The 50,573-nt window shown below is 63.4% G+C and carries 56 protein-coding genes and 1 pseudogene (1 of these 57 running past the window's edge); 31 read left to right on the forward strand and 26 right to left on the reverse strand.

Annotated features, from left to right (window positions below):
* The 3 genes from XH98_RS11260 to XH98_RS11270 form a co-directional block, all read left to right on the forward strand.
* A protein-coding gene (locus XH98_RS11260) for a helix-turn-helix domain-containing protein (protein ID WP_271618626.1) crosses the window boundary here: on the forward strand, positions 1-875 show its 3' portion. It extends 73 nt beyond the left edge of the window; 875 of the gene's 948 nt are visible here — the last part of the coding sequence; its start codon lies off the left edge, out of view; it ends in the stop codon at positions 873-875.
* Positions 876-925: 50 nt separating this feature from the next.
* Entirely contained in the window at positions 926-1,516 is a 591-nt protein-coding gene (locus XH98_RS11265) for an NADPH-dependent FMN reductase (protein ID WP_271618627.1), read from the forward strand.
* 105 nt (positions 1,517-1,621) lie between these two features.
* Positions 1,622-2,641, forward strand: coding sequence for an acyltransferase family protein (locus XH98_RS11270; protein WP_271618628.1), 1,020 nt, complete (start codon positions 1,622-1,624; stop codon positions 2,639-2,641).
* Here the strand turns inward: XH98_RS11270 and XH98_RS11275 are convergent.
* Together XH98_RS11275 and XH98_RS11280 are read right to left on the reverse strand one after the other, a co-directional pair.
* A complete protein-coding gene (locus XH98_RS11275) occupies positions 2,602-4,683 on the reverse strand; it encodes a methyl-accepting chemotaxis protein (RefSeq protein ID WP_271618629.1) in 2,082 nt (693 codons plus the stop codon). The two genes, XH98_RS11270 and XH98_RS11275, sit on opposite strands and share 40 nt — an antisense overlap.
* A 108-nt stretch (positions 4,684-4,791) precedes the next feature.
* The gene (locus XH98_RS11280) at positions 4,792-5,229 is read right to left on the reverse strand and encodes a DUF1810 domain-containing protein (RefSeq protein WP_271618630.1); all 438 of its coding nucleotides are present in this window, start codon (positions 5,227-5,229) and stop codon (positions 4,792-4,794) included.
* Between the two features lie 194 nt (positions 5,230-5,423).
* Here XH98_RS11280 and XH98_RS11285 point away from each other — a divergent pair, with 194 nt between their 5' ends.
* From XH98_RS11285 to XH98_RS11310, 6 genes are all read left to right on the forward strand, one after another.
* Complete coding sequence (locus XH98_RS11285) at positions 5,424-6,386, forward strand: DUF2778 domain-containing protein (RefSeq protein ID WP_442868574.1); 963 nt, start codon at positions 5,424-5,426, stop codon at positions 6,384-6,386.
* Between the two features lie 66 nt (positions 6,387-6,452).
* Complete coding sequence (locus XH98_RS11290; protein WP_057757683.1) at positions 6,453-6,710, forward strand: hypothetical protein; 258 nt, start codon at positions 6,453-6,455, stop codon at positions 6,708-6,710.
* Between the two features lie 280 nt (positions 6,711-6,990).
* The gene (minC, locus tag XH98_RS11295) at positions 6,991-7,689 is read left to right on the forward strand and encodes a septum site-determining protein MinC (protein ID WP_057757680.1); all 699 of its coding nucleotides are present in this window, start codon (positions 6,991-6,993) and stop codon (positions 7,687-7,689) included.
* A gap of 19 nt (positions 7,690-7,708) precedes the next feature.
* Entirely contained in the window at positions 7,709-8,524 is an 816-nt protein-coding gene (gene minD, locus XH98_RS11300) for a septum site-determining protein MinD (protein ID WP_057757677.1), read from the forward strand.
* Positions 8,521-8,802 (forward strand): cell division topological specificity factor MinE, encoded by a 282-nt coding sequence (minE, locus tag XH98_RS11305; protein ID WP_220003415.1) that lies wholly within the window; start codon positions 8,521-8,523, stop codon positions 8,800-8,802. Before minD ends, minE begins: the two co-directional genes overlap by 4 nt.
* A gap of 177 nt (positions 8,803-8,979) precedes the next feature.
* Positions 8,980-9,165: a hypothetical protein gene (locus XH98_RS11310; RefSeq protein ID WP_271602932.1), complete on the forward strand. Its 186-nt coding sequence runs from the start codon at positions 8,980-8,982 to the stop codon at positions 9,163-9,165.
* Positions 9,166-9,227: 62 nt separating this feature from the next.
* Here the strand turns inward: XH98_RS11310 and XH98_RS11315 are convergent, their stop codons facing one another.
* The 4 genes from XH98_RS11315 to XH98_RS11330 form a co-directional block, all read right to left on the reverse strand.
* Entirely contained in the window at positions 9,228-9,476 is a 249-nt protein-coding gene (locus XH98_RS11315; RefSeq protein WP_057757668.1) for a hypothetical protein, read from the reverse strand.
* Positions 9,477-9,577: 101 nt separating this feature from the next.
* Complete coding sequence (locus XH98_RS11320) at positions 9,578-9,970, reverse strand: hypothetical protein (RefSeq protein WP_271602931.1); 393 nt, start codon at positions 9,968-9,970, stop codon at positions 9,578-9,580.
* Positions 9,971-10,069: 99 nt separating this feature from the next.
* Entirely contained in the window at positions 10,070-10,300 is a 231-nt protein-coding gene (locus tag XH98_RS11325) for a DUF6894 family protein (RefSeq protein ID WP_057757659.1), read from the reverse strand.
* Positions 10,301-10,727: 427 nt separating this feature from the next.
* Positions 10,728-11,795, reverse strand: a complete 1,068-nt coding sequence (locus XH98_RS11330) for a hypothetical protein (RefSeq protein WP_271618631.1) — start codon at positions 11,793-11,795, stop codon at positions 10,728-10,730.
* A gap of 325 nt (positions 11,796-12,120) precedes the next feature.
* On the opposite strand from XH98_RS11330, the gene XH98_RS11335 reads away from it, so the two are divergent.
* Together XH98_RS11335 and XH98_RS11340 are read left to right on the forward strand one after the other, a co-directional pair.
* Positions 12,121-12,717 (forward strand): L,D-transpeptidase, encoded by a 597-nt coding sequence (locus XH98_RS11335; protein WP_167354021.1) that lies wholly within the window; start codon positions 12,121-12,123, stop codon positions 12,715-12,717.
* Positions 12,718-12,865: 148 nt separating this feature from the next.
* On the forward strand, positions 12,866-13,087 hold the full coding sequence (locus XH98_RS11340) for a hypothetical protein (protein WP_271602929.1): 222 nt from the start codon (positions 12,866-12,868) through the stop codon (positions 13,085-13,087).
* On the opposite strand, the gene XH98_RS11345 is transcribed toward XH98_RS11340, so the two are convergent.
* On the reverse strand, positions 13,084-13,518 hold the full coding sequence (locus tag XH98_RS11345) for a COG4315 family predicted lipoprotein (RefSeq protein WP_271602928.1): 435 nt from the start codon (positions 13,516-13,518) through the stop codon (positions 13,084-13,086). The genes XH98_RS11340 and XH98_RS11345 overlap by 4 nt on opposite strands.
* A 120-nt stretch (positions 13,519-13,638) precedes the next feature.
* A complete protein-coding gene (locus XH98_RS11350; RefSeq protein ID WP_271602927.1) occupies positions 13,639-14,109 on the reverse strand; it encodes a MarR family winged helix-turn-helix transcriptional regulator in 471 nt (156 codons plus the stop codon).
* Positions 14,110-14,212: 103 nt separating this feature from the next.
* On the opposite strand from XH98_RS11350, the gene XH98_RS11355 reads away from it, so the two are divergent.
* The 5 genes from XH98_RS11355 to XH98_RS11375 all read left to right on the forward strand — a co-directional run bounded on the left by XH98_RS11355 (position 14,213) and on the right by XH98_RS11375 (position 18,587).
* Positions 14,213-16,135: an FAD-binding monooxygenase gene (locus tag XH98_RS11355; protein ID WP_271618632.1), complete on the forward strand. Its 1,923-nt coding sequence runs from the start codon at positions 14,213-14,215 to the stop codon at positions 16,133-16,135.
* Positions 16,136-16,274: 139 nt separating this feature from the next.
* On the forward strand, positions 16,275-17,267 hold the full coding sequence (locus tag XH98_RS11360; RefSeq protein ID WP_271618633.1) for an SH3 domain-containing protein: 993 nt from the start codon (positions 16,275-16,277) through the stop codon (positions 17,265-17,267).
* A gap of 226 nt (positions 17,268-17,493) precedes the next feature.
* Positions 17,494-17,721, forward strand: coding sequence for a hypothetical protein (locus tag XH98_RS11365; protein WP_271602924.1), 228 nt, complete (start codon positions 17,494-17,496; stop codon positions 17,719-17,721).
* A gap of 254 nt (positions 17,722-17,975) precedes the next feature.
* The gene (locus XH98_RS11370; protein ID WP_057757642.1) at positions 17,976-18,182 is read left to right on the forward strand and encodes a hypothetical protein; all 207 of its coding nucleotides are present in this window, start codon (positions 17,976-17,978) and stop codon (positions 18,180-18,182) included.
* A gap of 69 nt (positions 18,183-18,251) precedes the next feature.
* Complete coding sequence (locus tag XH98_RS11375; RefSeq protein WP_271602923.1) at positions 18,252-18,587, forward strand: hypothetical protein; 336 nt, start codon at positions 18,252-18,254, stop codon at positions 18,585-18,587.
* 95 nt (positions 18,588-18,682) lie between these two features.
* On the opposite strand, the gene XH98_RS11380 is transcribed toward XH98_RS11375, so the two are convergent.
* Both XH98_RS11380 and XH98_RS11385 read right to left on the reverse strand, forming a co-directional pair.
* Complete coding sequence (locus tag XH98_RS11380; RefSeq protein ID WP_271602922.1) at positions 18,683-19,027, reverse strand: DMT family transporter; 345 nt, start codon at positions 19,025-19,027, stop codon at positions 18,683-18,685.
* Positions 19,028-19,234: 207 nt separating this feature from the next.
* A complete protein-coding gene (locus XH98_RS11385; protein WP_271618634.1) occupies positions 19,235-19,900 on the reverse strand; it encodes an O-methyltransferase in 666 nt (221 codons plus the stop codon).
* Positions 19,901-19,997: 97 nt separating this feature from the next.
* On the opposite strand from XH98_RS11385, the gene XH98_RS11390 reads away from it, so the two are divergent.
* A complete protein-coding gene (locus XH98_RS11390; protein WP_271602920.1) occupies positions 19,998-20,642 on the forward strand; it encodes a TetR family transcriptional regulator in 645 nt (214 codons plus the stop codon).
* A 52-nt stretch (positions 20,643-20,694) separates the two neighbouring features.
* Entirely contained in the window at positions 20,695-21,507 is an 813-nt protein-coding gene (gene pdxY, locus XH98_RS11395; protein ID WP_271618635.1) for a pyridoxal kinase, read from the forward strand.
* An 8-nt stretch (positions 21,508-21,515) separates the two neighbouring features.
* On the opposite strand, the gene XH98_RS11400 is transcribed toward pdxY, so the two are convergent.
* On the reverse strand, positions 21,516-22,871 hold the full coding sequence (locus tag XH98_RS11400) for a hypothetical protein (protein ID WP_271618636.1): 1,356 nt from the start codon (positions 22,869-22,871) through the stop codon (positions 21,516-21,518).
* 355 nt (positions 22,872-23,226) lie between these two features.
* Here XH98_RS11400 and XH98_RS11405 point away from each other — a divergent pair, with 355 nt between their 5' ends.
* Complete coding sequence (locus XH98_RS11405) at positions 23,227-23,373, forward strand: hypothetical protein (RefSeq protein WP_271618637.1); 147 nt, start codon at positions 23,227-23,229, stop codon at positions 23,371-23,373.
* 21 nt (positions 23,374-23,394) lie between these two features.
* Here the strand turns inward: XH98_RS11405 and XH98_RS11410 are convergent, their stop codons facing one another.
* Together XH98_RS11410 and XH98_RS11415 are read right to left on the reverse strand one after the other, a co-directional pair.
* Positions 23,395-23,664: a hypothetical protein gene (locus tag XH98_RS11410; RefSeq protein ID WP_271602916.1), complete on the reverse strand. Its 270-nt coding sequence runs from the start codon at positions 23,662-23,664 to the stop codon at positions 23,395-23,397.
* Positions 23,665-23,745: 81 nt separating this feature from the next.
* Entirely contained in the window at positions 23,746-24,096 is a 351-nt protein-coding gene (locus XH98_RS11415; protein ID WP_271618638.1) for a zinc ribbon domain-containing protein YjdM, read from the reverse strand.
* A gap of 331 nt (positions 24,097-24,427) precedes the next feature.
* Between XH98_RS11415 and XH98_RS11420 the strand changes: the two genes are divergently transcribed.
* Positions 24,428-24,787 (forward strand): c-type cytochrome, encoded by a 360-nt coding sequence (locus XH98_RS11420; RefSeq protein ID WP_271618639.1) that lies wholly within the window; start codon positions 24,428-24,430, stop codon positions 24,785-24,787.
* Positions 24,788-24,815: 28 nt separating this feature from the next.
* Here XH98_RS11420 and XH98_RS11425 read toward each other — a convergent pair whose 3' ends face one another.
* Positions 24,816-25,649 carry a PhzF family phenazine biosynthesis protein gene (locus XH98_RS11425; protein ID WP_271618640.1) on the reverse strand — a complete coding sequence of 278 codons (834 nt, stop codon included), beginning with the start codon at positions 25,647-25,649 and terminating at the stop codon, positions 24,816-24,818.
* 210 nt (positions 25,650-25,859) lie between these two features.
* Between XH98_RS11425 and XH98_RS11430 the strand changes: the two genes are divergently transcribed.
* Together XH98_RS11430 and XH98_RS11435 are read left to right on the forward strand one after the other, a co-directional pair.
* A complete protein-coding gene (locus tag XH98_RS11430) occupies positions 25,860-26,672 on the forward strand; it encodes an FkbM family methyltransferase (protein WP_271618641.1) in 813 nt (270 codons plus the stop codon).
* 227 nt (positions 26,673-26,899) lie between these two features.
* Entirely contained in the window at positions 26,900-27,169 is a 270-nt protein-coding gene (locus XH98_RS11435) for a hypothetical protein (RefSeq protein ID WP_271602912.1), read from the forward strand.
* Between the two features lie 183 nt (positions 27,170-27,352).
* Here the strand turns inward: XH98_RS11435 and XH98_RS11440 are convergent, their stop codons facing one another.
* Positions 27,353-27,853 carry a ParB N-terminal domain-containing protein gene (locus tag XH98_RS11440; protein ID WP_271603320.1) on the reverse strand — a complete coding sequence of 167 codons (501 nt, stop codon included), beginning with the start codon at positions 27,851-27,853 and terminating at the stop codon, positions 27,353-27,355.
* 379 nt (positions 27,854-28,232) lie between these two features.
* On the opposite strand from XH98_RS11440, the gene XH98_RS11445 reads away from it, so the two are divergent.
* Complete coding sequence (locus tag XH98_RS11445; protein WP_220003390.1) at positions 28,233-28,526, forward strand: HdeA/HdeB family chaperone; 294 nt, start codon at positions 28,233-28,235, stop codon at positions 28,524-28,526.
* 720 nt (positions 28,527-29,246) lie between these two features.
* Here XH98_RS11445 and XH98_RS11450 read toward each other — a convergent pair.
* Positions 29,247-29,672, reverse strand: a complete 426-nt coding sequence (locus tag XH98_RS11450) for a hypothetical protein (RefSeq protein WP_271618642.1) — start codon at positions 29,670-29,672, stop codon at positions 29,247-29,249.
* Between the two features lie 401 nt (positions 29,673-30,073).
* On the opposite strand from XH98_RS11450, the gene XH98_RS11455 reads away from it, so the two are divergent.
* Complete coding sequence (locus XH98_RS11455) at positions 30,074-30,355, forward strand: hypothetical protein (RefSeq protein ID WP_271618643.1); 282 nt, start codon at positions 30,074-30,076, stop codon at positions 30,353-30,355.
* 272 nt (positions 30,356-30,627) lie between these two features.
* Here XH98_RS11455 and XH98_RS11460 read toward each other — a convergent pair whose 3' ends face one another.
* Both XH98_RS11460 and XH98_RS11465 read right to left on the reverse strand, forming a co-directional pair.
* Complete coding sequence (locus XH98_RS11460) at positions 30,628-31,821, reverse strand: DUF6161 domain-containing protein (protein WP_271618644.1); 1,194 nt, start codon at positions 31,819-31,821, stop codon at positions 30,628-30,630.
* Between the two features lie 384 nt (positions 31,822-32,205).
* Positions 32,206-35,970 (reverse strand): vitamin B12-dependent ribonucleotide reductase, encoded by a 3,765-nt coding sequence (locus XH98_RS11465; RefSeq protein WP_271618645.1) that lies wholly within the window; start codon positions 35,968-35,970, stop codon positions 32,206-32,208.
* Between the two features lie 769 nt (positions 35,971-36,739).
* Between XH98_RS11465 and XH98_RS11470 the strand changes: the two genes are divergently transcribed.
* Positions 36,740-37,636 carry a DMT family transporter gene (locus XH98_RS11470; protein ID WP_271602908.1) on the forward strand — a complete coding sequence of 299 codons (897 nt, stop codon included), beginning with the start codon at positions 36,740-36,742 and terminating at the stop codon, positions 37,634-37,636.
* A 79-nt stretch (positions 37,637-37,715) separates the two neighbouring features.
* Here the strand turns inward: XH98_RS11470 and XH98_RS11475 are convergent, their stop codons facing one another.
* Together XH98_RS11475 and XH98_RS11480 are read right to left on the reverse strand one after the other, a co-directional pair.
* Positions 37,716-39,956: a CHASE3 domain-containing protein gene (locus XH98_RS11475; RefSeq protein ID WP_271618646.1), complete on the reverse strand. Its 2,241-nt coding sequence runs from the start codon at positions 39,954-39,956 to the stop codon at positions 37,716-37,718.
* Positions 39,953-40,366: a response regulator gene (locus tag XH98_RS11480; protein ID WP_271602906.1), complete on the reverse strand. Its 414-nt coding sequence runs from the start codon at positions 40,364-40,366 to the stop codon at positions 39,953-39,955. The genes XH98_RS11475 and XH98_RS11480 overlap by 4 nt, the downstream gene beginning before the upstream one ends.
* Before the next feature lie 125 nt (positions 40,367-40,491).
* On the opposite strand from XH98_RS11480, the gene XH98_RS11485 reads away from it, so the two are divergent.
* A complete protein-coding gene (locus XH98_RS11485) occupies positions 40,492-40,617 on the forward strand; it encodes a hypothetical protein (protein ID WP_271618647.1) in 126 nt (41 codons plus the stop codon).
* A 16-nt stretch (positions 40,618-40,633) separates the two neighbouring features.
* Here XH98_RS11485 and XH98_RS11490 read toward each other — a convergent pair whose 3' ends face one another.
* Entirely contained in the window at positions 40,634-41,227 is a 594-nt protein-coding gene (locus XH98_RS11490) for a BA14K family protein (protein ID WP_271602905.1), read from the reverse strand.
* Between the two features lie 261 nt (positions 41,228-41,488).
* Here XH98_RS11490 and XH98_RS11495 point away from each other — a divergent pair, with 261 nt between their 5' ends.
* Positions 41,489-41,896 (forward strand): NADH:ubiquinone oxidoreductase subunit NDUFA12, encoded by a 408-nt coding sequence (locus XH98_RS11495; protein ID WP_271602904.1) that lies wholly within the window; start codon positions 41,489-41,491, stop codon positions 41,894-41,896.
* Between the two features lie 388 nt (positions 41,897-42,284).
* On the opposite strand, the gene XH98_RS11500 is transcribed toward XH98_RS11495, so the two are convergent.
* Positions 42,285-42,971 carry a DJ-1/PfpI family protein gene (locus tag XH98_RS11500; protein WP_271618648.1) on the reverse strand — a complete coding sequence of 229 codons (687 nt, stop codon included), beginning with the start codon at positions 42,969-42,971 and terminating at the stop codon, positions 42,285-42,287.
* Positions 42,972-43,062: 91 nt separating this feature from the next.
* Between XH98_RS11500 and XH98_RS11505 the strand changes: the two genes are divergently transcribed.
* Positions 43,063-44,001 (forward strand): GlxA family transcriptional regulator, encoded by a 939-nt coding sequence (locus XH98_RS11505; RefSeq protein ID WP_271602902.1) that lies wholly within the window; start codon positions 43,063-43,065, stop codon positions 43,999-44,001.
* A gap of 25 nt (positions 44,002-44,026) precedes the next feature.
* Here the strand turns inward: XH98_RS11505 and XH98_RS11510 are convergent, their stop codons facing one another.
* The gene (locus XH98_RS11510) at positions 44,027-44,281 is read right to left on the reverse strand and encodes a DUF1127 domain-containing protein (RefSeq protein ID WP_271618649.1); all 255 of its coding nucleotides are present in this window, start codon (positions 44,279-44,281) and stop codon (positions 44,027-44,029) included.
* A 159-nt stretch (positions 44,282-44,440) separates the two neighbouring features.
* Here XH98_RS11510 and XH98_RS11515 point away from each other — a divergent pair, with 159 nt between their 5' ends.
* On the forward strand, positions 44,441-46,000 hold the full coding sequence (locus XH98_RS11515; RefSeq protein WP_271618650.1) for a winged helix-turn-helix domain-containing tetratricopeptide repeat protein: 1,560 nt from the start codon (positions 44,441-44,443) through the stop codon (positions 45,998-46,000).
* A 68-nt stretch (positions 46,001-46,068) separates the two neighbouring features.
* Here XH98_RS11515 and bla read toward each other — a convergent pair whose 3' ends face one another.
* Complete coding sequence (gene bla, locus XH98_RS11520; protein WP_271618785.1) at positions 46,069-46,953, reverse strand: class A beta-lactamase; 885 nt, start codon at positions 46,951-46,953, stop codon at positions 46,069-46,071.
* Positions 46,954-47,066: 113 nt separating this feature from the next.
* On the opposite strand from bla, the gene XH98_RS11525 reads away from it, so the two are divergent.
* The gene (locus tag XH98_RS11525; protein ID WP_271618651.1) at positions 47,067-47,969 is read left to right on the forward strand and encodes a LysR family transcriptional regulator; all 903 of its coding nucleotides are present in this window, start codon (positions 47,067-47,069) and stop codon (positions 47,967-47,969) included.
* A 28-nt stretch (positions 47,970-47,997) separates the two neighbouring features.
* Here XH98_RS11525 and XH98_RS11530 read toward each other — a convergent pair whose 3' ends face one another.
* Both XH98_RS11530 and XH98_RS11535 read right to left on the reverse strand, forming a co-directional pair.
* A complete protein-coding gene (locus XH98_RS11530; protein ID WP_271618652.1) occupies positions 47,998-49,005 on the reverse strand; it encodes a Na+-dependent transporter in 1,008 nt (335 codons plus the stop codon).
* Between the two features lie 16 nt (positions 49,006-49,021).
* Entirely contained in the window at positions 49,022-49,969 is a 948-nt protein-coding gene (locus tag XH98_RS11535; protein ID WP_271618653.1) for an alpha/beta hydrolase, read from the reverse strand.
* Positions 49,970-50,167: 198 nt separating this feature from the next.
* Here XH98_RS11535 and XH98_RS11540 point away from each other — a divergent pair.
* Positions 50,168-50,573 (forward strand): annotated as a pseudogene (locus XH98_RS11540) (DUF2155 domain-containing protein); the annotation flags it as partial.

Consider the following 50,573-nt stretch of genomic DNA (forward strand, 5'->3'; position numbering starts at 1 on the left):
GCGCCATACGGGGCTTGAATTTCGAGTTTACGCCTTTCGTCAGGCACATTTCGTCCGAGCAGACGATCCTGTCATTGCCGGGCTGCGACGTGAACGTGACGCGCGCGTTCCCGCGCGTTGTCGACGCACAACTGGTCGAAGATTGCACGGCGGTCGGCTTCACGATGGACGACCTCGACGTGCCCATTCGCTTCAACGGTTCGCACCGCGTCCGTCCGGCCATCGTCATTGGCAGCAACGGCGCTGCCTACACCACGATCGAGGAAGTGCAGCGGCAGATTGCTTCGGTGATGTTCAGGCCGCAGGTGACGGGCCGCGGGTGGCCGGGCACGACATCGACCTTCAGGATCTACGAGACGACCGCAGCCAGCTTGAACCGGCTGCGTGATGTGGTCCGGGAGGTTCTGGCTGTTGCGACGGAGCCGGTTGAAGCCGCGGCGATGCCGTTGCAGGCGGCGGCGATGAAGGAATCTCTGCTCGGCGCCGTCGACCAGGTGTTCGAAAACCTGGTCCCGGCACGATGGATCCTGCGTCCGAACGATGAGCGCAACTTCAAGATCTTCCAGGACATCCGCGCGCTTCTGTCCGATGATCTGTCGCAGCCGATCTATAGCGAGGAGATCGCACGCAAGCTCGGTTTCTCCGTCCGCACGATGCATGACGTCGTCCGCCGCTATCGCGGCATGAGCCTGCATCGCTACTTGCGGGTCCACCGCCTGTGGCTGGTCCGCCGGCAGCTCCTCGCCGGCGCCGAGAGCGTTAAGGCCGTCGCGTTGGCCTTCGGCTTCTGGCATCTGTCCGATTTCTCCCGCAGCTATCGCGACCAGTTCGGCGAGACGCCGTCGGAAACGCTGGAGCGCGGACGCGGGCGATAGCACGATAAAGCGGCTGGGGACGGCCCCCGGATTCGTGCTAGCATGCCGCGATGAGCAACCGCATCCTCGTCCTGTATGGCTCCTACCGGTCCGACCGCATGGGCATCCGCCTTGCGAATTTCGTCATAGATCGCTTGCGCGGTCGCGGCGAGGACGTCGAGTTGATCGACGCCAAGGCCATCGGCCTGCCGATGCTCGATCGCATGTACAAGGAGTACCTCAAAGGCACGGCGCCGGAGGCGCTGGAAAAGCTGGCCGGCCAGATCCGCGGGGCGGACGGCTTTGTCTTTGTGACCGGCGAATATAATTGGGGCGTCCAGCCCGGCTTGAAGAACCTCACCGATCATTTCCTGGAGGAGTGGTTCTGGCGACCGGCCGCGATCGTGAGCTACTCCGCGGGGCGCCTGTCGGGCGCGCGCGCCTCGACCGCGTGGCACGGCACGCTGTCGGAGATGGGCATGGTGGTGATCTCGAGCACCATCGGCGTCGGCCCGATCGCGCAGACGCTGTCTGCCGAAAGCGAGCCGATCGGTGAGGGCGGCAAGGCGCTGGAACGCTCCTTCCCGCGCTTTGCCGATGATTTGCTGTGGTGGATCGAGGCGGCCAAGGCGCAGCGCGCGCGCAAGGCGCCGCCTTATTAGGACGTCCCGGCGCCGGGCGCGGTTGCCGTCAGCGATCCGCTGGGCTAATCGTTCCGCACAATGGCCGCGTATCGCGATACTGCATTTCTGCCGCGACTTGAAGCTATGCGCGGGTTTGCGGCCGTATCAGTGCTCGCGTTCCACGCCTGCATGCAGTCCTGGGAGACGATTGCAACCGGAATGGCGCCGGTCGTTGTCTTCTTCGTGCTCACTGGTTTCCTTCTCTCGCGATCTCTGGATCGCGATCCTGATCCCCTCACATTCGTCCGTCACCGGCTGTTCAGGCTGCTGCCGGCGGCAATTGTGACCGTGCTGCTGCTGACGCTGGCGTATCGAAGCAGCGGCTTCTACGTGGGCTTCCTGCCCTCGTTCGACCCGCTCAACATTGTCCTTAATGCGCTTCTCATCAGGAGCGACATCAACGGGGTGATGTGGTCCCTGACCGTGGAATGCGTCGCAATTCCCGTGATCCTGATCTCGCATGCGCTGCTGAGGCGTCATGGCGCGACGCCGGTTTGGATCGTGGTCGGCTTTCTCGTCGCGATCTCGTTCTGGGGACCTTATGTTCACTTATTGGGTGGCTTCACCAATCTTGCGCCACTCTATGCCTTCGTCGTCGGCTTGCTCATGCGATCGGGCGGGAACTTGCTTGTCGGAGGAGTGCAACCGTCTCGGGCAAATGTCGTCGTCGCCACCGCTTTTGTCGTGATGCTTGTTGTCGCGGTCCGGAAGCAGACCGCAGTAACGATCGCGTTCGAGACGCTCTGCGCGTCTGCGCTCGTCTGCTTTTCGGCCTTCGGCCCCGACAAGCTCGCAACGCTGCGGCCGTTCGACTTCGATGTCGTCCGGTTTTACGGGCGAATATCGTACAGCTTCTATCTTCTTCACACGATCGGACTTGCGATCGCTGTTCGCCTGTTGCCGTTCGACCTGCCGCCGACCATCCGTGCAGCGGCCCTGGCCGTGGTCGCCTTATTGATCACAACGCCGGCGGCATGGCTGATGTGGCGCTTTATCGAGGTGCCCTTCATCGAGTTGGGACGGCGACGGATGGTGGCAAAAGAGCGCCTGACGGATGGGCTGCTTCAGGCAGACCTGACTTCACCGAGGAAGCGGTCGAACTGACCGGCGAGGTCGCGGGACTGCGTCGAGAGCTGCTCGGCGGCGCCGAGAACGTCCCTCGCAGCGCTGCCTGTATCACCGGCGGCGCGCTGCACGCCCGATATGTTGGCGTTGACCTCCTGGGTGCCGCGCGCGGCCTCCTGGACACTGCGGGCGATCTCCTTGGTCGCCGAGCCCTGTTCCTCGATCGCGGCCGCAATCGCGGTGCCGATCTGGTCGATCTCGGCGATGACGTCGGCGACGTTGCGGATCGCGGTTACGGTCTCGTCGCTGGCGGTCTGGATCGCGGTGATCTGCTCGGAGATCTCGGTGGTGGCCTTGGCGGTCTGGCCGGCCAGCGATTTCACTTCGGATGCGACCACAGCAAAGCCGCGGCCAGCATCGCCGGCGCGCGCGGCCTCGATGGTGGCGTTGAGCGCCAGCAGATTGGTCTGCTCGGCGATGCTCTGGATCAGGGTGACGACGTCGCCGATCTTCTGCGCGCCCTCGGCAAGCGCACGTGCGGTGTCGCCGGTGCGGCGGGCGTTGTCGACGGCGCGGGCTGCAATCTCGGTCGATTGCGCGACCTGGCGGCCGATCTCGGCGATCGAGGAGGTCAGCTCCTCGGTCGCGCTGGCGACCGTCTGCACGTTGGTCGAGGTCTGCTCGGAGGCGGCGGCGACGACCGCGGCCTGGCTGTTGGTCTGGGCCGCCGTCGAGGTCATCGACTGCGCGGTGCTCTCCATGATGGAGGAGGCCTGCGATAGGCCGCCGACCAGCTCGCTGACCTTGGCCTCGAAGGCGCGGGTCAATTCGTCGAGCGCCTGGGCACGGCGCATCTTGCCGTCGTTCTCGGCCTGCTTCTCGGCGGCGAGCCGGTCGGCGCGGATCATGTTGTCCTTGAAGACCTGGACGGCGGCGGCCATCGCGCCGATCTCGTCGGAGCGTTCGGCGCCGGGAATGCCTTCGGCAACCTCGCCGTCTGCAAGTCGTGACATCCGGCTCGTCAGGCTGACGATCGGGGCGCAGACGCGGCGGCGGACAGTCACGATGAGACCTGCGCTGGCGATCAGCACGGCGAGCAGGCCGACGAGGGCGATGGTGAAGCTGGTGCGGGCGGCGGTAGACGCGCCGGCCAGAACCTGCTCGGCGTTGTCGTAGAAGGCGTCGCGGACATCGATGATGGTGGCGAGACCGCGCTGCGTCGAGGCGAAGTAGGTCTCCATGTCGCGTTCGTACTTGCCGGTGACTGCACCGTCCTTCACGAGCTTGAGCTCGCGGCCGAACTCCTCGACATAGACCGCATTGAACTTCTCCAGCGCAGCGGCGACGTTGGCCGGGGTGGCCGGGTTGCCGCGCAGTTCCTGCAGCGACATCACGATCTGGTCGTTGCGGCCCTGCGAGCGGGCGATGTCGGCCTTCTCGGCGTCGGTCGCGGGCTTCTTGCCGCCGACGAGGTTCTTGTGCAGGCTGGAGTTGAAGCCGCCGACGTCGCGCAATGTCATGGCGATGTTCGCGTAGCTCGCCTGCCGGTAGGCGTCGCCGTTGAGGATCGCCATGCGGCGGACCTGCTCGTTGAGCAGCACGGTCACGCCAGAGTTGAGCACGGCGTTGTCGGCGACGATCTGCTTGGCCGCGTCCTTGCGCGCATCGGCCGGACCGCTCAGCGCCTTGTCGATGGCCTCGCGGAGCGACATGAACTTCGCATTGATACCGTCGATGTTGCTGCCGATGGTGGTGCCGTCGTCGAAGAACGCAGGCAGCTCCCTGCGCAGCGCATTCATCCTGTCGCGGGCGCCGTCGGTCTGCTTGCGCAGCTTGTCCTGCTCGGCGAGCAGCGCGGGATCGATGGTCGCGGGCCCGTAGAGGATGTTGGTGGAAAAGCCGCGCTCGGGATTGAGATAGCGCGGGATGTCGCTGACGGCGCGGACGATCGCGAGCCGGCCCTGTGCCTCGGTGATCCGCTCCATCGTCTGGTACTTCGTCACGGCGACATAGACGGCAAGGCCGCCGCCGACGGTCGAGAGCGAGACGATGGCGGTGGTCAGCAGCGTACCGATTTTCATGATTGGTCCGGCAATGGGCGCGGGGAGAGAATGATTTTCTCCGCGCAAAATAGGAGGAGCCTGTTAACCGCCGGTTTACGTTGCCACTCACGCCGGCAGGTGCGCCGGTTAGGCCTTTCGATCGACAGCTGCCAGGATCTCCAGCGTCGCATCATCGCGCTTGCCCGCGAAATATCTGGCGAGCGCTTCGTCGAACACGGGCTCGTCGGATACGGCGCCGAACAACGTCATCGACGAGCGGAATTTGGCATCGTCAGGCGCGCCGAGAATCGCGTTGATGGTTCGTCCCTGCACGGCGAGGACGAGGCGGGTGCATTCGATCAGGCGTGAACCGAGGACGGGATGGGCGAGATAGGCCTCGGCCTCCGCCCGCGACCCGATCGCGTAACGCTGCGACATGGCGCTGAAGCCGAGGCCGGCGATTTGCGGAAAAACGAACCACATCCAGTGGCTTTGCTTCCGGCCCTGGCCCAGCTCCGCCAAAACGGCGCGAAAAACCGGCTCTTGGGCCTTCAGGAAGCGCTCTAGATCGAAAGGATCGGTCATAAGATACCTCCGGGAGGGCTTGCCGGCCGCGATTATGCCTAACTTTTGGCTCCCAATGTGGTAGCTGGTATAGAGAGTCTCCGGGTGGGGGTTGGGTCCCCCGGGGGTGTCGATTTGGGGATCTGATGGTTTCCGACCGCGTACGCGCCGACAGGCCGTTGTCGCGCCGCCGTATTGGGCGAGCCGAGACGGTACTGCTGTCCATGGCTGCGATCGCGCTGGCGCTGGGTGCCGCCGCGTGGGTCGCGGATATCGGCGTTTCGGATTCGGCCAACTCCAGCGCGCTGGTGACCGCCGCACTGCCGCCGGCCAATTCTCCTTCGTTCAATGATCGTTTCGCCTCGCTGTCCGGCAACAATCCGCCGACGCGCGAACTTGGCCTGCAGACCATGGAGCGCTCCGCCCTGAATGCGGTCCAGCTCAAGCTGCGCGATGCCAAGGCGATGCTGGCCCAGAAGCTCCAGGGCGACGACTGGCGTTCGACCTTGATCGAGCCCGCAACCGAAGAGACCGCAAAGCCCCCGCAGCGCGCCGATGCCGTGCCGATGCCGCGCTCGCGGCCGGTCCAGGCGGACTTCAGCGCGCAGATCGCCTCGAGTCAGGCCTATGCCGAAGCCAAACCCCGGGTCGACAACCGCAACTTCTTCGAGAAGTTCACCGACAAGATCAGGCTGGCCTCGCTGAACCCCGGGGACGGCCTGTTGGGCAGGGCGCCGGATCTCGCCGCGCTCGGCTACGATTCGAAGACGGCGGTCTACGACATCAAGGCCAAGGCGCTCTATTTGCCGAGCGGCGTCGCGATCGAGGCCCATTCGGGCATGGGCGCGCTGATGGACGATCCTGACCATGTCGACCAGCGCATGGTCGGTGCAACCCCGCCTGCGACTTACGACCTCAAGCCGCGCGAAAAACTGTTCCACGGCGTGCGGGCGCTGCGCATGACGCCGACCGACGGCACCAGCGCGCTCGGCCGCGTCGGCCTGCTCACCCACACCTACATGCTCGGCCCGCGCGGCGATTCCAATGGCTGCGTCTCGATCAAGGACTATGATCGCTTCCTCAAGGCTTACGACAATGGCGAGTTCAACCGCCTGGTCGTGGTGCCGAGCCTGAGCGGTGCGACCACCGCCTCGCAGCGCGCCAGCACCGACTCCTGACATTTGTCAGGTGCGGCCGGCCTGCCGTTTTCCCTTCATTAAGCCGTTGTCGTTCAGAAGCAGCCCATGAGTGATCCACAGAGCTCCGAGACCCCGCTGCGCACGACGTTCAAGATCAAGCTGAACGGTGACACGCTGGCGATCGCGACCGTCGGCCAGGCCTATCAATTCCTCACCAACTTCAAATCGGTCGAGTGGATGGAATTCCGCTCGCTGCATGAAGAGGCCATCGCGGCGCTGGAGGGCGCTGCCGGCAACGCCATGCTCGCGGTCCAGGCGACCAATGCCGTGCGCGCCTTGTTCGTGAGCGCGAAGCTGCTCTGAGCGTTGCCTTCGCGGTCTTCGATGCCCGGATGTAGCCCACGGGGCTACGCCCTCGCTCTCGTAGGGTGGGCAAAGGCGCAAAGCGCCGTGCCCACGATCTCTCTCCGATCGCACGCGGAAGGTGGGCACGCTTCGCTTTGCCCACCCCACGGGTTTCGAGCGCCTGGCCCGGGCGCTCCTTCACGCCTCATCCAACGTAACCCCACGGAGAAATTAACCGGACATTAACCACATTGGCTGCATCGTTAACCATTCAATAACGGGGAACGAGTCGGCCACCATGGAGGCTGCAGCAAAAGTCCAACGCCAAATGGTGCGCCTGCGCGGGCGCTCCTACGTGGCCTTCGTCTTCGTGCCGACGGTTCCGATCCAGGACTGGCTCCAGGAAATCGACACCACCATCGCGCGCTCGCCAGGGTTCTTCGCCGGCCGGCCCGTCGTCATCGATCTGTCCTCGGTCGATCTCAGCCAGTCCGGCATCGGTCATCTGCTCACCAGCCTTCAGGACCGCAACATCCGCGTGCTCGGCATCGAGGGCGTGGAGGAGAGCCGGTTGACCCCGTCGATGCCGCCGTTGCTGTCGGGCGGGCGGAGCTGCGTGATCGAGCCGACCGCGCCGAAAAAGCCGCAAGCCAAGGTCGAGACCAAGCCGACCTCGCTGCTGCTCGAGAGCCCCGTGCGCTCGGGCCAAACCGTGATCTTTCCCGAAGGCGACGTTACCATTCTGGGCTCGGTCGGCTCCGGCGCCGAGGTCGTTGCCGGCGGCTCCATCCACATCTATGGCGCGCTGCGCGGCCGCGCCATGGCGGGCGTGAACGGACACACGAGCGCGCGCATCTATTGCCAGAAGATCGAGGCCGAACTGCTTGCGATCGATGGATTTTATCAGACTGCGGACGACATCGACAGCGCCTTGCGCGGCAAGCCGGCCCAGGCCTGGCTGCAAGGCAACACCATGCGAATTACTGCGCTGAACTGACCAGAAGGAGAGATTTGAAATGGCCAAAGTACTGGTCGTGACATCAGGCAAGGGCGGCGTCGGCAAGACGACCACGACCGCCGCATTGGGGGCGGCGCTGGCGCAACGCGGCGACAAGGTCGTCGTCGTCGATTTCGACGTGGGCTTGCGCAACCTCGACCTCGTGATGGGCGCCGAACGCCGCGTGGTGTTCGACCTCATCAACGTGGTGCAGGGGGTGGCAAAGCTCCCGCAGGCGCTGATCAAGGACAAGCGGCTGGAGAATCTCTGGCTGCTGCCCGCCTCGCAAACCCGCGACAAGGACGCGCTGACGGAAGAGGGCGTCGGCAAGGTCATCGCCGATTTGCGCAGCCGGTTCGACTGGGTGATCTGCGACAGCCCCGCCGGCATCGAGCGCGGCGCCTCCATGGCGATGCGCTTTGCCGATGAGGCCGTCATCGTCACCAATCCGGAAGTCTCCTCGGTGCGCGATTCCGATCGCATCATCGGCATGCTCGATTCCAAGACGGTGCGGGCCGAGAAGGGCGAGCGCGTCGAGAAGCATATTCTCATCACGCGCTACGATCCCTCGCGTGCCGCGCGCGGCGAGATGCTGACCATCGACGACATCCTGGAAATCCTCGCAACGCCCTTGCTCGGCATCATCCCCGAGAGCCAGGACGTGCTGAAGGCCTCCAACGTCGGCACGCCGGTGACGCTGTCGAACGCGGAAGGCGCACCCGCGCGGGCCTATATCGATGCGGCGAGGCGGCTGTGCGGCGAAACGGTCGCCATGCAGGTGCCGACCGAGCGCAAGGGTTTCATGGATCGACTGCTGCGACGGAGGGCTGCATGAGCATGGGTCTGCTCCGGCTTCTCCGCGGCAACAAGGCATCCGCACCCGTCGCGCGCGAACGGCTGCAGATCCTGCTGGCCCATGAACGCGGACTACGCGGCCAGCCTGATCTGCTCGGCGTGCTGCGTGAGGAAATTCTGGCTGTCGTCTCCAGGCATGTGATGCTGGATCCGACCAAGGTGATCGTACGGCTCGAACGCGGCGACGAGGTCTCGACGTTGGAGGTCGATATCGAGGTGCCCAACGATTTCGAGCGCAAGAAAGTGGCGGTCGGGTAGGGGTGCCCGGCCGACGCCGCTCCCATTTGGGGTGGGTGCAAAGGCGGTCCGCTGGGCACAGCGGGCCGCCTTTGTCGTTCGCATGAGCGGGAACGAGACGCGCTATTCGATCGTTGTCAGCAAGCCCGCGGAGCGCCGAGCCGCGCGCCGCGGTGTCCTCATGACGGGAGAGCACCCATGATGTCCGAGGTCCAGGTCCATACCATCGCCCGGCAAATGCTGGAGAAGCATGGTTTCTCGGCGATCGCCAAGGCTGCCGAACAGGCCCAAGCCTGCGAGGGGCGTGGGGAGGCTGACGAGGCCAGGGAATGGCGTCACATCGCCGATGCCATGAAGATCATGCGCGGCCCGGCGCACAGCTGAGCAGCGTCAGCTCCTTCAGGTTCCATCCTTATGTCGAGGACGCGGCTCGCATGATCCGCGGCTCAGCGTTCGCCTTGCTCAGCGCCTTGCGGCGCCGGCTTGTGCTGGGTCTGCGGCTGCGCCCGCTCGCCGGTTTCCTTGCACGGAAGCGGCTCCCACGATCCGTTCGCTGCCTGCTGATAGGCGCTGCAGGACGAAGAAGTCGGTTTGTCCTCGCCCTTCTGGGCGTCGGCATTCTTCGCGACGGCTGGGGCGGTCAGCGCGGCGCCGATCGCGAGAGCACTTGCGAAAACAACATGGGCAATTCGCATGGGGATCTCCTGCTCGAAGACGCCGCATGCTGCCGAGGAATGTGACGATTATTTGCCGCGCCGGCAGTTCGATCCCAGTGTCGTTAACGGCGCAATAGGGCCTAGCCGCCCTTGCTGCGGATCACACCGGCGAGGTTGGTCTTCTGCTTTTCGCACCAATTGCTCATGCCGAGCCGACGCTGGTCGAGGTCGGTCATCTGGGTTGCGACCGCGACCTCCGCCATGATGTCGTCGGCCTGCTTCTCGCCCATCTTGCCGCCGGTGTGCATCCAGGCAATCGCCTTGCGCACCTGCTCGGTGGTGCCGTCGGGCAGCTGCATCTGCTGGGCCTTTTGCACCAGATCCTGATAGACGACATCAGTACCAGGGCACTCGACCTTGGCGGCGAAGGCCTGCAAGACCATCGTCACATAGTTCGAGCGGGTGTGATCATCAGCTGCCCGGGCTGGAGCTGCGATGAGCAACAGGCCTGCCAACAGCAAAGGGGCGCGCATCCCTGGGTCCTCCTCGTTTTCCGGGGAGGCTAGCGTCCTGCGGGCCGCTCCGCAATGGTGGCGGGGCGCGATTGTCGCGTGCGCGTGCGGTGCAGACGCTTAGCGCCGCCAGGCCGGCACGGGATCGAGCGGGGTGCGATAGACCTCTTTGTGATCGCGATCGGTGACGCGCACCGAGCAACCTTTCCGCTGCAGCTCAGGCTTCACCTGCGACAGCTCGCTTGCGAGTTGAACGGCGCGATCGGAGGCGACCTCGATATCTTCGAGGATGATTCCGCCCTGGTTCTTGAACTCTTCACCGTCAACGAGATCGAAGGAGTAGTACGGCATCCGAATTCCCCGGTGTGACGACCCAAATCTTCACCAAGAAGGCTTCAACGGAAGTCTTCGACACAAGCTGGATCATAGCACTGAGTCGATCTCTAACCGAGAACGGAGCGCGCAATCTCTGTGCGTATGGCGCAGAAATGATGTGCAACGTTCGAGCGCTTTAAGATTTTATTAAATATGTCCACATGATCATAAGGCATGGAATTGCAGCAGAACCGGGCTCCGGGAACCGGCAGCTGCAAGAGAAGGCCGGCGGCATAGATCCCGACGGCCTTTTCTCTTTTTGTTGAGTCGCGCATCCCCGTAGTTGCACGGACTCACATCATCACATCATCACATCATCACATCGAACAGGACAGCTTGCGTCGTTCGATTGGTTGAGGCTCTCAAGCGCGATGAGATCAGGATGAATCGTCATCATCATGCTTTAGCGCAGCGGCATCGGCGGACGCACGACGGGTCCGTCGTCATCGGCGACAGCTTGCGTCGTCGCGACCGGCGGTGCCATCGATGGCGGCGGCACCGCGGCAGCCTGTGAAGGCGGCGGTGGTGCTGATGGCGCCGGCGCATAAGCCGGCGCGTAGGTGTGCGATACCACGGGCTTCGGTTTGCGAACAGGCGGCATCGGCGCCGGACCGCGCGGCGGCAGCGCCGACACGCGCGCGGGCGAGGTGACCGGTGGTTTCGCCTCAGTGATCGGCTTGGGCGCTGGCGGCTTCGCCATCTCGCGCACCATCTGTTCCTGACCTGCCTTCAACTCGGCGATGTTGGCCTTCAGCTGCTCGATCTGCTGCGCCATCGCGGCGATGTCGCGCGTCATCGATTCCACCGAAGACGCGGCATCGGTTGGTGTTGCTGCTGGTGCGGCACTTGCCGCCGGTGCGGCAGCGGCCGTCGCGACTGGCGGTGCAGCGGCTTGATCGGTAGCCTGATCCTGCGCGGCGGATGGCGTCGCCTGCGGGGCTGCGACCGGTGCTGTCTGCGCGGCTGCGACCGGTGCTGTCTGCGAGGTCGAAGGGAGCAGCGACATCAGGGCCGGTGTCCATTCGGCGAGCATCTGCGTCGCAGTGTCGCCGTGCCTCTCCCAGGCGATGGTCGCGGCGGCGCTGCCGCCCGCAAACAGAAACGTCACGAACGCGCCGCGCAGCCATTTGCCAGCCGCCGATCGCTTCGGCCTGATGTGATCATCTGATGCGGTGACGCGGACTGCGGTGTCGACCGAAGGTGCAGCTGCTTGGGGCGCCACTGCCGGCGGCTCCGAAACGGGGCTGAACTTCGGCTCGATCGTCAATTTCCGGTCCAGCGCGAATTTCGGCTCGGGGCGAGCCGTGAACTCCGGTGCCAGCGTGGGCGCCTGGCTGTTCACGCGCGATGCCCTGATCACATCGGGCGAAATCTGTACTGCATCATGCGGATCGTTGTCCTTGACCGTGTCCTTGACCGTGTCCTTCACGATCTCATCGACGATCTGGCGGCTGTTCAACGTCGCGAGCATCGCAGCTCCTTTGACCCCTTGGTCGTCCGCATTGGCGCGAGCCGATCTGTTGCATGAGCCCATCCGAGCTCCGAGCCCCACGAGTCCAGCCGGGTTTGACCAAAGCAAGGCGAGGCGATGGAGACATCGCGACCGTCTTCTGCCAGATGTGGTGATGGAACCTGATATGCCGAACACGGCCAATTGTTCCGCGTTGCCTTGTTTTCAGCACGATTTGGGCAGCATCTGAGGCTGCTGGGGGTGCTATCCGCTAATCGGGGGGCCGGCGGTGCCAAGATCTCTCCTCGTTTTGTTCGCCATTGCGCTGCTGCCGCTCGGCGGCTGCATGCAGACGACTCTCTCGCCATCGACGGATGCGAGCATGACCGCGCGCGACCGTCAGTTGCTCGCACACACGCCTTACGCCCAGGCAAACGTGCCCGAGCAATATCTTCGTCACATCGTCGATTATCCGCGCAAGGAGCAGCCGGGCACCATCCTGGTCGATACCAATGCGCGCTACCTCTACTACGTGCTGCCCGACGGCAAGGCGATCCGCTATGGCGTCGCGGTCGGCGAGGAGGCGATGGCCTTCTCGGGCGTTGCGCGCGTCGGCCGGCTGGCGGAATGGCCGGACTGGGTGCCGACCCCCGAGATCCAGGCGCGATTAGGGCCCTATCCGGCGCGCGTGCCCGGCGGTCCCGCCAATCCGCTGGGTGCACGTGGCATCTATCTCTATGTCGGCAACAAGGACACGCTCTATCGCATCCACGGCACCAACCAGCCGGAATACATCGGGCAGGCGATCTCGTCGGGCTGTATCCGGATGCGCAATGAGGACGTGATCGATCTGTTCGACCGGGTGAAGCTCAACGCGACCGTCGTGGTACTGCCGCCGGGCCAGAGCGCGCAGATCGAGTCGGGGCCGAGCTGGCACGGATAAGGCAACCGATCTGACCTGTCACGTCGGTCGGCATCACCGAAGCTTGATGGCCCGCCGGGCGAGGTGACTGCCGCAAGGGTGAATTGCTTCACAGGCGTTTTGCTGCAGGTGCGCTATGCCTCCATGGCTCGTTGCCATTGGAGGCATCATGCAGAATTTCATTGAGCAATTTGACGAGAACGATCGCCGCATCGTACGCAGTTGGCGTTGGGCCGCGCTCGGTTTCTACGGATCGATCCTGGCCGGACTGGTGCTTTACGCGGCGTTGAATTGGACGCCCGAGGTGAATTACGCCGCGGTCGATGCCACGGCTCACGCCAAGCTTGCGGGCGCGCCGAACGCTGGCGAACGCGCGCCGTTCGCGCCTTAATTGTCAGGCCGCGCTATGCGCCATTGCAGCGTCGTGGCGTTGCCGTTGACATCGCCCGGCGCCTTGTCGGCCGGTGACGTGTAGAGTGGGCGATAGCGGTACGCCCACATCTTGCTGCCGTCTGCACGATCGATCACGGTGAAATCGCCGATGGGCTTGGCTTCGGCGGTGGCGGCGAGCGGCACCCAATTTTCGGTGCACTTGCCGTTGCAGTTCGACGTCTTTCCGTTGGTGTCGCGCTCGTAAGTGTAGAGCGTCATCCCCTTGAGATCGACGAGCTTGGGGCCCTGCTTGGTCAGGACCACCCTCGCGGGCGCCGTCGTCGCCTCGGTCTTCGGCGGAGGAGGGGCTTCGCCGCCGCCGTGCCCGTTCGCGAGCGCATGGCCGGCGGACAGCACGATGATTGCGGTCGCAATGACGAACCTGGACATCCGAAACTCCAAACGGCAAAGTTAATCGCGCGTTAAGCGCCGAATTGGCAGCGACGGTAGCAGCCGAAAGTTAGTTCCAGGTTTCGCCGCTCTGCGGCATCTACGTAATCCGGGAACTGGTCACGCCTTGAGATCGACCTCACGCAACGGGGCGCGGCTAAGCTCATTGCCGGCGGCGATGGCCTTGCGCAGCAGCCGCATCAGTTCCTCTCCTTCCCTGGCGCTGAGGCCGCGCAGCATGATCGCTTGGGCGGATTCAACCGCCGGCGTGATCTTGCGCAGCGTGCGCCGGCCCTCGTCGGTGATCTCCAGCGCGCGGGCGCGGCGGTCGCGGGGACTGGCGCGGCGCTCGACAAGGCCCTTCTGCACCAGGCGATCGACGACGCCGGTGATGGTGGTGCGGTCATAGGCGATCAGGCCGGCGAGCGTGACCTGGTCGAGTCCCGGATTGGCCTTGATGGTCGCAAGCGCCGCATACTGCACCGGCGTGAGGTCGAACCCGGCTTCGCCGACCTCGGCCAAGAATACCGCCACCGCGATCTGCTGAAATCGCCGCGCCAAATGGCCGGGCATGTCGTTGTTGTCTTTCACCGAATTCTCCGTGAGGGCAGGGACGGTCGCGGATGATTGACGAGTATACTGATAGTCAGTATACTGATCAATATTGAACAAGTCGTCGACGGGAGAGGTGTGCATGCAATTCCATCTCAATGGATTCCAGCCGGGCGACCCTGAAATCGCCGATCCCGCCGAGCGCGTGCAGGCCGGAGGTGCCGAGGGCGCCGTGCCAGGCGAGGTCGATGTCCTCATCGTCGGCTGTGGCCCTGCCGGCCTGACGCTTGCAGCGCAGCTCGCGCAGTTCGCCGATATCAAGACCTGCATCGTAGAACAGAAGCCGGGCCGGCTCACCGTCGGCCAGGCCGACGGCATCGCCTGCCGCACCATGGAGATGTTCCACGCCTTTGGCTTCAGCGAGCGCGTGCTCAAGGAAGCCTATTGGGTGAACGAGACGACGTTCTGGAAGCCGGACGAGCACAGCCCCGAGAAGATCGTCCGCAGCGGCCGTGTGCAGGACGTCGAGGACGGGCTGTCGGAATTCCCGCACGTCATCCTCAACCAGGCGCGCGTTCATGACGGATTTCTCGACGTCATGCGCAAATCTCGGGCCAAGCTCGAACCCTATTACAGCAGGCGCCTGCTCGACCTGCAGGTCGATCCGGCCGCAGGTCCCGCCGATCATGCGGTGACCGTGCGCCTTGAACGTGGCGATGCGGCGAACGAAGGCAAGGTCGAGACCATCAAGGCACGCTACGTCGTCGGCTGCGACGGCGCGCGCAGCACGGTGCGCAGATCGATTGGCCGCGAGCTGCATGGGGATTCCGCCAACCACGCCTGGGGCGTGATGGATGTGCTGGCGGTCACCGATTTCCCCGATATCCGCTTCAAGACCCTGATCCAGTCGGCGAAGGACGGCAGCCTTCTCATCATTCCGCGCGAGGGCGGTTATATGGTTCGCATCTATGTCGAGCTGGCAAAACTCGATGTCGGCGAGCGCGTCGCAAGCCGCAACATCACGGCTGACGACGTCATTGCGAAGGCGCAGCGGATATTGAAGCCGCACACGCTCGACGTGAAGGAGATCGCCTGGTGGTCGGTCTACGAGATCGGCCAGCGCCTGACCGACAAGTTCGATGACGTACCGGACGCAGAAACCGCGACGCGGCTGCCGCGCATCTTCATTGCCGGCGATGCCTGCCACACCCATAGTCCGAAGGCCGGGCAAGGCATGAACGTCTCGATGCAGGACGCCTTCAATCTCGGCTGGAAGCTTGCTGCGGTGCTGCGGAAGCAGAGCGCACCAAGCCTGCTGCATTCCTATTCGGCCGAGCGGCAAGCGGTGGCAAAGGAGCTGATCGATTTCGATCGTGAATGGGCCGGGATTTTGGCCTCGGCGGCGAAGGCCGGCGGGGCCGATGCGGCGAAGACGCAGGATTATTTTGTCAGGCATGGCCGCTACACGGCTGGCACGGCGACGCACTACGCGCCGTCGATCCTCACCGGCACGGCCGCGCATCAGCATCTCGCGAAAGGCTTCGTCATCGGCAAGCGCTTCCACTCGGCTCCAGTGATTCGGCTCGGGGACGCCAAGCCCGTTCATCTCGGCCACGCGGCGCAGGCCGATGGCCGCTTCCGCCTCTATGCATTTTCTCCGGCTGAGAACCCTGCAATGACGGGGTCGGCGATTCATGCCCTGTGTAATTTTCTTGCGGGGTCCCGGGAATCTCCGATCCGGAGATACACTCCCGTGGGCTCCGACATCGACAGTGTCATCGACCTGCGCGCAGTGTTTCAGCAAGGCCATCGCGAGCTTGCGATCGAGGCAATGCCCGCGCTGCTCCTCCCGCGCAAAGGACGCTACGGTCTGCTCGACTACGAAAAGATGTTCTGTCCTGACCTCAAGAGTGGCCACGACATTTTCGCCATGCGTGGCATCGACCGAAAGGCCGGCTGCATGATCGTGGTGCGGCCGGACCAGTACGTCGCGCAGGTGCTGCCGCTCAATGATTTTGCCGGGCTCGCCGGGTATTTCGACGGCTTTATGCTGCAAGCGAACTGAGGTTTTGCTCCGCTGATGAATGGCGGATGAATATTGAACCAAGCCCAGCGCGGATCTCAATCTTTTGGCTGATGCGACGCTCGCGAGCGGAACGCTTTATTCCGCTTGCGCGTTCCGCCTCCCAGAGGAGGACTTCGCCATGAGACTGAAAACCGCTTTAGTTGCCGCATTGCTGCTTGCCCCGACCGCTGTATTGGCCGCGCCTGGGATCGTCACCGTCTCGACGGGCTTGCGCGCCGGTCCGGGTGCGGGCTTTCCGCTGGTCGATCGCATCCCCGAGGGCGCCCGTGTCAACATCCATGGTTGCCTGCGCGGCCATGCCTGGTGTGACGTGAGCTTCTCCGACGACCGCGGCTGGGTGTCGTCGCAATATCTCGAATATCTCTATCGCAATCATTACGTCTATCTCCCTGATTATGCCGACGAGGTCGACGTGCCGGTCGTTCCCTTCGTGCTGAGCTCGTACTGGTCGAGCTACTACGAAGGACGTCCTTGGTATCGCCGTCATGCTTACTGGGATGGCTACTGGACGTCGCATGAGCGCTTCGCGACACGGATGACGATCGATCCGCGCGCCGCCCGCATCGGCCGTGCGGCGACGCGCGATGCTGCGATCGCGCTGGGCCGCGATGCGCACGTCAAGGGCAATGTCGCGGTCTCCGGGCGCGACGCCGTGACGGCGCGGCATGATGCGACCATCGCCAAGCGCGAAGCTGCGGTTGGGATCGACCGGAATCGTACCGAACGAAGCCAGCGTATCGTCAATGAGCGCGCCGCCGTGCAGGCGCGCAATCCCCGCGACGCGCAGGCACGCATGATGCACGAACAGGCGGCGAGTCGTGCCGCGGTGCGTGCGCAGCCCATGTCGCGTCCACATGAAACGGCGCGTGCACATGAAGCGCCGCGCGTGGCAGCTGCACCGGCGGCGCGGCCTACGATGCCGCACGTCGCTCAGCCGAATGTCAGCCATGGCGCGCCGATGAATGCGCACGCGCAGATGCCGGCGCCGCGAGCGGCCGCACCTGCGCCTGCGATGGCGCATCCCGGCGGCGGTGGTGGCGCTGCTCCGCACGTCAATGCCGCTCCCGCTCCACACGGTGGCGGCGCGCCGGGCGGCCACGAGAAACACTAGGATCCGCGAACGAAAGCCCGGCCTTCGTGCCGGGCTTTCTTTTTGGCGCGGCGCGGGTTCCGGCCGCGTACAATTTAAGAAAGTTCTTCGCGCACAGATTTCATTGATCGTAATATCTCTATTCAAAGCTGTAAGCGTCCACTCGGGGCAGCGGGGCTACGGGAGGATGATGACGATGAGACAAAACCAGGCGGAGTCGCGCCGCCAAAGTGTCGCGAAGCGGTCGATGACGAGAGAGGCCAAGCAGCTGGCCGGCTTGATTGCCGGCTTGCGCGAATCCCTCGACGGCATCCACAAGGAACGGGCGAGCGCAAAACTCTCCAGCGCGCAGATGGGTATGCTCGACGAGCGTCGCAACAATTTGCTGCTCACCATTGCGGCCCTGGACGACCGTCTATCGGCTGTGCAGGGTCTGATAGATCTCGGCCGGCCACATGTGATCCGCGTCCACTAAGGCGGAGCCCGGGTGCTATCGGTTCTGTCGCGGCGGCGATGGGCCGGAGCCCGGCTGGCGGCTTGGTACCTGCGCGTCCGCAGGCGAGCCTTCGAACCAGCTTCTGGCAGGCAGAATCACATTCACGATGCAGCACATCACGAGGCGCCTTCGCTCGGCTCGAGCAGGGCGGCTCACAATGCTGCCGCGGATGGCACCAAATTGCCACGCTCCCGGCGAAATGCCGCCAAAGGCGGCTGCCACGACGAGATCGGGTGCGGGGCAACGCTAGGGGATGTACATTGGCCTATAAAATGATCGCAGAACGCGACAATGAGAAGTACAGTTTTGCCCGCGAGAGCCGATTGCTCATCGTGGCAAAGGCGAAGGTTTGGGCAAGCGAAGGGTGGCGCGTTGTCATCACCGATCAGGACGGCAAGGCCTACGCTCCGCCGGAGTTCGATCGATTGCTGGCGGCTTGACCGCAGCACGGGCTGGGGACGACATTGAGATTGCTATTTCGACCGGGGCGCGAGGTCATCGCGCCTCTGATGATTCTTGGAATCTTTGCCGCGGCTGCCGCGGTGCTGACGACGCCGTTTGTCTCCGCGCAAAATCTCGACGCCGGCAAATCGCCCGAAAAGCTGTTCGCCGACGGCTGTGCAGCCTGCCATCGCAGTCCCCGCGGGCTTGCCAAGGGGCGCTACACCCTGACGCTGTCCTGGTTCCTTCAAGATCATTATTCGGCCGGCCCGGATACGGCGAAGGCGCTCGCGGCCTATCTGGTATCAGTCGACACGCCGCCTCCTGGCCCTGCGGCGAAGCCCGGATCCAAGTCAGCAAAATCCAAACCGCGTCCGCCCAAGCCTGCTGTGCAGGGCCAATAGTCGCCTGACTACTGGCGGCGATAGGTCTGTGCGATCAGGCGGTCGTGCACGGCGCGCAGATCGGTGGGTCGTTTCACCATTTTGATTCGCCGGCATCAATGCGCCGTGGTCTGGGAGAACAGGTTGATGACGACGACGCCTGAGACGATCAGGGCGATGCCGACGAAGGCTGCAGCGTCCAGCATCTGGCGGAACAGCACGAACGAGACGGTGGCGGTCAGGATGATGCCGACCCCACCCCAGATCGCATAGGCAATGCTCAAGGGGATCACCCGGATCGCGACCGACAGCGCGTAGAACGAGGCGACGTAGAACAGCACCATTGCCAGTGTCGGCCACGACCGCGTGAACTGTGCGGACTGCTGCAAAAAGGCCGATGCCGTCACTTCGAACACGATAGCGAGGGCAAGCGCAGCATAGGAGGTGAAAGCGGAGGTCATTGCGATCTCGAGCGTGCGCGGGAAAGATATCGCGCGATAGGTATGTTCAGCACGCGCAACATGGCTTTTGTGTCGAGAGCAGCTATCACGTGTGAATGACGAGCCTGCGACAAGGCGAACCTGAAGACCTCCCCGGCCGACGACACCAAGCCACCGCGCGACGAATCGTACGGCGGCTCCGGGATGCGCGATATGTTCGATGCGGTTCTAAATGATCCGCACGGAGAGCTCGACATCCTCTGCGAAGGGTGTGGACATGTAGCCGCTGCCGGGCGCGCGCACGCGCGCCAGATAATCGGGGCTGTCGTCGGCATTGTCCGCCACGATGATCGCGCCCGGCTTCAAGCGATCCTCGACCAGATCGAGGATTTCTGGATAGAGCGCCTTGGCGCCGTCGAGCAGCACGAGATCGATCTGATCGGGTAGATCGACGCTCAGCGTCTTCAGCGCATCACCTTCGCGGATTTCGACCAGATCAATCAGCCCGCCGTCGCTGAGATTGTCGCGGGCCCGCGTAACCTTGGATGGTTCGAATTCGCTGGTGATGAGGCGTCCGCCACCATTGTCGCGCAAGGCTGCAGCCAAATGCAGGGCCGAGATGCCGAACGAGGTGCCGAATTCGATGATCGTGCTGGCGCGCGCGCTGCGCGCCAGCATGTACAGCAGGCTGCCCGTCTCGCGCGAGACGGCGAGTGGTGCGTCCTTCAGGCGGGCGTAGAGGTCGCGGTAACCCGTCTTGCTTCGCGTCATCTTGACGCGTTCGGCGTCAGTCACACCGGCGAAGGCGGCTCGCAGGTCGCCGCGCGCTGCTTCGTCCTGGTCGAACAGACGATCCAGCAGCGGTGCCAGCGATGTGATTGTCGGGGTGGTCATTTGGTATCTCCAGGTTCAGGGCAGAGCGCATGCTTGCGTGCGAATGGAAATACGACTAATGCATCGCATTTCCTATTCGCATTCCCCTGGAAGCGTTATGGCCGATCGTCGAAGCCGTTCAGTTTCCTCACGAAAACAGCCGCAACAGGCGCGCTCCAACGAGCTCGTTGCGGCGATTCTCGATGCCGCGGTTCAGGTTCTGGCGAAGGAGGGCGCACAGCGCTTCACCACCGCGCGGGTGGCTGACAGGGCCGGGGTGAGCGTTGGCTCGCTCTATCAATATTTTCCCAACAAGGCGGCGATCCTGTTCCGCCTGCAAAGCGACGAATGGCGCAGCACGAGCGAGCTTCTGCGCGGCATTTTGGCTGATGGGACGAGGCCGCCACCGGCGCGGTTGCGCGCGCTGGTGCACGCCTTCATTCGCTCGGAATGCGAGGAGGCCGCGATCCGCGGCGCGCTCAGCGATGCCGCGCCACTCTATCGCGATGCGCCCGAGGCGCAGGAAGCGCGCGCGGCGGGCAAGGGCATCGTCGCGGCCTTCATGCGCGACGCGCTGCCAAACGCGCCGGAGGCAACGCGCGAGCTCGCCGGGGAGCTGATCAAGACGACGCTGACTGAAATTGGCAAGCGCTTCTCGGAGACATCGCGCAGCGAGGCGGAGATCATCCGTCACGCCGACGGGCTGGCCGACATGTTCTGCGCCTACCTCAACGAGCTGGCGCACCGCGGAGGTCATTCCTGACATCCGTGGGTGCACTTGCCACCTCAGGCTTTTGATCTTACGGAGCTCTTGCATGCTCGTCATTTCGATTCAAAGCCAGGTCGTCCACGGCCATGTCGGCAACAGCGCGGCGGTTCACGCCATGCAGGCCGAGGGCGTGAACGTCGCCGCGGTGCCAACGACGCTGCTGTCGAACCATCCGCGTTACCCGACTTTGCGCGGACGGGTGCTCGACGCAGAGCTGGTCGCCGATCTGCTGAGGGGCGTCGAGGAACGAGGCCTCGTCGATGAGGCCGCCGTGCTCGTCACCGGCTATCTCGGCTCACCCGACAACGCCGTCGTCATCGCCGATTTCGTCGAGCGAGCGCTGGCGCGCAATTCCAGGCTGGTCTATCTCTGCGATCCCGTGATCGGCGACGACGATCGCGTTTATGTCGCCGACGGAATCCTCGATGTGGTACGGCACCGCCTGGTGCCGGCGGCGCACCTGATCACGCCGAACCAGTTCGAGCTCGAGCTGCTCTCCGGCGTCAAGATTGCTGATACCGAGGGCCTGCGCGCCGCAGCGGCCGCGCTGGCGGGGCAACGCCGGATCGACGTCGTCGCCACCGGCTGCACGCTGGCGGACACGCAAGCGGGGCAGGTGGAGACGATCCTGTGTGCTGACGGGCAATTGTCGCGCTTTGCGACGCCGCGCCTGCCGATCCGCCCCTATGGCACCGGCGATCTCCTGACCGGCCTGATCGCGGCGCGTCTTGCCAAGGGCACGGCGATCGAGGCGGCGGTGCGGCTTGCGGTCGAAACTATTTTTGCCGTGCTCGTTCGTACGCAAGCGGCAGGATCGGCGGAGATGCGTCTCGTGCCGCTGCCCGTATCAGGCACTTAAGGTCCGGATCAAGTCGTCCGCTTCCCGGCCGATTGCGCCGATTTTTGCGATTTTGCAGAAGCCCTCTGCTCGCGTGCAGCCTGCGCCTTGGAGCGCTTGGCGCTGGCCACAACGCGCGCCTTTTTCGATTTGGTGTTGGCGGCCTCCTTGCGGTCGGTCGCGATGCCGCGCTTGGAGATATATTCCGGGCCATCGATCGGGCCGACATGCGGCGGATCGTGGTCGAGATAGGGCCGACCGATGCCGAGCGCCTTGCCGTTGGCGTCGACCCATTTCCACAGTACTTCCGTCGAGGTCCAACGCTGCGCGCGGTTGTTGCCCTTGGTGCTGACGATGTCTGCTGCGAGGCCGTGGCCGTAGCCACCGCGAAGGCTGCCGCCGTGATAGGAGCGGTTGGACGCCGCCTTCAGGCCGCTCGCAATCTCCTGGCGGTAATCGTCACGGAACGCGCTGGTGATGCCGGGCGACAGACCGGCAGCTTCCGCAGCAAGTAGCATGCGGAACAGCTTCTGCTTGAAGCTCTTGTCCATGCCGCCGATGACGTAGTCCATCAGCGGCATCTTGGCGTGCTCGGCCGCCTTCGGATCCTTCCAGGTAAAATCCTCGTCGACGAGCTTCGTGAAGCTGCGCATCACGGTGACCATCTTGCCCCTGCGCTTGATGGTGACGGCACGGCGGTCCTCGACCTTGATCGAGTCTTCCTTCGGCGTGCGCTGGTAAAGCGCCCAGAGATAGCGGTCGATGCAGGCATCCATCGAGAAGCATTCGTCGAGCACGGCCACCGTGTCGGCAGACGGCGAGGCCTTGCTCTCGGACACGGGCCCGCTCGCGATGGCGGCGGGCGACAGCGTCTCCTGCGGCACGACGTCGCCGGGATCGGCAGAGGCGAGCTTGATTGCGGGCTCGGCCGCGGGTGCAGACTCATTCGCGGCGGACGCGGCATCGTTGGTGACGGCCGCAGTTTCGTTGATGACGGCCGCAGCTTCGTTGGCGACGGGGGCTGGTTCGGGCGCGATCTGCGGCGCGGGCGAGGCCGCAGGCAAGACCTCGGTCGGATCGGCCGAGGCGAGTTGGACGGCGGGGGCGGATGCTTCGGGCGGTGGCGGTTCGACGATCGCCAGGGGTGGTGTGGCAGCCGCGGCGATGTCGGCGGTCAGCGCGATACCATCGTCGATCGTTGCGGCACGCGGGATGTCGGCAAGCTCGAGACGGGTGAGATCTTTGGCGCGGGAGACGGCGGCTGCATTGGCGCCGCTGTTCTCGATCAAGGCGGGGGCATAAGCAGAAAGGGAGAGCGCCAGCCAGCCGACCATCACGGCCGAGGGGCACGCAACAGCCACAAGAAGAGACTGCCGATCATTCATGATCCCTGCCTCCGAGGTTCGCGAACGAACCAGATTGCATAGCCAAGTACGCGGCGGGTCAATTGTTTGAGAGATGATGTGGCAGCGCAATGGCGCAAATCTCCCAAATCGGGCTTTTCAAGCCGGTGTTGCGCAAATGCAACTCGGGTTCCCCGAGGTTCCCGTGGCGCCGGGGCGTTGCGTCTCGATGCGCTGACTGAGAATTCCTCCGCGCAAAAATGCCTGATCGCGCGCGACGTGTGTACCGCGGTTCAAAACGAGTGTGATCTGCTTAATAGTTGTTTTGCTGATCGCGGCGCTTGATGCGCGCGCCGCATATTGGCGGCCAAGAATCATTTTTCATAGTGGAGCCGTCATGCCCGTTGCGCAGAAAGTCGTTGTTGCCGCCACCTCGCCGCGTGAGTTCATTGTCCGGCATCTCGCGATGTTCGCAGCTGCCGCGCTGTTCGTGTTCGTGCTCAGCCTGACCTACGGGCTCGATCTCAGCTCCGGCTTCTTCTGAGCGCAGTCGACGACAGGCGCGTCAGAGCCAGTCTTTCACCCGGGGAAAGCAGGCCTGCTTGCGCGGACTCCAGACATAGTCCGGTCCGCCGCAGGGCGGGCGTGGGCGCGTCGTGACAGGACATTCATTCCGGACCCGCGCGCCGGTCTCCCAGCCATCGGCGACGCAGGCGCCGAACATGCTGGTGTGGCAGCCGGGACCGCAGAGGCCGTCGGCGCTGGCTGCAGTGACCGCGCCAAGCAGCAGCACTTGTGCCGCAGATGTCAGCAGGATTCGTCGAAAGATTGTCATGATGCGCTCCTCCGCCAGCCGGGCGGAGCTTAGCATCAAATCCGCCGGCCGAGAACGGCAGCGGGGCGGGCGAGCTCCGCCTCAGGCCTTCTTCACGAACTCCGACTTCAGGTTCATGGCGCCGATGCCGTCGATCTTGCAGGCGATGTTGTGGCCGTCGGTGGCGTCCTGCAGACGGATGTTGCGCACCTTGGTGCCGCCCTTGACGACCGAGGACGAGCCCTTGACCTTGAGGTCCTTCATCACGATGACGCTGTCGCCGTCGGCCAGAACATTGCCATGGGCGTCGCGCACGCCGGCCTCATCAGGCGCCTCCGCGGTGGCGCCGGGAAGCGCGCTCCATTCATGGCCGCACTCCGGGCAGATCCAGAGATCGCGATCCTGATAGGCGTGTTCGGAGCGGCAGGCGGGGCAGTGTGTCGAGGAGGTCATGGGCGGACTCTTGGCGGGGAATCGGGTCTGATGTCTTGATGCAGGTCAATTTTCGCGAAAACAACCCCATGCACAGTAGAAATGCCTGCGACTTTTCCGATTTCGGTATTACAGAATATTTGTTGATCCGTCGGGCAAAACAGGCGTAGGATGGCAGGGTGGGCAGGTGCGACGGCGCGGCGCCCTTAGCCCGGATGCGCGCAGCCCATCTCTTCCTGCGGACATCGCGCCGGCCAGTTGAGGCAGATCACCAGTTGAGGCAGATCAAATGTCCTGCGCGCCGGCCGCCTTACGCTGATGAAATCACCGCAGCGAAGGCGAGGCCGGAGCGATGTCGCGCAGCGTTCGAATCTACCTCGGTCTTGCCGTCCTGATCGCTTTGTCGGTGCTGTTTCTCCTTGGCGTCGTCCACACCGCGGCTGGCGCATCCGCCCTTTCCCCGCGCAAAGTTGCCGAAGGACATCGCCTGGCGCAGGCCTGGTGCCAGACGTGCCACGCCATCGAGCCTGACATGTCCGGGTTCTTCGACCTGGCGCCGAGCTTCCAGGCCGTCGCCGACCGCCACGGCACCACCGCGCTTTCGCTCAAGGTGTTCTGGCGCACCAGCCACCACGACATGCCGAACCTGGTGATCGCGCCCGATCAGGCCGACGTGCTCTCCGAGTACATCTTGAGCCTGAAACGCAATTGACGCGCCTGATGGCGAAGAGTTTTTTCTATCAGCCCTCCATGAACCGCGCCGTGCCCGATATCAGGATCGAGCTGCCTTTGGCCGGGCCGATCTCGGCGCGGATCAGCGAGCGCGCGCCCATGTCTTCGCCCTGGATGATGTCGATGGCGCCGCCATGCGGCCAGCCGATGTCGCGCAGATAGCCGGCGAACGCGGCGGCGGCCGCGCCCGTGGCGGGATCCTCGACCACGCCACCGGCGGCAAAGGCATTGCGCACGTGGAACAGGCGCGGCGTCTCCACGTGCACCAGCGCGATGGTGATGAGGCCTTCCCGCGCCATCAGCGCGCGGCCGCGCTCGAAATCATAGGCCATGCGCGCCAGCGCTTGGCGCGATCGCAGGGCCAGCAGAACATGATCGGCGCCGCCGTGAATTTTTGCCGGCGGAAGCTTTGAGTCGAGATCAGGGCTGGCATAGCCGAACAGGTCGAGCAATTCATCGCGCAAGCCGGGATCGAGCGGCGCGCTGCGCGTCGGCGGCGATTGCAGCGCGGCCGCGATGGTGTTGCCGTCGCGCCGGCCCGACACGGAGATCACTGAAGCATTCAGATGCAATTCGAACGTCCGGTCACCGAAGCGATGGGCGAGCGCGGCGCCGAGCGCGATGGTGGCGTGGCCGCAGAACGGCACCTCCATGACAGGCGAGAAATATCGGACGCGCCAGGCTTCGCCTTCCGGCGCGGCAAAGGCCGTCTCGGAGAAGCCGATTTCGGCCGCGATCGTCTGCATGGCAGCCGCATCGGGCAGGGCGTCGCCGATCCAGACGCCGGCGGGATTGCCGCCCCTGATGCCGTCGGAGAAGGCGGAGATGCGGAGGACCGTCATGAGGTGATTCCTGGTCTTGCGCGGGCTTCGTAGGGTGGGCAAAGCGCGGCGTGCCCACGCATTTGATGTGACCGAGAGAGTTCGTGGGCACGGCGCGTTGCGCCTTTGCCCACCCTACGGCACTACGCCCGCAACTGCTATCGGGGCAAGCCTGGCATAAGCACTCCTTGCAATAACGGCATCCGCACTCATCTTGAGGAGATTCTGCAAATGCCGATCGCGGGGCAAAAGCTGGCCTTTGTCATGGCCTCGTCCAACCACGGCACCATGATCGTCAACCGCTTCGACTATCGCATGGTCGGCCCCGACCGCGGTTACGGCGTCGGCTATCAGATCCTGGAAGCGGCGGCGTTCGATCCCGGCGAGGTCAAGATCGCGCTGGAGCTTCTGGCGTTGCGGCGCAAGCACCATGGCGACGGCCTCATCGCCATCGACTGCGGCGCCAATATCGGCGTGCACACGATCGAATGGGCATCCGCCATGACCGGCTGGGGCTCGGTGATCGCGATCGAGGCGCAGGAGCGGATCTACTATGCGCTGGCCGGCAACATCGCCATCAACAACTGCTTCAATGCGCTGGCGGTGCACGCGGCGGTGTCGTCGGAGGCAGGCACGATGCAGGTGCCGAACCCGAACTATTTCATGCCCTCGAGCTTCGGCAGCCTGGAGCTGCGCCCGCGCCCCAGCAATGAATTCATCGGTCAGCCGATCGACTACACCAATAACACGGTCCTGGTGCGCAAGATGACGCTGGACGAGCTCAATTTGCCGCGGGTCGATTTCATCAAGATCGACATCGAGGGCATGGAGATGGAGGCGCTCGCCGGGGCGCGCGAGACGATCAAGAGCTATCGCCCGATCCTGCTGATCGAGAAGATCAAGACGGATCTGAAGCAGCTCGAGCAATGGCTCGTGGACGTCGGCTACCAGCTGATGACGCTCGGCATCAACATTCTCGCCATCCATGAGAGCGATCCGTGCCTGAAGGAGATCAATGCCAGCCCGCAAACGCGCGCGGCTTGAGGGAAGGCGAGGGTCTGGCCGAGCTGCGAATAGGGTGGGCAAAGCGTCCGCCGAAGCTCGCAGAGCGCAGGCGGAGGCGTGCTCGCGCATTTGATGTGACCGAGGGAGATCGTGGGCACGGCGTGAGGGCGCCTTTGCCCACCCTACGGCACTTCGTTCAGCCGCGATGAATTGACTTGCCTTGGCTGGCGTCCTTGCGCACTCTCCGCAGCAAAGGAGATCAACGCATGAAGATCGTGACTGTCGCATGTGCGCTTGGAACGGCGCTGGTGCTGCTTGGGGCGTCCGGCGCGGAAGCCCGCACACGGAAGGTCGTCGCCGTTCCGCAGGAACGGCTCATCGTGACGGCGCCCGTGCTGAGGCCGACGCCGTGGGACTACAATGTCGTGCCGCGCTATCGCTATCGGCCCGAAGACGACAAGGTCGATCCGTATGGTCCGCCGTTTGTGCCGTCCTATGTTCGCTATGAGGGATGGCGTTGGCCGTATTGGTGGTAGGCCGCCGCGCGAACAGTCTCGTAGGGTGGGCAAAGCCACCGGGTCGCGAATGCGCGCCCGATGACAGGCTCCGCGTGCCCACGAATTTGATGTGACCGAGAGAGATCGTGGGCACGGCGCTTTGCGCCTTTGCCCACCCTACGGCACTGGATGAATTGGCTGACATGAGCGGGCGGCCGGCCATCAATAGCGGCCGCCGCTGCTCTTTTGCTGCGTGATCCAGTCCGACAATGTTTTCGGTGGTGATTTCGCAGTCCGGCTGGGTGCTTTCGCAGTATCCCGGACGCCGTTGGTCGGACGGGCGCGCGGCGCTTTCGTTTCATGGACGCGCTTCGACGCTTCCGCAGCCTCCCGCTCGAGGCGCAGCTGCTTCAATCGCGCCATCTTGAGGCGTTCTGCCTCGACTTCGGGTCGTTCGGACAACAGCTTTCTGTGTTGCGCCAGCTCGGGGGGAACCACGACACCGAGGATGGTGGTCTCGCCGAGCGCCTTGCAGGCCTCCAGCCGATGCAATCCCTCGACCAGGACGAGGCGGTCTCCCTCGGTCCGGACGGAGATGGGGGCCTGCTGCCCGATGTCCAACATGCTTTCCGCGATCTCTGCGACGACCTCGGGCTTGATCTCTTTCTTCCGCTTCGTCGGAACGAAGATCTTCTCGATCGGGAAGCTTTCCGGCTTGGACATAGCTTCTCCTCCGCGCGTCTGACCGGTTCCGTTGCAAATCCGGTGGGATGGGAGTTGTAGAGGTGAAACGTGCGGTCGCAAAGGCTTTTCGACAGGCGGGGCTGCAGGAATAGCACGCGCGAACGTCGTGCGCATGAAGGTGACAGCGCGTAGGGTGGGGTTAGCCGTGCGATTGCGCGAAGCGCAGATCGCGCGGCGTAACCCACCGATCTTGTCTCTGCGGGGAATAAAGAGGTGGGTTACGCCGAGCAGAACCGCTGCGCGCATCTGCAGGGCTAAGCCACCCTACGCGCTTCGCTGAAGGATGGCTCGTTGATCTGAATCAAGACGATGGCGGGACAGGACGTGAACCTCGCGGCATCAGTCGAGAGGAGAGATCATGTTTTTGTCAAAAGCGACCTTCGCCGCAATTCCAACCGTGGTCCTGATGGTCGCGCAGGCCGATGCCCAGGTGACGATCGATGTTTCCAAGATCAGCTGCGATCAATATCTCACCCAGCGCATCACCCATACGCGGACCGTGAACGTCTGGCTGGCCGGCTTCGACGCGGGTCGCCAGAACAACCCGGTCGTCGACGTGCAGGCCGTGGAGCGAAACGGCAACAAGCTCGCGCGGTTCTGCGAATCTCATCGCGATATGCCGCTGATGGACGCGGTTGGGGCTGCGAAATAGGAGAGAGTGTCGCATCGCGCCGACGGGAGCCGCTTCGCTCAACCGCGCCGCAAAAAAGTCGCACCGCAGATGTGAATTACGCCACAGACGGCGGCCGTCCGGTCTGTTTATCTGCCGCCAACAGGCCTCTCATGCGCGCATTTGGCATTGCGCACCTGACGCCATCGCATTTCGAAATTTTGGGGTGATCGCTATGGGCGTTTTTTATCGCACGGCCATGCTTTGCAGCTGGTTCATCGAGTCCACCAGGAGCGGGTGTACCGAGAGATTTCGCGTGCGCTGACCAAAGCGCACAGAGATTTTCCGGAAGGCCCCGCCGGTGACGGACGGGGCTTTTTCATGTTCGCAATTTGCCCATTCCGTCCGGCGGAGCCTTCGCGAGAAGGAGGCAGGGTCATGTGGGAGTATTTTGGACCCGATTTCGCTTTCGACGTGGTCAAAGGAGTGGTCGCCGGAATAGCTTCTTTGGCCTTTCAGGTCGCGGCCCCGCGGACCTTTCGTGCCGCAAAGCAGTTTCGCGCGCGCTGGGTTGCGAGGAGGACGGCGAGGCGAGCTGCGAGGCACGCGCGGCAAAAGGTGGTGGCGAATGATGAGGGGTGAGGAGCTGATGGCCCGGATGGAGCGGGAGCTGCATCCGGGCTTACTTGCTGGGACGTCATGCCGAAGGAGCCGACAAAATGCGAGGCGATGATGACAATGATCCGCGTCGCCCCGCGCCACCTAGGGTAAAAGTGCAGGATCTACGAGTTTGATGCCTGACGGCGTGATTTGCCACTTGCCGTTGCCCACAGAGACGATAAGGCCTCGGTTCTTCATGCGATGAAGGGTAGTCCTAAATGTGCCTTCCTTCAGCGTACCAACGATCAGACGGGCGTCCTGGTAAAGTGATCTAGTGCCTCGTACTCGTCCAGTCTGGGCCAAAGTCTCCAACACTGAACTTTCGATTAGTACGCGCCCAACACTGTTTTTTCTTGAGACGTCGCTTCGCCGAACCAATTCGTTCTGACGGCGTGCCTTGAGCAGCATTTGCTCGAACGAGTGAATCTCATTCTGTAGTTCGCGAATCTTTGCCTGTCGCTCCGCGATCTCGTCGCGAATTCGCTTCTCAAGTTCGGATGCGGCGCGTTGGTCGCGGAAATCGGTCATGTTTCAGTCGTCTATTTTGTAACGCTAGCCGGGGAATCGCTCTTTTCACAACTGTGTATTTTCAATGCTTTAGGTACCCTAGGCGAATCGTAGAAAAAATGTTAGTGACAGAACATCATTTGATGTTCTGTCACTAACATTTTCGGGGCGTTACAGAAACGATAGACGTTGCGGTAGAGGAGTTTGTATGTACTATCGCCGCCGGCGATAGTTGCGCGTTGACTACTGCGCGTTTCGATATGAAAAAGGGGCACTAGCAAAAATTGCTGGTGCCCCTTTCGTCGTTGTGACCCTTTACCGCAGGGCAGATTGCCCACGACGACAACGGATCTCACTCCTCGCAAGCTTGAGATATCCGGAAAGGTCCCACAAGGCAACCCTGCCCTGATAAGGAGGCCTTTTTGGCTAGTTTTACTACCCGTGTAGAGCTCCACGATGCTGATTGGAGCGACTACGATCTCTTGCACAAGAAGATGGCGGTGCAAGGCTTTTCGCGCGTCATTACCTCCGACGATGGCAAACGTTATCAACTGCCGCCGGCCGAATATAATTTTGACGGATCGGCGAGCCGTGCTGACGTATTGGCGAAAGCCAAAACTGCAGCAGCCCAGGTGAAGACGTCTTATGCAGTTATCGTTACTGAATCTGCTGGTCGTACGTGGTCTGGCCTCGATGCCGCCTAGCAGGTGAGTGCGGATAGGCAAGTGCTAAGGGCGGCCTTTCGGCCGCCCTTAGCTGATACATGGAGTTCATTCTCGCGGGCGGCATTAATGAACGTCGCTGCGCTCGGCCTGTCTCTGCGAGAAGCAAAGAGGTGGGTTACGCTGCGCTAACCAGCTCTACGCGCCGACGAGCACATAGGACCCATAAAGCCCCTGATACCCATCGTCTTGCTGGCCCAGTGGTGTAGCGATTGGTGCCACTCATCCTGCAAGTTGAGCTTGGCGCAGCTTCATTATTTCTTGAGAATACTGCCCATGAGCGCTGCGAACATCGTATCGGGAGCGGCCTCATCGCTCACGATTCCGTCGGCGCCAGGACGAAAGAGCGCGGCCAGTACGAACTTTCGATCGTCGTCCTTGACGGCCGATTTCTTAGTTAGCGCCAAGAACGTGGTGATCATAGTGCGTCGCTCTTCGGCATCAGTCGCTAAGTGCCGTGCACTGAAGTAGATTCGTAGGAGAACGCGACCTACCCAAAAGGCGATGGAGGTCATTAGCAAAGCAAATGCGCTTGCGCGAAAAAGCGCCGCGTAAGGGATGCTTGTAGCATCTGCTGGGAAGTGCGCTGCCGCGATATCGTATAGGTAATAGAGCCCAGCAACAGCTATGATCAAGAAAAGCAGGACGAAAAGAAGGGCCCAATTTGAGCCGCGACGATATTGCTGGGCCCGTTTGCGCCAGTACGTTACAGGGCCCTGCAATTCCATATGAATCTCGAACGCTTTAAGGGTGGATTCGAGTTCATCCCGCAATACCCCGAATGCCTCGACGCGAGCACGTTCCGCCTCGGTAAATGCCGTCTCGTGAGCAACCCCGAGGGCATGAGCGGCAGCGTCAATCGTTTCGGCGCTCTTTCTTGCGTCCGCCTTCGACGTTTCGATCAAGGCTCGCATTCGCTGATTTTCGAGCTCGATCGTTTCGCGGGTATTTTGTAGCTCGTTTCGTGTCCCGGTTAAGATCGAAGGATCGATTCCTGCTAGCAAAGACATCCCATGAGCGATACCCAAGCGGTTCCGCGCATCTCGGGTAAAATTCACGTCTGAAATGGGCGCTTCACCGTGCAGCGTGGCGAGGGCGACGACGGCGATGATTTCGTCTATCTGTGCGAGCGATTGAATGGCTAATGTTTCCAAGTCTAGCGCACAAAGACATTCGTCGTTGCTGTAACGTCGTCGTACGAGGTTTTCGAATTGATCGTTCGTCCTATCGGTTAGGGCATTTTTGAAATTTTGAACCCAATTGTCAGGTCGATACCTGCTAGTCACATTATTGATTTGTGCGTAATTATGGTTTGCGCGCTCCGTAATCCATGACCAAAGTTTCGCTTCGCGTTCGACGAAGGCAACTGCGTCTGCCTTAGTCGCTAGAACAATTATCGAGCGAAAGGGGCGATCGATCGTGAGGAATGGTTGCAAATGCTCGGCCATGTAGGCAGCTCCTACCATTGCAAAGGCATACTATATTTGTTGGGGACGCCATGTGGCGTCATGCAGTTGCTGCTCAGAATAAATAATGGTTCGGACGGGCGGGGGCGACGTTTGGAGCTTTTGATCGATCAAGGAGTCGTTGCGCGTTGCCGGATTTGCTCCGCTGATTGCCAATATACGTTAGCTTTGTACCCAGCGTTAGTTGTCTCCGCCATCTTGTAGAGAAGCCGCTTTTAGATCTTCGTTCAAAGAATACGCTGAAGTCGAAAGTTAGTGGATGCCCGCGTTAGTTGTAAAATAAAAAGGCGACCTTTCGGCCGCCTTTCACAATTCTCTCTCCAAGAGGAGTACCCGACCCTAACAATAAGGAGGATCACGCGACTCTCACGAACACCCCGTCGTGCTTCCGCACGTATCGCACTTCATACAGGTCCCATTCCGCACCAGCGTGAAGTTGCCGCACTCTGAGCACATCTCGCCCTCGTAGCCCTTGGCCTTGGCTTCGGCGCGGCGCTCGGCCTTGGTCGGGGCGGCGGTCGTGGCGCTGCCGGCCTTGCTCCATTGCAGGGCCTCGAGCTTCTCGGTGGGCGATAGGTCGTGGCTGGCTTCCTGCTTCAGGGCGACGGCGCCTTCGATGGCGTCGCCGACGCGGGAGGCGCCGTGGGCCAGCGCCGTGATCTTGCTGCCGCCTGACGGAGCGCTGTCGTTGCCTTGGGCGATCGCGGCGCTGCCGCCGCGCATCACAACCAAGTTGTCGGTCCGCGAGCGGGTGAGGCCGCGCGAGACCAGCTTGGTGGCGTGGTGACCGCCGTCCTCGTCCGGCTCCTTGCCTTCCTCGACGCCCTTGCCGAGCGCGTCAAAGCCGGTCTCGTTGGGATCGACATGGGCGAGGTCGAAGCGGCTGAGATAGCTCACCGCGAGCTCGCGGAAGACGTAGTCGAGGATCGAAGTCGCGTATTTGATGCTGTCGTTGCCCTGCACGGGGCCCGCCGGCTCGAAGCGGGTGAAGGTGAAGGCGTCGACATATTCATCGAGCGGCACGCCGTATTGCAGACCGAGCGACACGGCGATGGCGAAGTTGTTGATGAAGGAGCGCAGCGCGGCGCCTTCCTTGTGCATGTCGATGAAGATCTCGCCGAGACGGCCGTCGTCATACTCGCCGGTGCGCAAGTACACCTTGTGGCCGCCGACGACTGCCTTCTGGGTGTAACCCTTGCGGCGATCAGGCATCTTCTCGCGCTCGCGCATCACGATGATGCGCTCGACCAGCTTCTCGACGATCTTTTCCGAGACCTGGGCGGCGCGCGCCGCCATCGGCTTCTCGTAGAGATGGTCGACCGCATCGTCCTCGTCCTCGTCGTCGCTGATGAGCTGCGAGTTGAGCGGCTGGCTGAGCTTGGAGCCGTCGCGATAGAGCGCGTTGGCTTTCAATGCGAGCTTCCACGACAGCATGTAGGCGGACTTGCAGTCCTCCACCGTGGCGTCGTTCGGCATGTTGATGGTCTTGGAGATCGCACCCGAGATGAAGGGCTGCGCCGCCGCCATCATGCGGATGTGGCTCTCGACCGACAGATAGCGCTTGCCGATCTTGCCGCAGGGATTGGCGCAGTCGAACACCGGATAGTGCTCGGCCTTGAGGTGCGGGGCACCTTCGACCGTCATCGCGCCGCAGATGTGGACGTTGGCCGCCTCGATCTCGCGCTTGGTGAAGCCGACGGCCTGGAGCAGGTCGAAGCCGGGGGCCGCAATGGCTTCGGCACCGATGCCGAGCTGGTCGCGAATGAAATCCTCGCCAAAGGTCCACTTGTTGAAGGCGAACTTGATGTCGAAGGCGGTCGGCAGCGCCTTCTCGACCTTGGCGATGGCCTCGTCGGTGAAGCCCTTTGCCTTGAGGGTCGAGGCGTTGATGCCGGGCGAATTGGACAGCGAGCCATGGCCGACGGCGTAGGCTTCGATCTCCGCGATCTCGCTCTCGCGATAGCCGAGCGCGCGCAGCGCCGCGGGCACTGCACGGTTGATGATCTTGAAGTAGCCGCCGCCGGCGAGCTTCTTGAATTTCACCAGCGCGAAGTCGGGCTCGATGCCGGTGGTGTCGCAATCCATGACGAGGCCGATCGTGCCTGTCGGCGCGATCACAGTGGTCTGGGCGTTGCGATAGCCGTTGATTTCGCCGAGCTCGAGCGCCGCATCCCAGGCCGCCTTGGCATGGGCGACGATGTCTGCCTGCGGGCACGAAGCGTGGTCGAGCGGCACCGGGTTGACGCTGAGCGCCTCATAGCCGCTGGCCTCACCATGCGCGGCGCGGCGGTGGTTGCGGATCACGCGCAGCATGTGCGCGGCGTTCTTCTTGTAGCCGGGGAAGGTGCCGAGCTCGGCCGCCATCTCGGCTGAGGTCTTATAGGTGATGCCGGTCATCACGGCGGTCAGCGCGCCGCAGAGCGCACGGCCTTCCTTGCTGTCATAGGACAGGCCCATGGTCATCAAGAGGCCGCCGATATTGGCATAGCCGAGGCCGAGCGTGCGGAACTCGTAGGAGAGCTCGGCGATCGCCTTCGACGGGAACTGCGCCATCATCACGGAGATTTCGAGCACGATGGTCCAGAGCTGGCAGAGGTGCTCGTAGCCCTTCACGTCGAACTGTTTTGTCGTCGTGTTGTAGAAGGTCAAGAGGTTGGCGGACGCCAGGTTACAGGCGGTGTCGTCCAGGAACATGTATTCCGAGCACGGATTGGACGCGCGGATGTCGCCTGACGCCTTGCAGGTGTGCCAGTCGTTCATGGTGGTGTTGAAGTGCAGGCCCGGGTCGGCCGACGCCCAGGCGGCGTAGCCGATCTTTTCCCAGAGGTCGCGTGCCTTCAGCGTCTTCGTCACCTTCTTCGAGGTGCGGGCGTTGAGATTCCAGTCGCCGTCGGTCTCGACGGCGCGCAGGAAATCGTCCTTCAGCGAGACCGAGTTGTTGGAGTTCTGGCCCGACACCGTGAGATAGGCTTCGCTGTCCCAGTCGGTGTCGTAGGTGTCGAACTGGATGTCCTTGTAGCCTTGCTTGGCGAACTGGATGACGCGCTTGATGTAATTGTCAGGCACGAGGCTGCGGCGGGCGAGCTTGATCTCGCGGCGGAGCGCCGGGTTCTTCTCGGGGTCGAAGCAATCGTCGCCCGAGCCTTCGCAGTTGACGCAGGCCTTCAGCACCGCCTTGAGGTGCTTCTGGTTAATCTTGGAGCCGGTGACCAGCGCAGCAACCTTCTGCTCCTCCTTCACCTTCCAGTCGATATAGGTCTCGATGTCGGGGTGGTCGACGTCGACCACGACCATCTTGGCGGCTCTGCGCGTGGTGCCGCCGCTCTTGATGGCACCGGCGGCGCGGTCGCCGATCTTGAGGAAGCTCATCAGGCCGGACGAGCGGCCGCCGCCGGACAGCTTTTCGCCTTCGCCGCGCAGGCGCGAGAAGTTGGAGCCGGTGCCGGAGCCATACTTGAACAGGCGGGCTTCGCGGACCCAGAGGTCCATGATGCCGCCCTCGTTGACGAGGTCGTCACCGACGCCCTGGATGAAGCAGGCGTGCGGCTGCGGATGCTCGTAGGCGGACTTGGACTTGGTCAGCTTAGCCGTGAAGGGGTCGACGTAATAATGGCCCTGGCCGGGGCCGTCGATGCCATAGGCCCAATGCAGACCGGTGTTGAACCATTGCGGCGAGTTCGGCGCCACCATCTGCATGGCGAGCATGTAGCGGAGCTCGTCGTAGAAGGCCTGGGCGTCCTCGTCGGAGGAGAAATAGCCGCCCTTCCAGCCCCAATAGGTCCAGCAGCCGGCGAGGCGGTCGAACACCTGCTTTGACGAGAGCTCGCTGACATAGCGCTCCTTCTCGGGGAGAGACGCCAGCGCCTCGGTGTCGGGCACGGAGCGCCACAGGAAGGAGGGGACGGATTCCTCCTCGACCTTCTTCAGGCGGGCGGCAACGCCGGCTTTGCGGAAATACTTCTGGGCGAGCACGTCGGAGGCGACCTGCGACCATGCGGCCGGGACCTCGACGCCGTCCATTTTGAACACGACCGAGCCGTCGGGATTCCTGATCTCCGACGTGGTCAGGCGGAATTCGATTCCCGCATAAGGTGATTGTCCCGAGATGGTGTGGCGCCGCTCAATCCGCATGGTCTTGCCCCGTCCTTAATCTTGAGCCGGATCCGCCTCTCGTTGAAGGCGTCCGGCTCGACATTTCATTTCGCGTTTCCTTCAGGGCCTCATCGGCCCTTGGGCACCGCAGTTCAGCCGGTGGATCCGGCCCAGTTTCTCCCGACGTGACTCCTCGATGCGCGCACCGATCATCCGCCGGCATGCCCAGGCCCATCCGCCCCAAAGGGATGAGCCCGACATGTGTTCAAACGCCCCACAACGTCACAACGTCTACTGATGCCATCCGAGCCTGTTGCCGGCCCGTTCTGGCGCCCGAAAAATCCGCCTTCCAAGGGCAGACAAGCCCTCATCCCGCTGCCTTCGTCTGGCTTGGCGGAGTGCAGTTGTGCGGACCCTTTGGGGGAGTGCCGGCGGGACGCAAACTCACTCGCGCCGAACGGTCCGAAAGCTAGGACTCTCCAGTGCGCCCGTCAAGAACTAGTGCGAGTTCCTGAATCAAATACTAAATATGGTGGATTGCGGGGGATAACAGGGGGCAGGCCCGTGCCTGTTGTGGAGGCAAGTATCGGTGAGTCCTCAGGGATTCCCAACCGAAAAAATTTGCATCCCGCGCTGATCCGGACCCTTCATCCCGCTGTTCACAGGGCAGGTATATTTTTCGGGACCGGGATTGCGTCAGCGGGACTCACGTAGTGGTACGGAAGCTGAGGGCAGGCATGCCCGCCGCGGTGGTGGTCGCGGCCGCGAATCCGCGCCAAGCTGAGCGCTGATTTGCCGGACTGCCCACATGCTTGATTCGACTCGCCGGGATGCGCGACCGCGCATCGCCCCGGCCGGCCTGATGTTCCTCGCCATCACCTCGATCGGTTGGGGATTCAATTGGCCTGTTACCAAATTCCTGATCGGCGAGCTGCCGCCGCTCACCTTGCGCGGCGTCACAGGCGTGCTCGGCGCCGCGCTGCTGGCGCTGCTGGCGCTGGTGCGCGGCGACAGCCTGAAGGTCGCGCCCGCGATCTGGCCGCGGCTGCTGACGGCCGCGCTCCTCAACGTCACCGGCTGGATGGTGCTGATGGGGCTGGCGCTGCTCTGGCTGCCGGCCAGTGAGGCGGCGCTGATCGCCTACACCATGCCGGTCTGGGCCTCGCTGATCGCCTGGCCCGTGCTCGGCGAGCGACCGACATTGCTGCGAACGCTGGGGCTGGTGATGGCCTTTGCCGGCCTTGCCTCGATCATGGGCGGCAACGGCATTGCCGCCAGCGCCGAGAAGCTGCCCGGCATCATCATGGCGCTGTCAGGCGCGCTCGGCTTTGCAATCGGCACGGTGTTCTCGAAGAAGTACCCGATCCATTTGCCGCCGATCACGGCTGCGGCCTGGCAGATCGGCATCGGCTGCCTGCCGATCTCGATCATCGGCTTACTCGTCGAGACCTCGCATCTGGACAAGGTGACGCCGGTTGGCTGGTGGCTGCTGGTCTATTCGACCGTGGTGCAGTTCTGCATCGCCTATGTCAGCTGGTTCGCAGCGCTGGCGCGCCTGCCGGCCTCGGTGGCGGCGATCGGGACGATGGCGGTGCCTGTGATCGGCGTGGTGGCGTCGGCGATCGCGCTGCACGAGCCGCTCGGGTCAGGGCAGATCGCCGGGCTGATCTTCACGCTCGCCGCGGTGCTGCTGGCGACGCGCTAGGCTTTTTGTTCGAGCATGATCTCCGCGCAAACGCGTTCCGCTGATGTCGCGAGGGAAAACCGCTGCACACTTTTCCGGATCATGCTCCCAGCGCCTTCCGGATCATCTCCGCGAGCTGGTTGCGCCGATAGGGCTTGGTCAGCAGCATCACGCCGTCATCCAACTTGCCGTGATGGACGATGGCGTTGTCGGTGTAGCCGGAGGTGTAGAGCACCTTCACACCAGGCCGACGTCTGGCCACTTCGTCGGCAAGTTCGCGGCCGCTCATGCCGCCGGGGATGACGACGTCGGTAAAGAGCAGGTCGAAGGCCTGGCCGGCGTCGATCAGCTCCAGCGCCGCCTTGCCGTCGGCGGCGGCGACGGTCTTGTAGCCGAGGCTCTGGAGCTGGGCGGTGACGAAGGTGCGCACCAGATTGTCGTCCTCGACGACAAAGATGGTCTCGGCGCCGCCTTCAGCCTGCGGCACGCTCACGCCGGCCGCTTCTGCGATGCCCTGGCCAGGCGGCAGATAGAGCTTGATCGTGGTGCCGTGGCCTTCCTCGCTGTAGATCTTGATGTGGCCGCCGGACTGCTTGACGAAACCGTAGACCATGGAGAGGCCGAGGCCGGAGCCCTTGCCGATCTCCTTGGTGGTGAAGAACGGCTCGAACGCGTTGTCCTGCACGCTCTGCGGCATGCCGGTACCGGTGTCGCTGACGGCGAGCATGACGTAGGGGCCGGGCGTGACGTCCGCATTGGCCTGCGCATAGGCCTCGTCCAGCACGACGTGATGGGTCTCGAGCAGCAGCTTGCCGCCGTTCGGCATGGCGTCGCGGGCGTTGATCGCCATGTTGAGCACGGCATTGGTGAGGCGGGACGGATCGATGTGCGAGGTCATCGGTCCCTTTTCGAGCACGGTCTCGATCTGGATCTGCTCGCCGAGGGTCGGGCGCAGCAATTTTGCGATGTCGGTGATGGCGGCGTTGATCTCGACATCGCGCGGCTGCAGCGGCTGCTTGCGCGCGAAGGCCAGCAAATGCTGGATCAGGTCGGCGCAGCGCGCGGCGGCATCGTCGATCAGGCGCGCGGTGCGCTGCAGCTCGGGCTGATCCTTCAGCCCTGTCACCAGCGTCTCGGTATTGCCCGAGATCACGGTCAGCATGTTGTTGAAGTCGTGCGCGACGCCGCCGGTCAGCTTGCCGATCGAATCGAGCTTCTGCGACTGATACAGCTGCCGCTCGGTTTCGCGCGAGGCGGTCGCATCGTGATAGACCAGCACCGCGCCGGAGATGTTGCCTTGGCCGTCGCGCATCGGCCGGCCGCTGATCATCAGGTGGCGCGTGCCGTTGCCGCTGTGCGGGCGGACGATCATCTCGAGATCTTCGAACTCCTCGCCGCGCAGCACGCGCACCGATGGCAGCTCGTCGGACTTCAGCGGCGTGACGCCGTCGCCGTGGAACACGTCGGACAGCGCGCGCAGATTGCCGAGGTTCGTGCCGGCCCGATGCAGCAGCATGCGCTCGGCCGCCGGATTGGACAGCAGCACGGTGCCTTCCTTGTCGATCACCAGCACCGCCTCCGCCATGCTGCGGAACGTGCTCTGCAGCACGTTGACCGACAGACGCAATTCGTCGTGAGCGATGACGAGGTGCTCGGTGCGTTCGGCAACGGCGGCCTCGAGCGCCTCCTTGGCCGCTTGCGTCTGATCGAGCGAGCTTTGAAGTTGTACGGTGGCACGCTGGCTTTCGCGCATCACCATCACGACCAGCAACAGGATCACCAGGGCGCCGGCGACGTCGATGCCGAGCAGCACGGTGCCGGTGCGGCGCGAAGCCTGCGATCGCTCGTTGAGCAACCGTTCTTCCCCTGAACTCAGGCGGTCGAGATTGCCCATCACCATGTCCATCAGGCTGCGGCCTTCGCCCTTGCTCTGGAGCGCGGCGATGCCGTCGCTGTCATTGGCGGTGCGCAGGCGCATGGCCTCCGCGGCGATGTCGAGCCGGCGCAGCGCTAGCGGCTCGGTGCTCTCGAGCAGCGCGAGCTGATCCGGATTGTCGCGCATGTTGCGCTTGAGGTCGGCAAGGGCAGGCGCGATCCGGGCACGCACCGTCTGGAATTCGTCGTTGAAGCTTGAACTCCGGTAGATCTCGTAGCCGCGCGCGGCGCTTTCGGCACGGCGGAGCAGGATACGCAGATCCGAGACCTTCTTCAGCACCTCGACGGTACGGTTGACCTGGGCGGCGTCCGACCGCGACTTGACATCGAGACCGATCGAGGCGGCGGTGATGAGCAGGAGAACGGCAAGTCCAGCACCGAGAATGACGCGCTGCGAGGGGATCAAGGGGCCTCTTTCTGGTCCTTTGGCGGCGCGCTCTCGCCGAGGCATTCCCGGATCGTGGCCAGCAGCGCTTCGGGCGTGAATGGCTTGCGTAGGCAGCGCGTCGCCCCGAGCTCCAGCGCCATGCGCAGGAAGTCCGGGGAGGGCGAGGCGGATGAGGCGAAGGCGTAGCCCGACATGGCGATCAACGGAATCGCCGGCGCGCGTTCGTGGAAGATACGGATCGATTCAAAGCCGCGCATATGCGGCATGAAGATATCAACCAACATCACGTCAAACGTCTGCGCTTCCAGCGCAGCAAGGCCCGTTTCGCCACCGTCAGTCAACGTGACGTCGAAGCCCTGGCGCTGGAGGAGGACCTCGATGGTCGCGCCGACCATCGGATCGTCATCGACCACGAGAATACGCGGCATGACCTTTCCCAGTAGATCGAAGTCCCCACAGCGACTGGTGATATAGGCGAATCGTACGTCGGGTCAATTTTGGATTGGACCGAAAGATATGCACGGAGCAATGCATAGCGCCCTGCGAGTTCCCGATGCCGGCGTGGGTGCCGCAGCTGAATTTCATCGGGTTACAACGACAGGTTGAGGTGATGGACCCAATTGGCGAAGGCTCGGTCAAGCAAAGAGCGGCGCCTGTCATCGGCGCCGCCCTTGAATGATGATCGTCACCCCGTCCTACGGGCAGGGATGACGCAAGCCGTCATAGCCGAGATAGGTGCCCGAGGCCGGGTCGTAGGACCGGTAGCGCTGGGCGCAATAGGCCGACGAATCGCCACCTGTGTCGGGCACCACGGCGACGGTCGCGCTGTCGTCATAATAGCCGTCGTCGTAGTAGCCATCGCCGTAATACGGGCCGCCATAATAGGCGTATGAGCCGAGTCCGCCGATCGCTGCGCCCGCCGCGAAACCCGGCCAGAAGCCGCCATGGTGATGCCAGCCGCCGTGCCAATTACCGCCGTTCCAGTGGCCGCCGCCGCCATTCCATTGGCCTCCGGCTGCTGCAAAGTTGCGGCCCGTAAAGCCGGTCGCTCCTCCGGACGGCCGTACGGCTGCGCTGGCAGCGAAATTGCCACCGGCGGGGCGGGCGGCGCCAAAGCTGCCGCCGCCGAAGTGAGCACCGCCACCACTGAAGTGAGCACCACCTCCGCTGAAGTGAGCACCGCCACCGCCGCCGAAATGGCCGCCGTGGCCCTGGGCGAAGCTCGGCGTCGCCATCGGCAGAACGAGTGCCAGCGTTGCGGCCGCACCCAAAACTCTCAGACTGTTCATGTTCAAACTCCTTTTCCCGAAAAGCAAATCCCTTGAGAGGGCACCAGTTCCTGGGATCACGCCGGTTTGCGCATGGACCGCAGATTCCCACCGGGCTGCTGTACCCAGCGTGAACGGATGGCGTCCGAGGCGCGGCGTTCTCTTTGTGGTCGTTCTGGCGGCCCCGTCACCGCATTTGGGCCGGGCATGGCCGCGCCCGCCGAACTGGACATTTGGCCGTCCGGATGGCATCAGGACCCCACGAAGCAGGGCCCTTGCCGCATGAAACAATTCTTCCTGAAGCTCTTCACCTGGTGGAACGGCCAGACCTTTGGCACCCAACTCTGGACCTCCAGGTTCGGGGAGCTGGTTGGCCAGGACGAGCAGGGCAACCGTTACTACCGCACCGCCGGCGGCAAGATCGACCCAACGCTCGGCTTCGAGCGGCGCTGGGTGATCTATAACGGCTATGCGGAGGCCAGCCGCATTCCGCCGGAATGGCACGGCTGGATCCATCACGTCGTCGACACCCCGCCGACGGAGATCAATTACCAGCCGCGCGAGTGGGAAAAGCCGCACCAGCCGAATCTGACCGGCACGCCGAAGGCCTACCGGCCCGCGGGCTCGACCCTGGCCAGCGGCAGGCGGCCGAAGGCGACCGGCGACTACCAGCCCTGGACGCCTGGTTAGCTCCAGCCTTCTTCATCTTCCGGATTGGATGCACGCGCATCCTGATGACGTCGCTGTGGACAACGGGATCAGCGGGGATGCTGATTGCCGGGCCGTTGCGTCCGCACGAGCAATGCGGCTCAATGAACCCATCTTACGGAGATGGGAAACCATCGCGTTCGGTTCGGGCAACAGTTCGCGACTGTCCCGAAATGCAGCGGCTGCCGAGGAAGGACTCGATCGGGAGATAGGCCCCCGGTCTGGAAGCTCCGACATCGCCCGATGAGAATGTGCGCCGCCGTGAGACAGGAAAGGCCGCTTGGGAAACCGAGCGGCCTTTTTCTGTTGGGTTGGGGGGAGAAGAGCGGGGCCGCGGGCTCTGTCATTGCGAGCGCAGCGTTGGGACACACTACATCAGCCGCTCGGCCGCCCGCTTGGCCGCATCCAAGCGCCGCGCCTGGAATGGCGCGATCCGCTCCTTCATGAGCGCGAGCACCTCGTCTGGCGCGGTCTCCGGCGAGCCCGAATTGAAGGGCGGCGCGGGGTTGTATTCGAGGCGGAGCTGGATGGCCTCGGCAGTGGGGCGGTCGACCAGCAGCGAGACCAGCGTCAATGCGAAATCGATCCCCGCCGTGACGCCGCCGCCGGTGACGCGGTTGCGATCGACGCAGACGCGTGTCTTTGTCGGTGTCGCACCGAACAAATTCAGCATCTCCATTGCGCTCCAATGGGTCGCGGCATTGTAGCCCTTCAGAAGCCCGGCCGCGCCCAGCACCAGCGATCCCGTGCAGACCGAGGTGACGAATTTGGCGCTTGTTGCCTGCTTGCGCACGAAGTCGAGCGTCTCCTCATCATTCAGGAGCGCATCGGTGCCGAACCCGCCGGGAATGCAGATCACATCCAGTTGCGGACAGTCGGCGAATGTCACTGATGGTGTCAGCATCAGCACGGAATCGCTCGGCACCGGATCAAGCGTCTTCCAGATCAGGTGCACGGTCGCGCCGGGGAGGGATGAGAACACCTGCAGCGGGCCGGTGAAGTCGAGCTGGGTGACGCGCGGGAATACCAGAAGTCCGATCTGGAGCGGTGCCGACATGAGAGCCTCCGAAGAAGAACTTGACGGGCGCAAAATGGCATGGTGCCCTCCTGTCCAAAATGGCGTACTTCCCTCACTTTCGGACATGACCATGATCGGCATCCTGATCTTCCCGGACTTCCAGCTGCTCGATGCGGCCGGTCCCATCTCGGTGTTCGAGATCGCGGCACGCGCCAGCGGCAAGCCGCTGGCGCTGCGGGTGCTGGCGCTGAATGCGGGCGCCGTGCGCTCGTCCTCCGGCGTCGAGATGATGGCGCGCGATTTCAAATCTGCGAACGCGATCACGACGCTGGTCGTGGCCGGCGGCGCGGGCGTGTCGGCTCCGGCGGGCTGTCCTGCGACGCTCGCCTTCGTGCAGCGGCTGGCCAGGCGCGGTGTGCGCATCGCCAGTGTCTGCTCCGGCGCCTATGTGCTTGCGGAGGCCGGCCTGCTCGACGGCCGCCGCGCCACCACGCATTGGGGCCGCACCCGCGAATTCGTCGCGCGCTATCCCAAGGTGAAGTTCGAGCCGGACCAGATTTTCACCCGGGACGGCAACGTCTGGACGTCGGCGGGCATCAGCGCCGGCATCGATCTCGCGCTCGCGATGGTCACCGAGGACCACGGCGAGGAGATCGCGCAAGCGACCGCGCGCCAGCTCGTGCTCTACCATCGCCGCAGCGGCGGCCAGTCGCAGTTCTCGTCGCTGCTCGAGTTGAAGACGCCGAACGGCCGCTTCGGTGGGCTGTTGTCGTGGGCGCGGGAAAATCTCGACGCGAGGTTGACCGTGGAAGACCTCGCCGATCGCGCCGGCATGAGCGCGCGACATTTCGCCCGCGCCTTTGCCGCCGAGACCGGCACGACACCATCGAAAGCGATCGAGCGCTTAAGGATAGAGGTCGCCCGCGAGCGCGTGCAGTCCTCGCGCGAGGCGATCGAGCGCGTCGCCGAAACAACCGGCTTCGGCGACCCCGAGCGCATGCGCCGCGCCTTCATCCGCGCCTTCGGCCAGCCGCCGCAGGCGTTGCGGCGCGCGGCACGGGCGGGGTAGGCGGTCCAATGGAGGCCGGTGCGCCTCAGACGAGAGGGTGGACGCGGCTCCGGATGCCTCGCGGGCCGATGTCGCTGTTTGAGACGACGTAGTCGATCTCGCCGCGCGAAGTGCCGATGTCCATCAACTCCCTATCACTCAAGTTAGACAACGTAGCGTGCAATTTCTGCTTATCACTCCATTCTTGGAAGGCATCCCAGCACCCCCAGAAAAGGCTGCAGACACACCGCGTTGATGCGGAGGTTCTTTCGAGCCAGCTGGTGCTGTAGATCGTGCTCATTGCCCTGTCTCCTCTGGAAGATCTGCACCCGCACGAGATTGCCAGGGGAGATCCAGCCGCGCTTGACCGGCAGCTTACATTTTCCTTTTCAGCAGCTTATTCTTGCGATTTTCGCCGGGACCAACCTCCGGTCGGCCGGCTCACTCAACGGATCAGAATTTGCGCTATCTGTTCGAAGAGTACGCATTCGACACCGACCGGCGCGAGCTGCATCGCGGGGATAGCCTCATCGCGATCGCACCCCAGGTATTTGACCTGCTCGACTACCTGATCAGAAACAGGGATCGGGTCGTCAGCAAGGATGACCTGGTGAACGCCGTTTGGAAGGGCCGCATCGTGTCCGACGCTGCGCTGACGACCCGCCTGAATGCCGCCCGAATTGCGATCGGCGATTCCGGTGAAGAGCAGCGCCTCATCAAGACCCTGCCGCGCAAGGGCGTCCGGTTCATCGGAACCGTGGCGGAGAGTGAGACCAGAGAGCCGATGGGCCCTGGGAGCAGGCCAGGACCGGAAGCACCCACTCTCGCGCTTCCCGATAGACCGTCCATCGCGGTGCTGCCGTTCGAGAATATGAGCGGTGATCCCGAGCAGCAGTATTTTGCCGATGGCATGACTGAAGAGATCACGACTGCACTGTCCCGGTTCAAATCGCTGTTCGTCATTGGTCGCAACACGAGCTTCACCTACAAGGGGCGCGTTGTCAGCGCAAAGCAGGTCGGTAGAGAACTCGGCGTCCGCTACGTATTAGAGGGAAGCGTTAGAAAAGCCGGAAGCAAGGTTCGCATTACCGGGCAGCTTCTAGAGGCTGTGACGGATCGACATTTGTGGGCTGACCATTTTGATGGTGCGCTCGAGGACGTTTTTGGTCTGCAAGACCAAATCACAGCAAAGGTCGTTGGGCTGATTGCTCCGAAACTCGAGCAGGCGGAAATCGAACGATCGAGACGGAAACCTACCGAAAAGCTGGACAGCTACGATTTCTTCTTGCGGGGTATGGCGCTGGGGACAAGTCGGAGGGCGCAACCTCTTGCGCGGGCCTTCTTTAAGGAAGCGTTTGAACGAGACGAAGAATACGCCGCAGCATTTGCCATGGCTGCGTGGACATTTCTCGTGCAGCAAGTGACCAGCGGCTTGCCTCTGACAGAGGAAATGCGAGCGGATGCGGTTCAGTTTGCTCGCTTGGGTGCAAGAGCGGCAAATTTCGACGCTTTCACATTGGCCAGGTGCGGCCATGTGCTGACGTATTTTGGGCAGGAATATGATCGTGGATTGTTGATGGTCGAGCAGGCTGTCGCTCTCAACCCAAATCTCGCCATCGCCTGGTACTCCCGGGGATGGGTGGCGCTGATGTGTGGTGAACCAGAACGCGCCATTGAGAGTTTCGACCGAATGATCAGGTTAAGTCCTTTTGATCCGTTACGAGCAACTGCTTGGTTGGGAATCTCGTTTGCACACTTTTGTCAGGGACGATTCGAGGAAGGATGCGCCTTGGCGGTGAAGGCATTCCAGTTCACCGCCGATACAAATATGCTCGAAGCCTATATTGCGAACTCGGTCCGAGCTGGACATGCTGTCGAAGCCCGCGAAGCGGCGGCGCAATTGTTGAAGCTTCAGCCGGACTACCACGCTTCGCGTGGCCGACAGGCTGTTCCTTTCCGCTCAAACGACGTGCGCAAGCAGATCGCATCGGCCTTGCGAGCCGCTGGCTTGCCGGAGTAGCCCCGCACATCTCCGCGCCGTAGGGGCCGGGATCGACAGCGGCACGGGGAGGGCGGGCACAGGGGTCGTCAGCCAAAGGCCTTGCCGACCTCCCGACCGACGGATGCGATCACATCGTTTCGTCCGTTGGGATCGAGCGATGCGCCGGTGAGATAGACCGCGATGATGATCGGCGAACGCGCAGGCGGCCACACGATGGCGACGTCGTTGGCCGTCTCGCGTTGACCCGAACCGGTCTTGTCGCCGACACGCCAGCCTTGCGGCAGGCCCGCCCGCAAACGGCTGTCGCCGGTCTTGTTGGCCACAAGCCATTTGATCAGTTGATCGCGCCCTTCAGGGACAAGGGCATCACCGAGCAGCAGGCGCCGGAAATTTGTGGCCATCGCATTCGGCGTGGTGGTGTCGCGGGGATCGCCCGGTGCGGCTTCGTTCAGTTCGGTTTCAATCCGATCGAGCCTGGTCGTCTCGTCGCCGAGGCTGCGCGCAAAGCTGGTCAAGCCGGCGGGACCGCCAATGTTTTTCAGAAGTGCGTTGCCGGCCGTGTTGTCGCTCAGGGTGATGGCAGCCTCGCAAAGTTCGCGAAGCGACATTCCCTCTCCGCCGACATGCTTGCTCGTGGCCGGCGAGTACTCGACGAGATCGGCCTGCTCGATACGAACGCGCCGTTCAAGGCCTTCCAGCTTGCTGCCCACGTCTTTCAATATTGCTGCCGCTGCCAGGACCTTGAATGTGCTGCACATGGGAAAGCGTTCGTCTCCCCTGTGATGGATCGGAACGCCGGAATTCGTGTCGAGCACGGAAACGCCGAGTCGACCTCCGCTCTTCAGTTCCAGCTGCTTGATGGCCTCGATGAGCGGTGCAGTTCCACCTGACGCGGCAACCGAAACATCAGGCAGGAACAGACCTCCGGCGATCGCACATGCGGATGAGCTGAATTGACGTCGTGTAAGCATCGAGAACTCCCCTGAATGCGGCAAGGTTTTGCGTCGCGCCCCGGCGATTGACAAACGATGGTTCGTAAGGCCATCCATAAGTAAAACTTGGATCGGAAAAACTTGGATCGGACTTGGCCCGTCGCCCTGCCAATATTTCCAATCTGCCCCTGAATGCGCTCCGCTCATTCGAAGCGGCCGCGCGCCATCTCAGCTTCACCAAGGCCGGTCTCGAACTGCGGGTGTCGCAGGCGGCCGTGAGCCAGCAGGTGCGGGTTCTGGAAGAGAGCCTGCGCGTCAAGCTTTTCCGGCGATTGACCCGCGGGCTCGCTCTCACGGAAGAAGGCGAGGCGCTGCAGCCTGCAATCTCGGATGCGTTCGGCCGAATCAATCAGGTGCTGGACCGGTTCGAGAACGGTCGAATGCGCGAAATGCTGACAGTTGGCGTCGTCGGAACGTTCGCATCCGGCTGGCTCCTTCCGCCTCTCAGGAGCTTCACCTCTGATCATCCGAACATCGATGTCAGAATCTTTGCGAACAACAACCGTGTGGACCTCGGCGGCGAAGGGTTGGACTACGCCATTCGATTTGGCGATGGCGCGTGGCATGGAACGAACGCCGAGCGGCTGGTCGAGGCCCATTTCACACCGATGTGCGCGCCTGATGTGGCCAAGCGCCTGAGAGATCCAGTCGACCTCCATAAGGAGGTGTTGTTGCGGTCGTACCGGCCGGGCGAGTGGGCGCAATGGTTCGAGGCGGTCAAATGCAGGCAACCGCGGATGACCGGCCCCACCTTCGACTCGTCGGTCTCCCTGGCGCATGCCGCGGCTCAAGGCGCCGGGGTCGCGCTCCTGCCGGTCGCGTTGTTTTCGGACGATCTGTCGCGCAAGCGGCTGGTTTGCCCCTATGACGACCAAGTCTTTCTGGGATCCTATTGGCTCACGTCGCTCAAATCCAAGAGGCTCTCGCATGCGATGAAGGCGTTCCACGACTGGATCTTGGCGGAGTGCAAGAAAAAGAAGTCGCGCAATCCATAATGCTTCCGCGCCCTCCAGACGGCAGCTTTTAAGTTGCGCTGCTTGGAGCCACCGGGCTGGACGTTTCCGCCCGCGCGGTCAGCCGCCGCGCGATCGGTGTCAGCAAGTACGGCGCCAGATGGATCGGAAACTGCGTCATCGCGAAATAGAGCCAGGTCGTCGGCGGCAGCGCGCCTGATGTCGCGGCCAGCATCAGGCCGAGATTGCGCTGTGACACCATCAGCCCGAGCGCCAGCGCGCGCTCGGTGCCGATGCGGCGGAACAGCAAGGTCGTGATGGCGAGCAGCGCAAAATAGATCGTGAAGGACAGGGCTGCGAGGCCGATGGTGAAGATCGGCCGCGCCATCAGGTCGCTGATCACGTCGCCCATCACGGCGGCCGCGAAGATGAAGAGGATGATGATGTTGAAGCCGTCGATCGGCTGCTTGTAGCGCTGGATCGTCTCGGTGCCGAACAGCCGACGGATGACGGTCGCGCCCAGCAGCGATGCCGCCAGGATGCCGAGCAGTTTCAGGCCAAGCGTGAGTGGGGAAATGCTGAGCATGCCGCCGAGAAACAGGCTTGCGAACAGCGAGGCGGTGAACGGCACGATCGCGGTTGCGGTCACCAGCGTGACCAGCACCAGGGTCGCATCGAGGCCCATCAGGGCGGCGAGCGCCGGAGAGGCCATCATCGGCGAGGCCATGCTCTGCAGCATCAGAGCCAGCGACAGGCCGGGCGCGTGCTCGGTGAGCCCGGTCGCATGCGCGATCAAGCCAACGATGACGGGCACGCCGATCGTGGTCCAGGCCGTGGCGGTCGCCACCAGCGCAGGCCGACGCAGATGGCCATAGAGCGCCACGAGATCGACCCGCATGAAAGAGATGCAGAGCAGGACGAGGATCGCCTCGGTGACGTAGGGACGCAGCAACGCGCCGAGCGGAGGCACGGCTGCGGCGATGAATACGACAGCCGCCACCGCGCGCGTGCCCTGGCTGCCGAGCCAGGTCAGGCCGCGCAGCGGAAGGGCGAAGAGGGATTGAAGCGCTGGTGACATCAGGATGGTGGCGTTGTCAGCCCAACGCCTTCAGCCAGGCGCCGATCTCGCTCACGGCAACATTGGCCTGTTGCAGCAGTTTGCCCATGGTGAAGAAGCCGTGGAATTGGCCGGGATAATGCTTGGTGGTGACCGGCACGCCGACCTGCTTCAGCCGTGCGGCGTATTCCTCGCCCTCGTCGCGCAGGGGATCGGCCCCGGCGGTGAGCACATAGGCCGGCGGCAGGCCGATGAGCGTGGTCGCACGGGCCGGTGAGGCGCGCCAGTCATGGATATCGGCGGCGCCGTTGAGATAATGGTCGCGAAACCAGCGGACCACCGCATGCGTCAGCAGCACGCTGGTCTCTGGCTCGCTGTGCGAGCCGTGCGTCATGGCGAAGTCGACGGCGGGATAGATCAGCACCTGGCCCGCGAGCTTGGGGCCGTCGCCATCACGCGCGGCCAGCGCAACGACGGCCGCGAGATTGCCGCCGGCGCTGTCGCCACCGATCGAAAGGCGCGCAGGGTCGATGCCGAGCTCGCGCGCATTCGCAGCCACCCATCTGGTCGCGGCAATCGCATCATCGGTTGCGGCGGGGAACTTATGGTCGGGCGCGCGGCGGTAGTCGATCGCGATCACGATCAGCGCGCCTGCGTCGGCGAGCTGCCGGCAGACGACGTCGTGGCTGTCGAGATCGCCGATCACCCAGCCGCCGCCGTGGAAGAACACCAGCGCGGGCGCCAGCCCATCCTTGAGACGCGGCTGTTTCGGCACATAGATCCGTGCCGGGATTGCGCCGTGGGGTGCAGGGATCGACAGCGGCGCGACGCGGGCCAGCTCGGGCGGCTCGGGGTTGGTGGCAAACCGGGCCCGGAGGTAATCGTCGCGCGCTTCCGCAGGGGGCAGCGTCTCATAGGGAGGGCGGCCAGCCTCCTGGAAGGCGCGGTAGACGGCGGCGGCATCGGGATCGAGCACGACGGGCATGGGGGCGACCTCGGTGGTTTCTGGTTATCGTTGGACGGGGGCAATGCCCGCTTCGGCCCCCCGGGGAGAGGCCTCCAACTATCCCATCCAGGGGCCGGGATGGCCAGCGGGTGGCCGGCAGGCCAGGAATGCCGCCCTTTCCCCGCCGTATTCGCCGTGTTAACCGGTTGGCCTGCGAGCGGCGGTATCCCCTGTAGAATGTCCAACAAGCCCGATTCGCTGTTGAAGCCGCGCGAGATGTTCAAAACCTTTACCCTGACAGGCCTTGCGGCGCTGCTGGCTGCCAGCGCGCTGACGGTTGCAACGCCGGTGCAGGCGCAGATCGGCACGATCTTCTCCGATCCGCCGCCGCTGCGCCCGCCGGGGACCATTCCCCGTGGCGGACAGCCGCAGCCGGCCCCGACCCCCGACGACGACGAAGAGGTGCCTGAGCTGCCGCCGCAGGGCCGTGTGCTGCCGTCGCGCCCGATGCCGCGCCAGGGCAATGCCATGCCCGGACCGGTCGAAACCCAGCCGCTGGCGCCGCCGCCGGGCACCACCATCGCGCCGCAGAACCAGCCGCCGGCCGTGGCGGTTGCGCCCCCGGGCGGGCCGGCCCAGCCGG

The organism is Bradyrhizobium sp. CCBAU 51745, assembly GCF_028128715.1.
In the GTDB taxonomy this organism is placed as follows: domain Bacteria; phylum Pseudomonadota; class Alphaproteobacteria; order Rhizobiales; family Xanthobacteraceae; genus Bradyrhizobium; species Bradyrhizobium manausense.

Bases quoted from the DNA above. Each gene is read 5' to 3' on its own strand.
- XH98_RS11330 (WP_271618631.1), bottom strand. From the start codon at position 11,795: ATGCTCGCGACGTTGAACAGCCGCCAGATCGTCGATGAGATCGTGAAG.
- XH98_RS11470 (WP_271602908.1), top strand. From the start codon at position 36,740: ATGCTTGATTCGACTCGCCGGGATGCGCGACCGCGCATCGCCCCGGCC.
- XH98_RS11415 (WP_271618638.1), bottom strand. From the start codon at position 24,096: ATGACCTCCTCGACACACTGCCCCGCCTGCCGCTCCGAACACGCCTAT.
- XH98_RS11385 (WP_271618634.1), bottom strand. From the start codon at position 19,900: ATGACCACCCCGACAATCACATCGCTGGCACCGCTGCTGGATCGTCTG.
- XH98_RS11360 (WP_271618633.1), top strand. From the start codon at position 16,275: ATGAGACTGAAAACCGCTTTAGTTGCCGCATTGCTGCTTGCCCCGACC.
- XH98_RS11320 (WP_271602931.1), bottom strand. From the start codon at position 9,970: ATGCGCGCCCCTTTGCTGTTGGCAGGCCTGTTGCTCATCGCAGCTCCA.
- XH98_RS11510 (WP_271618649.1), bottom strand. From the start codon at position 44,281: ATGAGCACGATCTACAGCACCAGCTGGCTCGAAAGAACCTCCGCATCA.
- minE (WP_220003415.1), top strand. From the start codon at position 8,521: ATGAGCATGGGTCTGCTCCGGCTTCTCCGCGGCAACAAGGCATCCGCA.
- XH98_RS11380 (WP_271602922.1), bottom strand. From the start codon at position 19,027: ATGACCTCCGCTTTCACCTCCTATGCTGCGCTTGCCCTCGCTATCGTG.
- XH98_RS11485 (WP_271618647.1), top strand. From the start codon at position 40,492: ATGCCGGCGTGGGTGCCGCAGCTGAATTTCATCGGGTTACAACGACAG.
- XH98_RS11265 (WP_271618627.1), top strand. From the start codon at position 926: ATGAGCAACCGCATCCTCGTCCTGTATGGCTCCTACCGGTCCGACCGC.
- XH98_RS11280 (WP_271618630.1), bottom strand. From the start codon at position 5,229: ATGACCGATCCTTTCGATCTAGAGCGCTTCCTGAAGGCCCAAGAGCCG.
- XH98_RS11440 (WP_271603320.1), bottom strand. From the start codon at position 27,853: ATGTCCAAGCCGGAAAGCTTCCCGATCGAGAAGATCTTCGTTCCGACG.
- XH98_RS11405 (WP_271618637.1), top strand. From the start codon at position 23,227: ATGCCCGTTGCGCAGAAAGTCGTTGTTGCCGCCACCTCGCCGCGTGAG.
- XH98_RS11535 (WP_271618653.1), bottom strand. From the start codon at position 49,969: ATGCCCGTCGTGCTCGATCCCGATGCCGCCGCCGTCTACCGCGCCTTC.
- XH98_RS11465 (WP_271618645.1), bottom strand. From the start codon at position 35,970: ATGCGGATTGAGCGGCGCCACACCATCTCGGGACAATCACCTTATGCG.
- XH98_RS11275 (WP_271618629.1), bottom strand. From the start codon at position 4,683: ATGAAAATCGGTACGCTGCTGACCACCGCCATCGTCTCGCTCTCGACC.
- XH98_RS11495 (WP_271602904.1), top strand. From the start codon at position 41,489: ATGAAACAATTCTTCCTGAAGCTCTTCACCTGGTGGAACGGCCAGACC.
- XH98_RS11315 (WP_057757668.1), bottom strand. From the start codon at position 9,476: ATGCGAATTGCCCATGTTGTTTTCGCAAGTGCTCTCGCGATCGGCGCC.
- minC (WP_057757680.1), top strand. From the start codon at position 6,991: ATGGAGGCTGCAGCAAAAGTCCAACGCCAAATGGTGCGCCTGCGCGGG.
- XH98_RS11375 (WP_271602923.1), top strand. From the start codon at position 18,252: ATGATTCTTGGAATCTTTGCCGCGGCTGCCGCGGTGCTGACGACGCCG.
- XH98_RS11410 (WP_271602916.1), bottom strand. From the start codon at position 23,664: ATGACAATCTTTCGACGAATCCTGCTGACATCTGCGGCACAAGTGCTG.
- XH98_RS11430 (WP_271618641.1), top strand. From the start codon at position 25,860: ATGCCGATCGCGGGGCAAAAGCTGGCCTTTGTCATGGCCTCGTCCAAC.
- XH98_RS11500 (WP_271618648.1), bottom strand. From the start codon at position 42,971: ATGTCGGCACCGCTCCAGATCGGACTTCTGGTATTCCCGCGCGTCACC.
- XH98_RS11340 (WP_271602929.1), top strand. From the start codon at position 12,866: ATGCAGAATTTCATTGAGCAATTTGACGAGAACGATCGCCGCATCGTA.
- XH98_RS11400 (WP_271618636.1), bottom strand. From the start codon at position 22,871: ATGAATGATCGGCAGTCTCTTCTTGTGGCTGTTGCGTGCCCCTCGGCC.
- XH98_RS11425 (WP_271618640.1), bottom strand. From the start codon at position 25,649: ATGACGGTCCTCCGCATCTCCGCCTTCTCCGACGGCATCAGGGGCGGC.
- XH98_RS11460 (WP_271618644.1), bottom strand. From the start codon at position 31,821: ATGGCCGAGCATTTGCAACCATTCCTCACGATCGATCGCCCCTTTCGC.
- pdxY (WP_271618635.1), top strand. From the start codon at position 20,695: ATGCTCGTCATTTCGATTCAAAGCCAGGTCGTCCACGGCCATGTCGGC.
- XH98_RS11290 (WP_057757683.1), top strand. From the start codon at position 6,453: ATGAGTGATCCACAGAGCTCCGAGACCCCGCTGCGCACGACGTTCAAG.
- bla (WP_271618785.1), bottom strand. From the start codon at position 46,953: ATGCTTACACGACGTCAATTCAGCTCATCCGCATGTGCGATCGCCGGA.
- XH98_RS11445 (WP_220003390.1), top strand. From the start codon at position 28,233: ATGTTTTTGTCAAAAGCGACCTTCGCCGCAATTCCAACCGTGGTCCTG.
- XH98_RS11490 (WP_271602905.1), bottom strand. From the start codon at position 41,227: ATGAACAGTCTGAGAGTTTTGGGTGCGGCCGCAACGCTGGCACTCGTT.
- XH98_RS11390 (WP_271602920.1), top strand. From the start codon at position 19,998: ATGGCCGATCGTCGAAGCCGTTCAGTTTCCTCACGAAAACAGCCGCAA.
- minD (WP_057757677.1), top strand. From the start codon at position 7,709: ATGGCCAAAGTACTGGTCGTGACATCAGGCAAGGGCGGCGTCGGCAAG.
- XH98_RS11335 (WP_167354021.1), top strand. From the start codon at position 12,121: ATGCAGACGACTCTCTCGCCATCGACGGATGCGAGCATGACCGCGCGC.
- XH98_RS11310 (WP_271602932.1), top strand. From the start codon at position 8,980: ATGATGTCCGAGGTCCAGGTCCATACCATCGCCCGGCAAATGCTGGAG.
- XH98_RS11345 (WP_271602928.1), bottom strand. From the start codon at position 13,518: ATGTCCAGGTTCGTCATTGCGACCGCAATCATCGTGCTGTCCGCCGGC.
- XH98_RS11420 (WP_271618639.1), top strand. From the start codon at position 24,428: ATGTCGCGCAGCGTTCGAATCTACCTCGGTCTTGCCGTCCTGATCGCT.
- XH98_RS11530 (WP_271618652.1), bottom strand. From the start codon at position 49,005: ATGTCACCAGCGCTTCAATCCCTCTTCGCCCTTCCGCTGCGCGGCCTG.
- XH98_RS11365 (WP_271602924.1), top strand. From the start codon at position 17,494: ATGACGAGAGAGGCCAAGCAGCTGGCCGGCTTGATTGCCGGCTTGCGC.
- XH98_RS11505 (WP_271602902.1), top strand. From the start codon at position 43,063: ATGATCGGCATCCTGATCTTCCCGGACTTCCAGCTGCTCGATGCGGCC.
- XH98_RS11450 (WP_271618642.1), bottom strand. From the start codon at position 29,672: ATGACCGATTTCCGCGACCAACGCGCCGCATCCGAACTTGAGAAGCGA.
- XH98_RS11355 (WP_271618632.1), top strand. From the start codon at position 14,213: ATGCAATTCCATCTCAATGGATTCCAGCCGGGCGACCCTGAAATCGCC.
- XH98_RS11435 (WP_271602912.1), top strand. From the start codon at position 26,900: ATGAAGATCGTGACTGTCGCATGTGCGCTTGGAACGGCGCTGGTGCTG.
- XH98_RS11325 (WP_057757659.1), bottom strand. From the start codon at position 10,300: ATGCCGTACTACTCCTTCGATCTCGTTGACGGTGAAGAGTTCAAGAAC.
- XH98_RS11270 (WP_271618628.1), top strand. From the start codon at position 1,622: ATGCGCGGGTTTGCGGCCGTATCAGTGCTCGCGTTCCACGCCTGCATG.
- XH98_RS11480 (WP_271602906.1), bottom strand. From the start codon at position 40,366: ATGCCGCGTATTCTCGTGGTCGATGACGATCCGATGGTCGGCGCGACC.